A 57,545-nucleotide genomic window follows, 5' to 3' on the forward strand; every position below is an offset into this window, starting at 1 on the left:
GTCGCCCACCCCCGCCTGTGTGTGCGCCGGGAGTGCTCAGCGGTGCAGCATGCGCTTGGCCAGGGCATTGCCCAACAGCTGGGCCAGTTGGACGATCACGACGATGACGCCCACGGCCAGCAGGGTGACCGCATAGTTGAACTGCTGGTAGCCGTAGGTGATGGCCAGGTCGCCCAGGCCACCGCCGCCGATGTATCCGGCCACGGCGGACATGTCCACGACCCCGATGAAGATGAACGTATAGCCCAGCACCAGCGGCGCGATCGATTCGCGCAGGACGACGTCGAAGAGCACCCTGCTACGGCTGGAACCCATGGCCCGGGCCGCCTCGACGACTCCGGGATCGACCCCGACGAGGTTCTGTTCCACGATGCGCCCCAGGACCACGGCGGTCATCAGGGTCATGGGGAAGATCGCCGCATTGGTGCCGATGGAGGTGCCGATGACCTGTAGGGTCCACGGACCGACCAGGGAGATGAAGATGATGAACGGGATCGGCCGGACCAGGTTGATCACGAAGTTCAGCACGTTGAACACCACGGTGTTGGCCAGGATGTTCCCCGGCCGGGTGGCGTAGAGCAGGATGCCGATCAGCAGCCCCAGGATCCCGCCGAGGACCATGGTGATGATGACCATGTAGAGGGTCTGTTCGATGGATGAGACCAATAGCGGTCCGAGGGTGCCCCATTCGATCATTGCTTCGCTCCTTCGGCCTCGGGGCCGGCCGGGGTCGACGCGGGCCATTGCTGGACGGTGGTGATCTTCGACAGGCCTTCGACGACGGCATCGACATCGGCCTCGGGTCCTTCCAGGACGTACGTCAGGGACCCGAAGGGGCGTTGGGCGATTTCGGTGACGGAACCGTAGACCACCGAATCATGGACCGCCGGATAGGAGGCCAGGAGCGAGGAGATCTCCCGTTGGTTGGTTCCGGCCCCGGCCCCGGGGGCCTCGGAGATCGTGATGCTGACCAGGCGTCCCGGATGCAGCACCTGCAGGCGGGCCACGGTTTCTGGGCTGGGCCGGTCGGCGATGGTGCTGCTGATGAACTTCTGCGTGGCCGGGTTCTCCGGGAAGGCGAAGACGTCGTAGACGGGGCCGTGTTCGAGCAGGGCGCCTTGTTCCATGACGGCCACGTGGTCGCAGATCGAGCGGACGACGTGCATTTCATGGGTGATGACCACGATGGTGGTGCCGAACTCCTCGTTGACCCGTTTGAGCAGGGCCAACACCTCGGTGGTTGTTTCGGGGTCCAGCGCACTGGTGGCCTCGTCGGCCAGCAGGAGCTCCGGGTTGGTGGCCAGGGCCCGGGCAATGCCCACGCGCTGCTTCTGACCGCCGGAGAGCTGGCTGGGGAACTGCCTGGCCTTCTCGGAGATCCCGACGAATTCCAATAATTCGGCGACCCGGGCCACGCGTTGCTCCTTCGGCCAGCCGGCGACGATGAGCGGGTACTCGACGTTCTTGGCCACCGAGCGCGAGGTGAAGAGGTTGAACTGCTGGAAGATCATGCCGATGCCGCCGCGCAACCCCCGCAGATCCTTCTCGTTCATGCCGGTGAGTTCTCGTCCGTTGACGTCCAGGCTGCCTCCGGTGGGCAGCTCCAGGGCGTTGATCAGACGGACCAGGGTGCTTTTTCCCGCCCCGGAGTAGCCGATGACCCCGGTGATGGAGCCCTGCTGGATATCGAAGGTGATGTCTCGGAGCGCGTGGACGGGGGTACCCTTGGCGGCGCCGCGGCCCGGGTAGGCCTTGGAGACCTGGCGGAAACTGACGATGGATGGCATCGCAGGTCCTTTCTCGCGGAGGATGATGGCGGGGCCCTCGAAGCCATGCCGGCTGCGGCCCCGGGGTGTCCGGTGCCGCAGCCGTGCTGACTCGGTTCGAAGGGGGGCCGGGGGACTACTGGGAATCGGCCTTCATGTTCTCCTCGATGGTCGCCAGGGCGGACTGCAGGTCCTCACCGCTGTTCTCCCTGAATACGCCACCGGTGCCCAGATCCTTCTTGATCGCCTCGACGACCTCGGGGTCGTGGTAGAGCTTGGCGACCTCGAGCAGCGTGGGGTTCGTCTTGTCGGCATCGCGGGCGACGAACGCATTGATGTACGGCTTCGTCGAGTCCGCCTCCGGATCGTCCTGGGCGATGATGTCGTCATCGCTGAGGTCCGCTGCCGCAGCGTAGTTGTTGTTCACGACGGCACCGGCCAACGAGTCCAGGTTCTGTGCGGTCATCTTGGCATCGACGGTGACCACCTTGACCTTGGAGGCTGCCGTGTCCACATCGGTCGGGGTCGACGTGGAATCGGCGCCGCCCTCGACCTCCACGAGTCCCGCGGCCTCCAACACGATCAGCGAACGGGCCAGGTTCACCGGGTCGTTCGGAATGGCGATCTCCGATCCCTTCGGGATCTCCTCGGTGGAGGAGTACTGCGTGGAGTACAACGGCAGCGGGTAGACGGCAGTGCCCCCGATGGGCTGCAGATCCTTGTCGTTCTTCGTGTTGTAGGTGGCCAGGTACTGCAGATGCTGGAACTCGTTGAGATCCAGTTGTTTCTGGTCCAAGGCCGGGTTGGGCTGGTTGTAGTCGGAGAAGTTCTTGAACTCGACGTCCACGCCAGTCTCTTCCTTCACGACCTTCTTGTAGACCTGCCAGTAGGGCTCGGCGCCGTCGGCCACACCGATGGTCACCGTCGTGATGTCATCCGGCAGACTGGACGATGCTTCGGAGGTTCCGCCGCAGGCGCTCAACCCGAGGGCGGTCACCGCCGCGAGGGCTGCAAATTTCGCAAGGGGCAACTGGAATTTAGGCATACAGGGGTTCTTTCCGGCTGGAAGTGAACGGTGTCCCGAAATGGACACCAACAATCGAATGAATCCATTTGATCAACCCCTGCGTGCTTCACGAAATCGAATTCACATATCGAAATATTGGGTCCTGGCGAAGAAACTTCACGAGAATGCGGTTTTGGTCCGAGCCCATGCGATATGAACCCGACGCGCTCTAAGAACGGCCCCATCCGTCCGGCGACGCCCACTTCCGGAAAATTAAGTGATATGTCCCACTATGGGGTCGTGCGCCGGCCCCGCTGGTCCGGCCACCGACCCCCTGACTGGGGGTCAGCGGACCGGCCAGGTGCCGTCCACGACCGCCGTCGGATCCTTGCGGCGGAAGAATTCCTGCAGGCTCGCGGCCTGCTCGGCAGCCCATCCTATCTGCAACCGGTGCAGCTCGGCGGGATCCACGGACAGGACCCGTGCGTACTTCGCGACCTGGGCATCGGCCACCCCAACGGTCGCCGCCGCGTCGGCGGCCGAGGAGTGGGCGTTGTTCAACGGGATGCCATAGTGCTCGCACATCGCCGTGAGCGTGCGCTTGCCCCGACGGTACTTATCGACATGCTTGTCGATGATGAACGGATCGATCACCGGGGCCGGCTCCAGGGCGGGAACCCCCTGGCGTTCCGATTCCCGGGCCAGGACGGTGAAGTCATATCCGGCATTGAAGGCCAGCACCGGCATGGTCTGGAACAAGTCGCGCAGATGAGCGGAAATCTCGGCGATGGCAGTGGCGGGATCCTGCCCGGAGGCAACGGCCTGCTCCGTGCTCACCCCGTGCACTGCGGCGGCCTCCTCGGGGATCGGCACTCCGGGGTTCACGAGCCACTCCCGGTGGTTGATGATCTCCTGCCGGCCATTGACGATCACGACGGAGGCGGTCACGATGCGTGCCTCCTGCGGATCCTTGCCGGTGGTCTCGAGGTCGAATGCTGCGCGGGGGAGCTCATGCCAGTTATCCATGTCCCCACGGTATCGTCAGCTGCCGACGATATGGCGCCGGCCCGCCTAAACTGGAACCATGTCAGCCGAATATGCCCGGGCCGTCCATCGGCTGGCCTGTCACATCCCTGCGGGGGCCGTGCTGACCTACGGGGACATTGCCGAGCTGCTCGGCGCCGGTGGCCCCCGTCAGGTCGGCGCCGCGATGGCCCGGTCCGACGGCGCCCTGCCCTGGTGGCGGGTGCTGCGCGCCGACGGAACCCTGCCGGCCGATCTGCAGGCCAGGGCCATCCCGCACTGGATCGACGAATCGATCCCGCTTCGCCACGGACGGGTCCGCGTCCCGGTGGCCCGCTGGCAACCCGACGAGGAGGCCTTCGCGCTCCTCGACGAAGTCGCCGCGGTCCTGGCGTCGGCGACCGTCGTGGAGGAGGCCGCGCCAAAGCGACGGGGGCGCATGCTCTGATGGAGTCCATGGAAACCGTCGAGGACACCGCAGAAAGTTCCCGGCAACGCCTCCGTGAGCTGGTCCCCGGCCACGGCCCGGTGCTTGTCCTGGGAGCACCGGGGACCGGGAAGAGCACGGCGTTGCTCGACGTCGTCGTGCGCAGGCTCGCCGCCGGGCACCGGCCCGAACACCTCCTGGCCATCGCCCCGTCCCGGTCCGCGGCAGCCGATCTGCGCGATCGGCTCTCGGCAGCGACGGATACGACGTTTTCCGAACCTGCGGTACGCACCTGGGCGGCCTACGCCTTCGATCTCATCCGCAGGGCCCGGCTGCTGGGGTACCTGCCCGCCGTCGAGCGCCCCCCACGGCTGCTCTCCGGCCCCGAACAGGACACCCTGATCGCCCAGTTGCTGGCGGGGCATGCCGACGGCATCACCGCGGGCCCCGCCTGGCCGGAGTCGCTGGGCGAAGCCATCGGGACCCGCGGATTCCGCAAGGAGATCCGTGAACTCTTCGACCGGCTGGCCGAATACGGGGTGGAGGCCGGGGACCTGGAGGAACTGGGGGAACGCTGCCTGCGGCCCGAATGGACCGCCTCCGCCGCGCTCTACCAGGAATACCGTGACCTGCTCGACCTCGGCTCCAGCGAGGCCTTCGACCCGGCAGGGCTGATCACCGCCGCCGCCGACCTGCTCGAGGACCATGAGGAACTCCTCGAGGAGGAATGCCAGCGCCTGTCCTTGATCGTGGTGGACGAGCTGCAGGAGGCCAACCCCGCCCAGCACCGGCTGCTGCGGTTGCTGGCCGCCGGGCGTGACCTGCTGGCCTTCGCCGCCCCGGATAATGCCGTCCTGGGGTTCCGGGGCGCGCGTCCCGACCTGCTGGGCCGGTTCGAAGGCGATTACGGAACCGATAGGAACCCCGCCGAGCGGATCGAACTGGGGACCTCATGGAGGATGAACCCGGCGATCGCCGAGGCCTGGACGCGGGTGGCCGGACGCATCCCGGTCACCACGGGCCACTCGGGGCGCCGACTCGTGGAGCGCCCGCAGGCGCCGACCGGAGACGACGAGCGGGAAGCGGTGGAAGTCCATCTGGTCGAATCACCCGTCCACGAGCTACGGCTGGTGACCCAGCGGCTCCTGGAAGAACACCTGATGCGCGGCCGGTCCCTGGACTCGATGGCCGTCATCGTCCGCAATGGTGGTCTGGTCGCCGAGGTTTCCCGTCATCTGGCGAGCCAGGGCATTGCCGTGGACGTCCCGCAGGCGGAGGTGCCGTTGCGGGAGGAACCGGCGGTGCGCCCGTTGCTGACCCTCCTGCGCGTGGCCTTGGACACGGCGGGGGGTCCCGACGGGAGCGAAGGAACCGGGGAGCCGGTCCCGGAACCGGCGGCATACCTTCCGGATGCCGGGGTCGTCGAGGCCCTGCTCTCCTCGCGCTACGGGGCCTCCACCGCCTTGGACATCCGTCGGCTCCGACAAGTCCTGCGCCGCCGCGAACGCGTGGCCGGAGGACGACGCTCCAGCACCGAACTACTGCGCGGGATCTTCACCGATCCGCAGGCCCTCGGCGGCCTGGGCCGGGAAGGTCGCGGCGCCGAACGACTGGGACGGATGCTCACCGCGCTGGTCGCCGAACTCGCGGTACCCACCGCCAACGCCGAGACCGCCCTCTGGGCCCTGTGGTCGGCCTCCGGAATGGAAAACACCTGGCGTCAGGCCGCCCTGGATGGCGGGGCCGCGGGGGCCCGGGCCGATCATGATCTCGACGCGTTGATGGCGCTGTTCCAGGCCGCGGAACGTTTCGTGGACCAGCTTCCCGGCTCGACGGTTGGCCAGTTCGCCGATCACGTGCTCAGCCAGGAACTGCCGATGGACACCCTGGCCTCCCGCGGGGGCAACGGCGCCTCCGTCGCGGTGACCACCCCCGCCGGTGCGGTCGGCCACGAATGGGATCTGGTACTGGTGCCCGGACTTCAGGAGGGGATCTGGCCCAATACGCGCCTTCGGGGGGAACTGCTGGGCAGCAGCGCCCTGGCCGATGTCATCGAACACGGACCGGCCATCCTGCGCCAGCGTGACCCTGCCACCCGATTGAAGGCCACCCGGGCCGACGAACTGCGCACCTTCGCCAGCGCGCTATCCCGCGCCCGGGACGGATTGGTGTGCCTCGGGGTCGCTTCCGAGGACCAGCAACCCTCCCAGTTCCTGGATCTGGTCCTGCCCTGGACCTCCCAGGAAACCCCGCGACCGATCACCGCGGTGCCGCGTGAACGCACGTTGGCCTCCCTGGTCGCCTTGTTGCGCCAGCGTCTGGAAGCCGGCAGCACCGCCACGGACCCGGGACCGGCAGCCATCGACGCGGCAGCCGTCCTGGCCCGATTGGCGGATCAGCCCGAACACGTCCGCGGAGCAGCCCCCGCCCAGTGGTGGGGGCTCAAGCCGACGAGCACCGACGCCCCGGTGAACCCCGAGGGCGAGCCGGTCCGGGTCTCACCCTCGCGGGTCCAGGCTGCCTTGGAATCCCCGCTCGACTGGTTCGTCCAGGCCGCGGGAGGGGAACCGGCGACGGATCTGGCCCGCAGTCTGGGGACCCTGGTGCATGCGATCGCCGAGGACCTGCCGGCCGCCACCGGGAACGAATACCTGGAGGAACTGGATCGCCGCTGGCCGGATCTGGATCTGCCCTCGAACTGGGAAACCGCGAAGGACCACGAGCGGGCCGAAACGATGCTGCGCAAACTCGCCCAATACGCGATCCTCATGCGGAGCCATGACCGCACGCTGCTGGCCAGGGAGCAGTCCTTCGACGTCGAAATCGCCGATGCAGAGATCACCGTCCGGCTGCGCGGGGTCATCGATCGGCTGGAGGTCGACGCGGACGGCCGCGCCTACGTGATCGACCTCAAAACCGGGAAATCCGCGCCGACGAAGGCCGACGTCGAACGCAACCCCCAACTGGGCAGCTACCAGGCCGCCGTGTTGGCCGGGGGGTTGGGCGCGGAGCTGCCCCAGCAGCCCGGCGGCGCCGCCCTGGTCCAGTTGGGTACCACGACCAAGAGCCCGGGGGAGCAAGCCCAGTACCCCGTCGGCGCCGAGGACTGGGCCACCCCACTGGTACTGAGCGCCGCCCGGTTGATGGCCGGCAACGAATTCCACACCCGGCACGACCCCTCCAAGGCGGGGCGCAGCGGCAGCGGCTGCCGGCTGCCGGCCGTGTGTCCCTTATGTGATGAAGGACGGCAGGTCACCGAATGAACCACGAGCACGACCTGGCACTCCCGCAGCAGGAATCCGCTGCCGGCCGCCGCTACACCCCGGAGGAGCTGGCCGAACTGCTGGGCCAGCACCAGCCGACCGCCGAACAGGCGGCCATCATCTCCTCCGAACTGGCTCCGATGCTTGTGATCGCCGGCGCCGGATCCGGAAAAACGGCGACCATGGCCGACCGGGTGGTCTGGCTCGTGGCCAATGGGCTGGTCAGGCCGGATGAGATCCTCGGGGTCACCTTCACCCGCAAGGCCGCAGGGGAACTGGCCCAACGCATCCGGGCGCAGTTGGCCCGTCTGGCCGAGAGCGGGATCGTCCCGCCGGGAGATGACGATGCCCCGCTGGAACCGGAGGTCTCGACCTACCATTCCTACGCCAACGCCCTGGTGCAGGATCATGGCCTGCGCATCGGGGTCGAATCGGACACCGCGCTGCTGGGCAGCGCCCAGGCCTGGCAATTGTCCCTGAAGGTCGTCCAGGAGTACGACGGCGACCACGAACACCTGCGCGTGGCGAAGTCCACCCTGGTCGATGCGGTCGTGCAGTTCGCCGGGGAATGTGCCGAACATCTGGTGGATCCCCTCCAAGCCCGCGACCATGTACTCGCCGAAGTCGACCATCTGTCCGCGCTTCCCTACCGCGTCGGCAAGGAAGCCAAGCCCTCCCAGCCCGCCCTCAAGCTCCTGGACAAGCTCAGGACCCGGGCCACGGTGGCGGATCTTGCCGTGCGGTATGCCCGGGCGAAGGCCGAACGCAATGTCCTGGACTATGGGGACCTGGTGGCCCTGGCCGCCCGTATAGCCAGAACCGTACCCACCGCGGGGGAGGTTGAACGAGACCGGTTCAAGGTCGTGCTCCTGGACGAGTTCCAGGACACGTCCCACGCCCAGATGGTGCTGTTCTCACAACTGTTCACCGGAGGCCATGCGGTCACGGCCGTCGGGGACCCCAACCAGTCGATCTATGGTTTCCGGGGGGCCTCGGCCGGCCAACTCTTCCGCTTCCCCCAGGAGTTCCCGGCCACCGGTCCCGACGGCAGGCCCACCCCCTCGGCGGTGGCGTTCCTGACCACCGCCTGGCGCAACTCGGTGAACGTCCTCGAAGCCGCCAACGCCGTATCGGCCCCGCTGAACCGTGAAGACCCGAACCGGGCCTCGGGTTCCATCGCCGTCCCCGCGCTGGTCCACAGCCCCTTCGCCGGAACCGGCCGGGTCGAACTCGCCCGCTTTGCCACGAGTGCCGAGGAGGCAACTGCTCTCGCAGGCCGCCTCCTGAGCGAACGCGGGGCGTTCACCTCGGCGTTCGGGCGCCATCCGACCATGGCCGTCCTGTGCCGGACCCGGGCCGCCCTGGCGGGCATCGCCGAGGCCCTGACCCAGCGCGACATCCCCTACGAGATCGTCGGGTTGGGCGGGCTGCTGGCCATGCCGGAAATCGTCGATCTCGTCTCGACGCTGCGGGTCCTGGTGGACCCGCTGCGCTCCGATGCCCTGTTGCGGTTGCTCGCCGGTGCCCGCTGGAGGCTGGGCCCCGCCGACCTGATGGCCTTTGCCGATTGGTCCTGGTTCCTGGCCCGACGCCGTGAAGCAGCCATCCGCGAGGCCCGCGACATCGATACCACCACCGCGGACAGTGCCGCGGTGGACAGCCAAACCGAAGCCCGCAGCGAGCTGGCCGAGGAAGCCAGTCTCGTCGAAGCGCTCGATCGGCTCCCCCCACCGGAGTGGACGTCCTCGGCCGGACGGAGCCTGACCTCCACCGCCCTGGACCGGCTGCACACACTCCAAGCCGAGATCCGCTATCTGCGCAGCTTCGCCGACGACGATCTGCCGTCCCTGCTGCATGAGGTCGAACGCACCTTGTTGCTCGACATCGAGGTCGCCGCCAAACCCGGCGTCGGTATCCATACGGCACGACGCCACCTCGACGCGTTCGCCGAGGTCGCCGCCGGATATTCCGATACTGACCTGGGAGCCGATCTGAGCGGATTCCTGGTCTGGCTGGATGCTGCCGCAGCCAAGGAAGGCGGTCTGGAGATCGTCCAGCAGGAAGCCAGTAGCGAAGCCGTGCAACTATTGACCATCCACGCTTCCAAGGGATTGGAATGGGATGTCGTGGCGATCCCGGGAATGAACGAGGGCATCTTCCCCTCCTCGACCGACTCCCGATGGACCAAGGAAGACGGCTCCCTGCCCTGGCCGCTGCGCGGTGACCGGCACGACCTGCCCCAATGGGATACCGATCAGCCCAGCCTCTTCGAAGCCGTCGTCGCCGAAGCGATATTCCGTGATGACGTCCTGGCCCACGGGGAAAACGAGGAACGACGGCTGGCCTACGTCGCACTGACCCGGGCCAAGGACCTGCTGCTGTGTTCGAGTACGGTCTGGACCGGATCGCGGTCCAAACCGACCGGGCCCTCCGTGTTCCTGAACGAGCTGCTCCCGTTGGCCCAGGCCCCCACGCCGCGGGCCACCGTCCCCGTCTGGTGCGAGGACGACCAAGCACCCGGGCAGAACCCCTTCCGGGAGGATCCGCTCGAATCCAGCTGGCCCTACGACCCGCTCGAAGGCCCCGTCGTCTTCCGGGCCGGGGTGGCCCAGCCCAAGCCGCCGGGACGGCGCGGCCCACTCGAGGCCGCCGCGGCCCTGGTGCACGAGCAGCTCGAACTACGGGCCGTCCCCGGAGCCGACGACGAGACCCCGGTGACCACCGAAGACGGGGCAGCGTGGAACCACGAGGCCTCGTTGTTGTTGGCGGCCCGCCGGGAACGGGAGGCCTCGCGGGAAACCGCGGCGGTGCCCGAGCATGTGCGCGCCTCGCTTTTCGTCGATCTGGCCACCGATGCCGGACAGGTCCTGGGCCAGATGCGTCGACCGGTCCCGCGACGCCCCGGTGTTGCCGCCCGGAAGGGCACCGCGTTCCACGCCTGGATCGAGGACCACTACGGCTCCACCGGGATGCTTGACCTGGGGGAGTTCCCCGGGGCGGCCGATGCCTATGTGGAGGACATGTACGGGCTGGAGGAGATGAAAACCGAATTCCTGGCCTCGGAATGGGCGACCCGGCAGCCGGCCTACGTCGAGGTCCCGTTGGAGACCCGCGTCGGACCGGTCAGCGTACGCGGTCGGATCGACGCGGTGTTCAAGGAGCTCGACGCCGACGGCAGAACGGTATGGACACTCGTGGATTGGAAGACCGGGCGGGTACCCACCGGGCGGGATCTGGAGATCAAATCCCTGCAGTTGGCGGTCTACCGCCTGGGCTGGTCGCGCCTGCACGACGTCCCGTTGGAGGACGTCGAGGCAGCGTTCTACTACGTCGGCCAGGGGCGGACGATCCGGCCCGCCCGGTTGGCGGATGCGGAGGAGCTCGAAGAACTGATCACGACCTCGATGGCCGACCTCGACCCGAGCTGAGGATTACTTCGAATCCGTGGAAGGGCCGGACTTCTCCGAGGACTCGATGACGATCATCGGCATCGCATCGGTCTCCAGCCCGGAGGCAACGGTGTCGGACGGCGGAGTTTGCTGGGCATCGCTGCCGGCATCCGTTGGTGCGGGGGAGTCCTCGTCGTCGATATCGGCATCGCGCAGGAAGGCCGGCTCCTCCTCATCCTGGACGGGCGCAGCGTCATCCTCTGCGGCGCCGGAGGGATCCGCAACGGGATCACCGGAGTCCGTGTTGGAGACCCCGGCGGGATCGCTGGTGGAGGGGGCGTCGGAGTCTTCGTCCGTGGGCAGGCCCTCGGGGGAGGCGGGGGCGACCCGTGGTTTCGGCGGCACATTCGGAGGCGCAGGGACTCCCGGGGGCCCTTCGTCGGCGGGAGTTGACGGGAGATCGGTGGCCTCCTGGTCCTGAAGGGCAGCGTCGAGGTCCGGGGCATCAGTCCCGTTCGATTCGTCGTCGTCCTCGGGAATCGGCTGCCCGTTGATATCCATGCGGGGCGGGTCCACGATGCTGATCGGCTGGCCGCCGTACTCGGAGATGTCTTCGTCGAGATCGCGCAGCATCTGTTCGCCTTCGGCAATGCGTTCGGCATCGTTGGTCGCCAGTCCGCGGGAAAGCCATTGGGCCAACGCGAATTCGGCCGCCAGAGCGGCACGGCGCATGATGTGCGGGTCGGCCAGTTCGCCGCGTGCGGCGGTGTAGGCCTCGACGACGGTGTCGGTGAAGGACTGTTCGTGGGCGGCTGCGAGCCAGGCGAAGTCATCGGCCGGGTCCCCGATGCGCACATCGGTCCAGCCGATCACGGCGGCCACCTTGCCGTGTTCGATCAGCAGGTTGTCCTCGTGGACATCCCCGTGGACCACGCGCGGGTTGAAGCGCCACAACGCCACATCCTCCAAGGCGTGCTCCCAACGGCGGAGCAGCCGCGGGGGGATTCGCCCCGTCATGGCGGCCTGATCGAGCTCGTTGAGTTTGCGTTGACGGAATTCCTCGGCGGTATAGACCGGTAGGTCGGCCCGATCGACCAGTTCCTCGGGCAACGCGTGGATGGCGGCGATGATGCGGCCGATATCCGCTGCGGTGGAGCCACCGGCGGCCACCAGTTCGTCGAGGTCCATCACTTGGCCGGGCAGGTGGTTGTAGACGAAGGTGCGCAGGCTTCCCTGACGCACGGTCCCGGCCACGGAGGGCAGCCTGAAGGGCAACGAGGCGCGGATGCCGGGGGTGAAGGAACGCAGTGCGGTGAGCTCGGTCTCCAACCGCATGCTGGATTCCTGGTGACGGGGTGAACGCACCCTCCAGCGGTTCTTCTGCGCGTCGATGACCAGCGCCGAATCGAAGTCATCGGGATCATCCGCGATGCCGGCGACGCGGGCAGGAGTCAACCCCGGCACCGCTGCGGTCGCGATGGCGGCCAGTTCCATGGGAGAACGTTTCACGTACACAACCGTATGCCGCGAAGTGCCCCGCGGCCACGCCTCGTCGACGGCGAGTCGCCTGAATGACGGCCACTACACAGTTATTACACAACCAATGGGTGCGCTCGTGATCCAGCACACCCCGTGGTCCGCTTCCGGCAGGGCAGCGGCGTCCACAGCGGTGACCTGCGGATATGCGGGCCGGGGGCCAACCTCAGTACGGTAGAACCATGACTTCTTCCCACGATCCCGTTGCCGAGGCCGCTCCCGATCTCCCGCTCCTGGGGCGACTTCCATTGGCCCGGACCGAAGTGGACCGGGGGTGTGAACGCCGGCAGGAAGAAGGCTGGCTCGATTCCTTGCTGGAGGACGGAGGGACCAAGGCCCTCCTCCTGGTCAACGGCCGGACCCCGGTCCGCGACGGTGAATTGGCCCTCGTGGGAACCGAGGGCCTGCCGGAGGACTGCCGTTGGGTGTACCTGGGGCGTTCGGACGGGCGGGAGATCGTGCTGGCCGACCTCGACAAGGCCCCAGCGCAGGCTCCCGTCGATGCCGACTGGTTGGGGCTGCGCGATGTCGCCGCCGGACTGGGTGCCCGCGATGCCGGGCTGTTCGTCGAGGCGGTGGCCATCGCCAACTGGCATGCCAGCCACACCCATTGCCCGCGCTGCGGAACACCGACCGACGTCGTGCACAGCGGCTGGGTCAGGATCTGCTCGCAGGATGGTTCACAACATTTTCCCCGGACCGATCCGGCGGTCATCGTCGCCATCACCGACGCCGAGGACCGGCTCCTGCTGGGGGCGAACGCCCAATGGGGCGGCCGGCGGTATTCGACCCTGGCTGGATTCGTGGAACCGGGGGAGTCCCTGGAGGAAGCCGTGGAACGCGAGATCGGGGAGGAGGCCGACGTCCGGGTCCACTCGATCCGGTACGCCGGTTCACAACCCTGGCCGTTCCCGTGCTCACTCATGCTCGGATTCACGGCGAGGGCCGAGACTGCGACGGTCGCCCCCGACGGCGAAGAGATCATCGACCTGCGCTGGTTCACCCGGGAGGAACTGGCCAGGGAGGTCACCGACGGCACCATCGGCGTCCCTTCGGGCGTCTCGATCTCCAGTGCCCTCATCGAACATTGGTACGGTGGGCCGCTGCCCGAACCGCGCCGGATGGAGAACTAAACGCATGACCACATTGGAAGAGCGCATCCTTGGCGGCCTTGACGAGGAGCAGCGCAGCGTGGCGACCACGCTCAACGGGCCGCTCTGCGTCCTGGCCGGGGCCGGAACCGGCAAGACCCGTGCCATCACCCACCGCATCGCCTACGGCGTGCACACCTCGGTGTACAAGCCCAACCAGGTCCTGGCCGTGACCTTCACCTCCAGGGCCGCCAGCGAGATGCGCACCCGGCTGCGTGACCTCGAAGCCGGCGGCGTCCAGGCCCGGACCTTCCACGCCGCGGCCTTGCGCCAACTGCAATACTTCTGGCCGCAGGCCATCGGCGGGCAGCTGCCGTCGATCGTGGGGCATAAGGCCCAGCTCGTGGCTGAAGCAGCCCGCCGGCTACGCATCTCCACCGACCGGGCCTCCATCCGCGACATGGCCGCCGAAATCGAATGGGCCAAGGTCTCGATGCACACCCCCGAGGGGTACGTCGCGGCGGCCTCGGGACGGGCCGAGGCCGCCGGCTTGGACCCGCGTACCGTGGCCCGGCTCTTCCAGTCCTATGAGGACGTGAAATCCGATCGCCATGTGATCGACTTCGAGGACGTGCTGCTGTTGACCGTGGGGATCCTGGACGAGGACCCCCGGGTGGCTGCCTCGGTGCGGGAGCAATACCGGCATTTCGTCGTCGACGAGTACCAGGACGTCTCCCCGCTGCAACAGCGGTTGCTCAAGCTCTGGCTCGGTGGGCGGGACGAACTGTGCGTGGTCGGCGATGCCAGCCAGACCATCTACTCCTTCACCGGGGCCACCCCCTCCCATCTGCTCGACTTCACCCTCGAGTATCCGCAGGCCCCGGTGGTCCGCCTGGTCCGCGACTACCGCTCCACCCCCCAGGTCGTGAACCTGGCCAACAGTCTGCTGGCCTCCCGCCGCCTCGAACATGGGGTCGCCGGCCGCGACGTGCAGTGGGCGACGCCGCTGGAACTGCTCGCCCAACGAGAGCCGGGCCCCGAACCGGCGTTCACCGAATGCAGCGACGACGAGGCGGAGGCCGCCCATGTGGCCCGCACCATCGGCACATTGATCCAGGACGGCGTGGAACCGGCGCAGATCGCCGTGCTGTTCCGGACGAATGGACAGTCCGAGGCCTACGAACAAGCCCTCTCGGGGGCGGGGATCGGCTACCAGCTGCGGGGCGGGGAGCGTTTCTTCCAACGTCGGGAGGTCCGTGACGCGGTACTGGCCCTGCGTGCCGCCTCGCGTCAGCCGGCGGACGACGCCGTACCCCAGCTCTGCCGTGATGTGCTGGCTTCGCTGGGTTATTCCCCGCAGGCTCCCACCAGTGGCGGGGCAGTGCGTGAACGCTGGGAATCGCTCTCCGCGCTGGTCGCGCTCGCCGACGAGCTCTCCGCAGCCCGGGCCGACCGCGAAACACCATTCACCTTGTTGGAGTTCGTGGCCGAACTTGATGAACGGGCGACCACCCAACACGCGCCGACTGTCCAGGGGGTCACCCTGGCGTCGTTGCACTCGGCCAAGGGGCTGGAGTGGGATGCCGTGTTCCTGGTCGGGCTCAGCGAGGGGCTGATGCCGATCTCCTTCGCCGAGGACCAGGGCGACTATGACGAGGAGCGCCGGTTGCTCTATGTGGGCATCACCCGGGCCAGGAAGCATTTGTCGCTGACCTGGTCCACGGCGCGGACCCCGGGAGGGCGGGCCAGTCGACGGCCCTCGCGTTTTTTGGACGGGCTGCGTCCGGCCTCCTCCTCCCGGGCCGCGGCCCGGCCCGCGGGCGGCGGTTCTAAACGACGCAAGGCGGCCACCCCGCCGACCTGCCGGGTCTGTGGAACCTTGTTGGGCAGCCCTGCCGAGCGCAAACTCGGTCGGTGCCTCGACTGCCCCTCGAGCTACGACGAGGCGGTGTACGAGGCCCTGCGCGAATGGAGGTTGAAGACCTCCAAGGAGGCCGAGGTGCCCGCCTTCGTCGTGTTCACCGACGCAACGCTGATGGCCATTGCCGAAGCCATGCCCTCCGATCCCTCGGCACTGTCCAAGGTATCCGGGGTCGGGTCGGCCAAGCTGGAACGCTACGGCCAGGACGTCCTGGACATCCTGGGCACGGGGTCCGCCCCGGCCTGAGACCACCGGTCAGGCGGCGGGAACCATGCAGGTGCAGTCGGAACGCGGCTGGACCGGGACCCGCTGCACGCCACCGGTCGCCAGATCGATGGTCAGCATGGCGTCGGCGGTGGAGGGGACATTGACCCCGTCCAGCAACATCAGGATCTGTACGGCAGCCAGCCCGGCGGCGGTGCAGGAGAGCGCCAACTCGGCGGTCGAACTCCCCGGTCGGGGCGTCCCTGCGGCCCGGGGGCCCGCCATCGGGGCCCCGACAGGTGGTTGGGCGCAATCCAGACAGGTCGTCAGCCCGGGGATGACCAGCGGTCCGACGCGTGCCCAGGCCGGACCGAACACCACCGGCAGGTGGGGCATGCGGGTCCCCGCCAGATGGGCGGCCCATGATTCGGGCAGGGCGTCGCAAGCGGTCACCACCGTGATCCGGGCTCCCACCCCGGAGGAATCGGGGCCCGGAGCCCATCCGGAGAGCCGGGTACGGGGCCATTGCTGGCCCAGCCGGTGGGCCAGGGCGACGGTGCGCGATTTACCCAGATCGGCCATCCGCAACGGACCGATGCCGATGTCACCGGCGAGGACCGGATGCTCGTCGTTCAGGTAGAGCCCACCGATCCCGCTGGCTGCCAGCAACGAGGCGATGGTCTGACCGCAGCGGCCCAGGCCGTGGATCCGGGCGGCGGAGCGGGACCGTTGCCGGACCAGTTCCCCGGCCGGTGCCGTATAGGCCACCGAATATGCATTGACGTCAGGGACCAGACTGGCCCCCAGGGCGCCGGGCAGCCGGTAGGAATCCTCCAGGACCGGAGCCAGCAAGTCGAGGAGTTCGCGGCGCCGGCGCGGGCCCGGATCGGGGCTGAGCGAGCCGTGCGGCGGTGGCTCGACGGTACTTCCGTCCTCGGTGGCCAGCCAGTGGATGTACTGCTGGTCGACGGGGGCCAGCCCGGTCATCCACAGTCCGTCGCCTGGGGCTCCAATCCGAAGTGAGGTCTCGGTTACGCTGACGATCTGAAGTCCGGGGATGATGCGCATGTTCGCCTCCAGCGATTCTGCCGGAAGGGTTCCGGTGGGGATATCCTGACAGGTCCGGTGCGCTGGAATCCGGGTTTCCACAGCTTCTGGTGGGCGAGTGGCCACCGCGGCATACGACGACGAGAAACGAGGAACCACCATGGTCCAGCGACCGACCGAACGCGAACTGGTCACCGCCGACGGGGTGAATGTGCGCGTGCTGCGTTCGGCCCGGCGGCGCCGCACGGTCTCCGGTGTCTGGAAGGACGGGGCCGCGGTGATTTCCATCCCGGCCACCCTGAGCCTGCGGCAGGAAAACGACTGGGTCGACCGGATGGTCCCTGACATCCTGGCCCGGCGGGCGAAGGCCCTGGGGAAGTTCGGCGAAAACGCGGATACGGAACTGATGCAGCGGGCCCAGCGCCTGAACCGGAAGTACCTGCAGTCACGGGCCGAACCGTTGTCGGTGAAATGGGTGACCAACCAGAACACCAGATGGGGGTCGACCTCCACCGGCTCGGGGGCGATACGGCTGAACCATCGGTTGCAGCAGATGCCGTCCTGGGTGCAGGATTACATCCTCGTCCATGAACTCGCCCATCTCATCGCCGAGGACGGTCACGGCCCCCAGTTCAAGGCCCTCGAAGCCCGCTTCGAACGGCTTGACGAGGCCAAGGCCTACCTCTGGGGCGTCAGTTTCGGCATGGCGCAGGAGCAGGAAACGGAGGGGACCCATCGGGGGCCTCCCCGGGCCGGTAGCGGCCCCGGAGATCGTGAAGGAGCCGACGGGGCCGGAGGGTGGGATGAGGAGCCGGCCGATGATTGGACCGACTGAAACGGCCGGTGGCGTCCGCAGGGACGACACCGGCCGTTTCAGTCCTCACACCCGGCTGGGCGTGAGGCGGGGGGATAGCACGGGCTGAAGGTCAGCGGGGCGTCTCGGGGCCCTGCCCGGGGTCCGACCCATCCTCGGGGGAGTCGGGGTCCCCGTCGTCGGAGGAATGATCTTCATCGGAGGCCCCGGGCGTCTGCTCGGGTTCGTCGTAGCCGCCGTCGAGCAACCGGTTCAGGGCCTCATCCATCTCGCCAGCCGAGGCTTCAGCCAGGGCCCGCCGCGAGGAGAATCCCTCGGGATCGTCGAGATCCTCGGCGGCCGGCATCAGATCCGGATGCTGCCAGACGGCGTCCCGACCTTCCATTCCACGCTCATCCTTGAGGATCGACCACAGCGTGGCCGCATCGCGCAGCCGACGTGGACGCAATTCGAGGCCAACCAGGGAGGCGAAGGCCTGCTCGGCGGGCCCGCCGGTGGCCCGGCGCCGCCGGACCGTCTCACGCAGGGCGGGTGCGGAGGGCAGATTGGCTGCCGCCTCGGCCACGACCTCATCGACCCAGCCTTCGATCAAGGCCAATGCCGTTTCGAGCTTGGCCAGTGCCGCCTCCTGGGCCCCGGTGCGCTGGGGCATGAAGAGCCCCTCCGTCACGGCCCCTTGGATGGATTCGGGATTGGACGGGTCGATGTCGCGGATGGCTTCCTCGACCCTGGACATGTCGATGTGGATTCCGCGGGCGTAATCCTCGATGGCTCCTAGCACATGGGCCTGCAACCAGGGGACCCGCTGGAAGAGTCGGGCGTGGGCTGATTCGCGCAACGCGGCAAAGAGCATGACCTCTTGTTCGGGGATGTCCAGACCCTCGCCGAAGGCCGCCACGTTGGTGGGCACCAGGGCCGGCGCATCCGTGGTGAGCGGAATCCCGATATCAGTGGATCCGAGCACGTCCTTGGCCAGGCCGCCGACGGCCGTACCCAGCTGCATGCCGAACATGGCGCCGCCGAGGTTCTGGAACATGCCCTGGGCGGAGCCGAGCATGGACTTCATTTCCTCGGGGACCTGATCGCGCATGGCGGTACTGATCGCCTGCGAAACGCTGATCGCCACGGGTTCGGTGAGTTTCTTCCACCGTGGCAGGGTCTTCTCGACCCACTGGGCCCGCGAATAGGAGGAGAAACCCGAGGCCGAGGCCTCGAAGGTGGTGGCCTGATCGAGCCACAGATCGGCCAGTCGACCCGCTTCGGTGATGGCTGCGGCCCGCGCCGTGGTCACGCTGGGGTCGTCCCCGGAGGCTGCCTGGCGGGCGGTGTCCTGGGCCAGCTTCCAATTCACGGGGCTTCCGTCGCCGGAGGACATGGCACCCATCATGGCCTGCATCTGGGCCATCATCGCCTGCATGGCGGCCGGATCCGAGGGCATGCCCATGGCACCGAACTGCTTCTGCAGATCGGCGGGGTCCATGCCCGGAGGAAGCTGGCCACCGAAAAGGTTGGAGAGCATCTCCGAAAAGGGGTCGTTGCTGCCGGAATCATCCGGGTCGTCAGAGCCGTCTGGGCGGTTGTTCGGGGGGTTCTCAGCCATGCTCCCACGGTACCCCCGGACCGTGGACGGCCACGAGGGATGAAACGGCAGGTTCGCTGTCGGCACAGCGAAAACAAGGACTTACCTTGTAGCCTTGGGGGGATCTAATGCGCACCGGCCTGCGGGTCGGCGAAAAGCCGGAAGGAAAGACAACCACGGTGACCCAGCCGCAGGACCCCCAGGAGCGCGCCACCCACGAGCCGGCGCCGGAAAACGAACCGCCCCCCGTCCGCCCGCGCCGGAGCCAGCGGCGGCTGATCACGGCGACCTGCCTGGCCGTCGTGCTCGCGTTCGTGGCGCTGGCCCTGCCCACTCCCTATGTCGTGGAGGCCCCGGGTCCGGCCGTCAACACGTTGGGCAAGGAACACGGCAAACAACTCATCGAGGTCTCCGGACACAAGACCTACCCCACTAGTGGTTCCCTGGACCTGACGACCGTCTACGTCCTGGGCGGGGCGCAGGGGAAGACCTCCTTCTTCAGGGTGCTCCAGGCCTGGGCGGATCCGAGCGAGGACGTCTATCCGGAGGAAGCGCTGTACCCGCGCACCGCCACCAGCGAGCAGATCAGTGACAACAACGCCGCTGAGATGGACGATTCCCAGCAGAGCTCGGTAGCCGCGGCCCTGGGGGACCTGGGGATCGACTACGAACAGGAACTCACGGTGGCCGGGCTGGCCAACACCACGAATAAGGGCCTGCTGCAGACCGACGACGTCCTGCGGCGGATCGACGGCCGCCCCATCACCGATCTGGACATGCTCCGGTCCGCGCTGCAGGATTCCTCCGAGGGGAAACCCCGGTTGGAGATCGAACGGGCCGGCCAGGAAAAAAAGCTCACCGCGAAGACCACGGTCTCCGACGACGGGAAACACCAACTCGGCGTCTATCTGGGCACCCGGTACACCTTCCCCTTCGATGTGAAGTTCACCCTGTCCGATATCGGCGGGCCCAGCGCCGGGATGATGTTCGCCCTGGGAATCATCGATACGCTCACCCCCGAGGATCTCACCGGAGGCAACAACATCGCCGGAACGGGGACCATCGACGCAGACGGGAAGGTGGGCCGCATCGGAGGCATCGCCCAGAAGCTGGTAGGTGCCAGGGGCGGAGGCGCGGATTACTTCCTGGCCCCCGCCGGCAACTGTGGCGATATCGACGGACGCGTGCCGGACGGGCTGACCGTCGTCAAGGTCTCCACCCTCGAACAGGCGCGCCAGTCGGTGGAATCCATCGCCTCTGGAGCCGACCCGGAGACCCTGTCGACCTGTGGTTCGTGAATGTTTCTGCTGTGAAACCCACGCAACACCCCCCGGGGGGTTAGCGAGTTGACCTGACTCAAGGCAGAATGGGCGAGTGTGCTCCTGCCTACTGTGGGTGCGCGGTAGCTCGTACCAACGATGAGGTTCAATAAGTGAGTTTTGGTCCTGACAACCCGTTCGGCCGACGACCCCAGGGTTCCGGCGATGACGAAGGCGGCGGCCAGCAACGCCCCGCGCCCACCAATAAGAAGCCATCGCCGCTGGTGCCCACCATCGTGGCCATCGGCATCCTGGTGGCCGCGTTCATCTTCTTCGCGAATATCTACGCCGACGTCCTCTGGTACAACCAGGTCGGCTACGGGCAGGTGTTCTGGACCGAACTGCTCACCAAGGTGGCCATTTTCGTGGTGGCCTTCCTGATCATGGCCGCAGCCATCCGGGCCAGTCTGCAGATCGCTTTCAAAACCCGTCCGGTGTACGCCCCTGACATGCAGATGCAGGACAACATCTCCCGCTACCAGGCCCAACTGGAGCCGATCCGCCGCCTGCTGATGTGGGGGATCCCGCTGGTGATCGGCGCCTTCGCCGCCACCGCCCTGGCCTCCCAGTGGCAGACCGTGTTGTTGTACATCAACCGGGTTCCCTACGGGGAAGTGGACCCCCAGTTCAACCTGGACCTCTCCTTCTACATGAACTCGCTGCCCTTCTACGGGCTGCTCGTCGGCTTCCTGATCAGCGTCGTGTTGATCGCCGGCATTGCCGGGCTGCTGACCCACTACCTCTATGGGGGCATCCGCATCCAGGAACGCGGTGGAGTCACCATCTCCCGCTCGGCCCGGCTGCATGTCTCCATCGCCGCCGCCTTGTTCCTGCTGCTCCAGGGCGCCAACTTCTGGCTTGACCGCTACTCCACGCTGGAGGACCAGGGCGGACGCGTCGCCGGCGCGCTGTACACCGATGTGCATGCCGTCATCCCCACCAAGACGATCCTGGTCGTCGCCGCGGTCCTGGTGGCCGTGTTGTTCGTGGTCGGCGCCATCATGGGCCGGTGGAAGCTGCCGCTGATCGGCACGGCCATGCTCGTGGTGACCGCCCTGGTCGCCGGCGGGGTCTACCCGATGCTGGTGCAGCAATTCCAGGTCGTCCCCTCCGAGAAGACGCTCGAACAGCCCTACATCAAGAAGAACATCGAGATGACCCGTCAGGCCTACGGCCTCTCCGACGTGGAGTCGAGCAACTACGATGCCACCATCGACACGGCCAAGAACGCCCTGTCCAAGGACAAGGCCACCACGACGAACATCCGCCTGCTGGACCCCGATCTGGTCTCCGATGCCTTTGCCCAGCTCCAGCAGTTCCGTACGTACTACAAATTCGCCCCGACCCTGAACGTCGACCGCTATGAGGTGGACGGCAAGACGGAGGATACGGTCATCGCCGTCCGCGAGGTCAACGTCGATCCGACCGACAGCTGGGTCAACCAGCACGTGACCTACACCCACGGCTACGGTGCCGTGGCCGCCTACGGCGCCAAGGTCGCGGCCGGTGGGCGCCCCGACTTCATGCTCTCCGGGATCCCGACCACCGGCGTGCTGGCCGACGATTCCACCTACGAGCCCCGGATCTACTTCGGTGAATTCTCTCCGGAATACTCGGTGGTCGGTGGCCCCGACGACTGGACCGCCCGCGAACTGGACCACCCCTCGGACCAGTCCGGAGAGGGCGACGCCAAGACCACGTTCGAAGGAGACGGCGGGCCCATCGTGGGCAATTTGTTCAACCGACTGGTCTACTCGCTGAAGTTCAGCTCCACGGACCTGCTGCTTTCGGACGCCATCAACAACGAATCGCAGATCCTCTACGACCGGTCCCCGAAGGACCGGGTGCAGAAGGTCGCCCCGTATCTGACGACCGACTCGAATACCTACCCGGCCATCGTCGACGGCCGCGTGAAGTGGATCGTGGACGCCTATACGACCAACAGTTCCTTCCCGTACTCCACCGAGCAGCAGCTCGACACCGCCGTGCGCGATTCGCTGACCGGTGAGAACCGGACCGCGACGCTCTCGGGCAAGGTGAACTACATCCGCAACTCCGTCAAGGCCACCGTCGATGCCTATGACGGTTCGGTCGACCTGTATGCCTGGGAGCCCGACGAGCCGCTGCTGAAGGCCTGGCAGAAGGTCTTCCCCACCACGGTGAAGCCGATTTCGGAGATCTCCGGGGACCTGATGAGCCACGTGAGGTACCCGGAGGACCTGTTCAAGGTCCAGCGGACCCTGCTCGGCGACTACCACGTGACCGATCCCGACGACTTCTACGAGTCCAACGACGCCTGGTCGGTCCCCAACGACCCGACCACACCGGACAACCCGGTACCGCAGCCGCCGTACTACCTCTCGCTGCGCATGCCGGACCAGAAGAAGGAGACGTTCTCCCTCACCAGCACGTTCATCCCCAAGACCAGCGCCGGAAGCCAGCAGCGCAACGTGCTCTATGGCTTCCTCTCGGCCGAGGCCGACGCCGGGGACAAGAAGGGGAAGAAGTCCGATGGCTACGGCACGCTGCGGTTGCTCGAACTGCCGCGTTCCACCGTGGTCCCCGGGCCGGGCCAGGCACAGCAGAACTTCGACTCCAACACCACGGTGTCGACCCAGTTGAACCTGCTGCGTTCCGGTGCCTCGAAGGTCATCAACGGCAACCTGCTCTCGCTGCCGGTCGGCGGTGGCGTGCTGTACGTGCAGCCGGTATACGTCCAGTCCACCGGCGAGACGTCCTACCCGACGTTGCGCAAGGTGCTGACCTCCTTCGGCGACAAGGTCGGCTTCGCCGATACCTTGTCCGAATCCCTGGACCAGCTTTTCGAAGGTTCCTCGGGTGCCGAGACGAGTGAGGGCGACGGGAGCAAGAAGCACGACGACGACGAGGGCGGAGCAGGTGCTGAAGAGGCTCCGGCGAACGAGCAGCAGCAGCTCAAGGAAGCGCTGGCGGACGCCAACTCGGCCATCAAGGCTGGCCAGAAGGCCCTGTCCGATGGTGACTTCGCCACGTACGGCAACGAGCAGAAGAAGCTCGGCGACGCACTGGACAAGGCACTGGAGCTCGAAGGGAAGATCTCCGGTGAGCCGGTCGAAACCGATAAGGAGAAGTCCTCGGACAACCCGATCCCGGGTCAGGACGGGTCGGCTCCGGCCAAGGATTCGAAGGGCTAGCCGCACAGGGCGGGCCGCGGTGGGCCGGTAGTCCGGCCATCGATGACCCGTCCCCGTCGAAGGCGGTGGTGCCACGTAGTGATCTGCGTGACACCACCGCCTTTCGATTTGAGGTTGGGGCCCGAAGATGGGATGCTTTAAGCACGCCGCGGGGTGGAGCAGTTCGGTAGCTCGCCGGGCTCATAACCCGGAGGTCGCAAGTTCAAATCTTGCCCCCGCAACGGAGAAAAGGTCCCGGTCGATGGAAACATCGGCCGGGACCTTTTGTGTGCCCGGAAACTCGAAAAAAGCTTTGACCTCCTACTAAATGGTTGCAAGACCTAGTATCATCGAGTCCAGCAAACCGCGCCGAGAGGAACAATTGGTGAATCAGCAAACCCGCACACCATCTGCTGTGACCGGAAGCCGTTGGGGACGCTTCGGCATCTATGCAGGAGGTGCCGTCGTCATCCTGGCGCTGGTCGTCCTGGGTGCCAGGTGGTTGACCGGCACCGCACCGGTCTCGGAATTCATGACCACCTACCCCGGGCAGGTTCCGCTGCCCGCCGTGGCCCCGGTAGGGCTGCCGGCATGGTTGGGGTGGCAGCACTTCCTCAACGCCTTCTTCATCGTCCTGCTGGTGCTCACCGGGTGGAGGGTGCGGACCACGCAACGGCCCGCAGCCCACTGGGTGCGCAACAACAAGGGGCTGATCAAGACCAAGAAGGCGCCCAAGCGCATCAGCCTTGACCTCTGGATGCACCTGAGCCTCGACGTGTTGTGGGTCCTGAACGGGACCATCTTCATCGTCCTGCTCTTCTCCACCGGCCAATGGCGGCGCATCGTCCCGACCAGTTGGGACATCATCCCCAATGCCGTTTCGGCCGGCCTGCAATACGTGTCGCTGAACTGGCCGCTGGATGACGGCTGGGTGAACTACAACAGCCTGCAACTGCTGACCTACTTCCTGACCGTCTTCGTGGCGGCCCCGTTGGCCATCATCACCGGTCTGCGGATGTCCTCGATATGGCCGACGAAGGCGAAGAGGCTCAACCGCCTCTACCCGATCGAAGCGGCCCGCGCGTTGCACTTCCCAGTCATGCTCTACTTCGTGCTCTTCGTGGTCGTGCACGTGACCCTGGTGCTCAGCACCGGGGCCTTGCGCAACCTGAACCACATGTTCGCCGCGCGGGACGACGGAGGCTGGCTCGGATTCATCTTCTTCGCCATCTCATTGGTCGTCATCGTCGGTGCGGCATTGCTGGCACGACCCATCTTCGTCGGCCCGATTGCCTCACTGATGGGCAAAGTGAGCCGCTGACCACCCGTCCGGTCGAAAGTGCCGGACGTCCCCATCTGGCCCCCGGGCCGAAAGGACACACATGTTCGAGCTCAACGACGAGCAACAGGCCATGGTCGACATGGTGCGCGATTTCGCGACGGAGCAGATCGCCCCGTTCGCCGACACCTGGGACCAGGAACACCATTTCCCGGTCGACGTGCTGCGTCAGGCCGGAGACCTGGGCATGGGGGCCATCTATGCCGACGAAGAGTACGGCGGCTCGGGACTGACCCGCAGTGATGCGGTACTGATCTTCGAGGAACTGGCCCGGGCCTGCCCGACGATCTCCGCCTACATCTCCATCCACAACATGGTGGCGTGGATGATCGACCGGTTCGGCACCGCCGAGCAACGGGCCGCGTGGATCCCCGGGATGGCGACCATGGAGGAGCTGGGCAGCTACTGCCTCACCGAGCCCGGAGCGGGCTCCGACGCCGCGGCCCTGACCACCCGGGCCGTGCGTGAGGGGGACGAGTACGTCCTGAACGGAGTCAAGCAGTTCATTTCCGGTGCCGGGGCCTCGACCTACTACCTGGTGATGGCCCGCACTGCGGATACCGGTAGCCGGGGGATCTCGGCGATCGTGGTCCCCGCAGGGACCGAAGGGCTGGGGTTCGGCGGCCTGGAGAAGAAGATGGGCTGGAATGCCCAACCCACCCGCCAGGTCATCTTCAACAACGTCCGGGTCCCGGTGGCCAATCGCCTCGGCGAGGAGGGCGACGGATTCGGCATTGCGATGAAGGGCCTGAACGGGGGCCGGCTGAACATCGGCGCCTGCTCCTTGGGCGGGGGACAGGCCGCGTTGGAGAAGTCCGTCGCCTACCTCAAGGAACGGCAGGCCTTCGGCGGACCGCTGATCAAACAGCAGGCGCTGCTATTCGAACTGGCCGACATGGAAACGAAGATCTTCACGGCCAGGACCCTGTTGTGGCGGGCCGCGGCGGCCCTGGATGAAGGTGCCGACGACGCGCTGAAACTCTGTGCTATGGCCAAGCGCGTGGCCACCGATGCCGGTTTCGAAACCGCTAACGCCGCCATCCAGCTCCATGGCGGATACGGATACCTGAGTGAATATGGTTTGGAGAAAATCGCCCGTGACTTGCGGGTTCACCAGATCCTCGAGGGGAGTAACGAGATCATGCGCCTGATCATCGGCCGGATGATCGCCCAGGAATAGGGGATCGGACACCTCGATTTTGGGCGGTATCCACTTTCGTGTAGAGTCATATCTCGCAGCGCGGGGTGGAGCAGTTCGGTAGCTCGCCGGGCTCATAACCCGGAGGTCGCAAGTTCAAATCTTGCCCCCGCAACGAGATGAAGAACCCCGATTCGGCATGACGCCGGATCGGGGTTCTTTTCGTGTCCCCGGTCGTCCGTGACCGACCGGTCACGGACCACCGGGTGGAGCGGGAGGTGCCGGGCTTCGTGGTCCCTAGCCCAGCTCGGGCGTCGGGCTGCCTCCGGCCTTCAGGGCCGCCAGGCGGGCCTCCACCTCGGTCTGCTCGCCGAGGTCCTCGAGGGACTCGAACTGGGCGTCGAGGCTGGAGGCCGAAAGCTCTGCGGCGCCCTGGACGCGGGCTTCCTCGCGCCTGACCTTCTCCTCGAAACGCGAGACCTCGCTGTTGGGGTCCATGATGTCGATGCTCTTCAGGGCATCCTGGACCTGGGACTGCGCCTGCGTGGACTTGGCCCGTGCGACGAGCGAATCCCGTTTGGCCACCAATTCCTGACGTTTGGTGTTCATGGCGTTCAAGCCGCTTTTGAGCTTCTCGACGATCTCCTCCTGCGAGGCGATAGTCGGCTCGACGGATTTGGCTTCGTCCTCGGACTGCATCTGACGCTGGATGGCGACCTTGGCCAGATTGTCGAACTTCTTGGCGTTCTCGTCCTTGCCGGCGGCCCGGAACTCATCGGCCTTCCGCGATGCGGCGAGGGCCTTGTTGCCCCAGTCGCGGGCATTCTCCTGGTCTTCCTGATGGTCCTGTTGGAGCATGCGCAGGTTGCCGATGGTCTGCGCGACCGCCGTTTCCGCCTCGGCGATGTTGTTGGTGTAGTCGCGCACCATCTGGTCCAACATCTTCTGCGGGTCCTCGGCCGAATCGATCATGGAGTTGATGTTGGCCTTGGCCAGTTGGGCGATGCGCCCAAAGATTGACTGCTTGATCACGATGTCACCTTCCACTGGGGTTTAACTGGTCTGGTCCTGCAACCGGCGGCCGAACCGCCGGAATCCTCTGGGAGCCCGGGCGGCGGCTCAGAAATTGCCGCCCCCGCCTCCACCGCCGAAGCCGCCTCCGCCGAAGCCGCCTCCACCTCCGCCGCCGCCGAAGCCACCGAATCCGCCGCCTCCGAACATGCCGTCGCCGCCTCTGCCGCGCCCGCCGCCCCCGCGGAGGATCGAATCGATGAGGATGCCGCCGAGGATGGCTCCGCCCATGCCGTTCCCGCGGCCGTAGCCGCCCCGGCCGCCGCCGAAACCGCCGCCGAAGCCATCGACGTCGGACTCGGCCTGCCGAGCCGCCTGATCCGCGAGCGAGGCGGCCTGCTGGGCGCTTTGCAGCGCCTTGACGGGGTCTTGTTCGGTGAGTTGGAGTGCTTCGTTGAAATACCGTTGGGCTTCGGCCAGCCGGGTCCTGGCCGTGGCGCCGACGCCACCGCGACGGGCCCGGATGAAGTCGTCGGTGCCGTCGATCTTTCCCCGGGCGGTCTGCAGGGCGGACTGCAATGAAGCCGCAGCCCGTCGGGTTTGTTCCCGGCGGTCCCGGATCGCACCCAGCGGGCCGTCGAGGCCTTCCCGGGCGCGGGCCAGTCGGGACAGCAGGTCGCCGGGATCCACGCATCCCTGGTGACGGGCTTCCTCGATCCGGCCGATGGTTTCCTTCAGGACGGCAGCAGGCGCCGCCAGCTCCTGGTGCTGGCCCGCATCGACCAGCGATTGGGCCTGCGTGAGGTCCTGGTGCGCCTCGGCCAGTTGGGATTCCACGTCCTCGCTCGCCTGGCCCAGGCTGGTCCCGGTCTTGCCGATGGCTGCGATGAGCACCCGGGTCTGGTCCACGGCTTCCTCCCCGGCGCGGATCGCGACGGCTGCCTCGGCCTCGGAGGAGTCTGAGGAGGACTCGGCAGCGGTCTTCAGGGAGTCCTCGATGAAATCAATGAGTTCGTCGGCCTGTTCGACGTTGTCCCTGACCTGGAGCAGCGCCGAATCCGCATACCGCTGGGCCAACCCCGTCAACGAGGACTTCGCCGTCTGCAGATCCGTGCGCAGCACCTCCAGGTGGCTCCTCAGGGACGCGGTGGCCTGGGGTAGCTTGCGTTCGAGCTCACGCAGGGAGGCAAAGTCCTCACGGTGCTCCTCGAGCGAGTCGTTGACCGCTTCGCACCGGTGGATGATGGTGCCCAGCCACTGACGCTGATCGGCTTCGGAATCGGGGATGGAATCGTCGAGCTGCTGCTGGAGTTTGAAGGATTCGCCCAGATGTTCCTTGGCTTTGGCCAGATCCGCCGCGAATGGCTTGATGGCTTCCTCGCCGAACTCGGCCAGGGCGAAATTCAATTCCTGCTCGCTGGAACGGATGGCGTCGTCCGCGGCGATCAGGAGTGGGCCGGCCTGGTGCCGGAGCTCCTCGATGCTCAACGACGCCAGCGGGTCCTGTGGTGCCGTGTCTGCCGAGCGGGGGCGACGGGATTCCCGAAGGGATTTCTTCCGGCGTCCCAGGACCCAGAGGGTTCCGCCGCCGACCACGATGACCCCGCCGATGATCCACGGCGCGGCCGAGCCGCCGGAGGACGCGGAGGCGCCGTTCCCGGACGCACCCTGGAGTTCGCCGGAGGCGGCGGCTTCGATGCCGGTGACGGCATTCTCGGCCGCGGAGGCCCAGTCGTCGGCCGTGAGCGTGTTCGAGCGCAGGTCCGGGGTGATGTACTCGGTCACGATGTCCGCATCATGGGCGGCGATTTCTCCGTTGTCGCTGGACTTCAAGCGAAGCTGCCGCGCGTCGGTGGCAACGGCCAGCACGCTGTCCGTGGTGCCCAGGCCCTTCTTCCGGGCCACGTCCTGGACCCAGGCATCCATATCCGAAGGGTCGGAGAACTCGTCGACGTAAATGACGTAGAGGTTCAGCCCCTCGCTGTCCTGCAACTGGGTGACCGCCTGGTCGACCCGGGATGCTTCCGAACCCAGGACCCCGGCGTCGTCCACCACGTATTGGCCCGGGGGGATCGTCACCGGCGGTTCGGCGGACGCTGGTCCCGCCAAGAGCAGCATGGACAGCAACGCGAATCCGGCGGCCGCCGGAACGCGTCTGGAAATGGATCGCATGGATCACCCTTCGACGTCGGTGACGGCTGGCCAGCACCGCTGGGGGCACACGCCGGAAGGCTGCTCCCGGCGCACGATGGCCTTCGACCGTCGTCTTTGAGTCTATTGGTATGATTTGGGGCCGTCCACAGCGACGCGGCGGCGATGGCCGGCTCACGGGAACCCGTCCGTGTTCTCACAGGTTTCGCTCAGGTAAAGCTTCTCCAGGACACAGCGCACGTTGTCATAGTTGGAGTCAAGGAACTCCCAGAAAGGACACCACGTCATGAGCGAGGAACGGAACACCTTCTCCCAAGGATCGACAGGCGAACCGGAGGATGGATCCGGGACGTCCACTGGCGGCCCCATGGTCCCGCCTCGCCCGCAGACCCCGCCCCAGGCCCCGGCGGAACCGACCACGGAACAGTACCGCTCCGTCACCGGTGAACCCCGGACCGGGACCTTCCCGGCCGGCGGCAGCCCCGGGGCGACGCCCCCTCCGACCGGTGGCGGCCACTTCCCTCCGGGAGCGGCCTTCTCCCCGGCCCCGCGCCGCCAACCCAAGCGTTTCGGGACCGCCACGCTGATTTCCGGCATGGTCATCGCCGCCCTCATCGGCGGGGGCAGTGCGGTGGGCGCCAACTATCTGATGGACGGCTCCGAGCAGCCCACGGCCAGTTCCTCGCAGAAGAGCGATGCCGTGGTCATCAACAACCCGGAGAACGTCACGGCAGTCAGCGCCGCGGCCGCCAAGGCCTCGCCCAGCGTCGTGACCATCGAAGTCGATGGTCAGAAGCAGGGAGGCTCCGGTTCGGGCATCATCCTCGATACCGACGGCCACATCCTGACCAATACGCATGTGGTCACCCTCGGGGGGACCGTCTCGGATCCGAAGATCACCGTGCGCACCAGTGACGGACAGGTCCACCAGGCCACCGTCGTCGGTACCGATCCCATGTCGGATCTCGCGGTGATCAAGATCGAGGCCGATGGCCTGCAGCCGGCCAAGCTCGGGGACTCCTCGAAGCTGAACGTCGGTGATTCGGCGATCGCCATCGGTGCCCCTCTGGGCTTGAGCGGTACCGTCACCGACGGGATCATCTCCACACTGAACCGCACGATCAGCGTCGCCTCCTCGGCGGTGCCCGATAGTTCGGCACAGAAGGACTCCTCCGATGAAGGCAACCAGTTCAACTTTGAATTCCCCGGGGAGAAGCAACAGCAGCAAAGCGCGGGCAGCGGGTCGATCTACGTCAATGTCATCCAGACCGATGCCGCCATCAACCACGGCAATTCAGGCGGGGCCCTGGTGAACACCAAAGGTGAAATCGTCGGCGTGAACGTCGCGATCGCCTCAGCCGGCGGTTCCGGGAGCACCGGGGGCGATGACAGCGGTTCGATCGGTGTCGGATTCGCCATCCCGATGGACTACGCCCACCGGATCGCCAACGACATCATCGAGGACGGCAGCGCCACCCATGGTCTGCTCGGGGTCACGGTCAAGGCCAAGCAGGCCGACTCGGGAACCCAGTTCAGTGTCGGGGCCGAAGTCCAGGAGGTCACCTCGGGCTCGCCCGCCGACAAGGCAGGGATGAAATCCGGGGACGTCATCACCAAGGTCGGAGAACGCCAGATTTCCGATAGCCAGTCGTTGACGGCAGCCATCCGTGAATACGCCAAGGGCAGCCAGGCGAAGATCACCTTCACCCGTGGCGACGGCGAGAAGACGGTCGAGGCCACCGTGGGCGCCCTGCCCGCCGACTAGCCGGAAACCACGCCGAACCAACTGCCGCTTGGGGCCCCGACAAGGGCCGCAGGCGGCAGTTGTCGATGGGGGCCGGTTACGCTGGTCTCCGGACCGCGGTGTCACCTGCTGGCGGCACGGTCCCTGTGACGTTAGTCTTTGTTAATACCCATTAACTGGAATTCGCGGGTTGTTCCCGTGAAATCGACGGTACCGGTCGCCTACGGCCGGACGAGTCAAGTGAAAGGCAATCATGAGCGTGACAAGCGGGGCACCCCTGAAGGTGCTCGTCCTGGTCAAGCACGTCCCGGACGCGCAGTTCGACCGCCACCTGACCGGTTCCGACCATGTCATCGACCGGTCCGAGAGCATCCTGTCCGAATTGGACGAATATGCGGTCGAAGCGGCATTGCAGTTGGTGGAGGCGCGCGGAGGAGCCAAGGCCGGCCATACCGTCACCGCGCTGACGATGGGGCCGGAGCGTGCCTCGGCCGCGGTGAAGAAGTCCCTGCAGATGGGTGCCACGGACGGGGTGCACATCAACGATCCGGCCCTGGCCGGCTCTGATGCCGCAGCCACCTCGCTGGTCCTGGCCTCGGCCGTGAACCATCTGGGCGGATTCGATGTCATCATCACCGGCATGGCCTCCACCGACGGCGAGACCTCCCTGGTCCCGGCGCAGCTGGCCGAACGCCTTTCGCTGCCGCAGCTGACGATGGTCTCCTCGCTGGAACTGGGGGAGGACGGCGTGCTCACGGCCCGGCGCGATTCGGACACGACCTCCAAGACCCTGCAGGCCGCGACCCCGGCCCTGGTGTCGGTCACCGACCAGGGGGAGGAAGCGCGTTACCCGAACTTCAAGGGCATCATGGGCGCCAAGAAGAAGAAGACCGTCGCACTGTCCCTGTCGGATCTCGGGCTGGAGGCCTCGCAGGTCGGCGCCGTCGGATCGTGGACCAGGATCGAGGACGCGAGCCCGCGTCCGCCGCGGGAAGCCGGAACGGTTGTCACCGACTCCGGCAACGCCGGTGTGGAACTGGTCGACTTCCTGGCAGACAAGAAACTTCTTTAGGAGCTGAGGCGAACAGATGGCTAATATTCTGGTTTTCATCGACACCCCCACGGCACAGCCGGGCAAGGCCCAGCGCGAACTGCTCACCCTGGGCCACCGGCTCGGCGAGCCCGTGGTCGCCCTCGGCTCACCGGCTGCAGACGAAACCGTCGCCGCCTACGCAAACCTGGGGGCCACGGCCCTCTACGCCCCGGCGGGGGCGCTGGACGGCACCCTGATCGCCGGGGAAGCAGCTTTCGTGGCCGAGGCGGCCCGCGCCTGCTCGGCCGGAGCCGTGCTCCTGCCCAACTCGGCGGATGGCAAGGAAATCGCCGCCCGGGTGGGCCTCAAGCTCTCCGCCGGTGTCATCACCGATGCGGTGGATGTCACCGCCGACCTGACGGTGACCAAATCGGTGCTGGCCGGCGGGTACACCGTCAACGCCCGGGCCGTCCAGGGCACCCCGGTCATCACGGTCAAACCCAATAGCGTCGAGCCGACCGACGCAGCAGCGACGAGCCCGGAGGTCACGACCCTGGAGGTCGCCGATGCCGGCCCCGCCGCACGGGTCACCGAAACCGTTGAGAAGGCGGTCTCGGCCCGGCCGGAACTCCAGGATGCCCGCATCGTGGTTTCCGGTGGACGAGGCCTGGACGGGGACTTCACCCCGGTCGAACAGTTGGCCGATGCCCTCGGCGCCGCAGTCGGTGCCTCCCGCGCGGCCACGGATGCCGGATGGATCGAGCACTCCTACCAGGTCGGTCAGACCGGTAAGACGATCTCCCCGCAGCTCTACATCTGTGCCGGGATCTCCGGTGCCATCCAGCACAAGGCAGGGATGCAGACCTCGCAGGTCATCGTGGCGATCAACAGCGACGAGGACGCCCCGATCTTCGAGATCGCGGACTTCGGCATCGTGGGCGATGCCCGTAGCGTCCTGCCGCAGGCCGCCGCCGAGATCCAGCGTCGGAAGGGCTGAAGGAACCGTGTTCGACCCGCGACGTGAGACCGTCCGCCGGGTCCTATGCTTCGGCGCGCATCCGGACGACCTCGATTTCGGGGCGTCCGGATCCGTCGCGGCCTGGACCACCTCCGGCGTCGAGGTCCACTACTGCATCATGACCGACGGCGACGCCGGAGGCTTCGATCCTGCCCACCGCGCGGAAATCGTCTCCATGCGCCATGCCGAGCAACGCGCAGCGGCGCGCAGCGTCGGCGTCCATGACGTGCACTTCCTGGGCGAATCCGATGGGTTCCTCGAACCCTCGTTCGCAGTACAGCGCAAGATCGTGGAGATCACGCGGAAGGTACGCCCCGATATCGTGCTGGCCCAACATCCCGAACGGGATTTCACGCGCCTGCAGCGTTCCCACCCCGACCACCTGGCCTGCGGGGAAGCGGTGACCCGTGCCGTGTACCCGGCGGTGGAGAACCCCTATGCCTTCCCGGAACTGCAGGACGCCGGGCTTCAGGCTTTCAAACTGCGATGGCTGTGGCTCTACGGGGGACCCGAAGCCCGGGAAAACCATGTAGTGGACATCACCGACACCTTCGAAACGAAGCTCCAGGCCTTGCGGGCCCATTTGAGCCAGCATCCCGACGTGTCGAAGATGGAGCGGTTCGTACGGGCCAACGGGGAGTCGTTGGCCGAACGCCACGGGCTCGAGCAAGGACGGATCGCCGAGGGGTTCCACGTCGTGGAGGTCAACGCGGCCGATACCATCGCCGGATTCTGAGCCCCGCGGCCTCCTGAAGAGGCCGCGGGCCCGCCGGATCAGTGCGGCAGGTCGATCTCGAGGACCTTGGTATCGCTGGGCTCGTTGGAACCATCGACCGGTTCCGTGGTGACCAGGACGGATTCGATGTCATCGAGGGATTTGAAACCCACCGTGTCCTTGGTGTCCTTGGGGTCCAGGACCTCCACGGAACTGACCGTTCCGCCGCCGACGGACTCGACCCACACCTGGTAGGTCTGCTGGTCGGGGGCTCCGGGCAGGTCGCTCAGTTCCAACGAACCGGCATCAAGGGACTCCGAAAGGCGCAGCACGGCCTGACCTCCACCGGTGACCCCGGCCGACGTCTCGGTGACATCCGGGGCATCGGCGACCTCGCCGGCGACGTTGCGTGGCATCAGGGCAAGCACCAGGGCGGTGATGCCGATGACGACCACCAGCGCGGCGCCGACCACGAGCATCCATTTCTTCACCGGGGCCGACCGGCGTCGTACCGTTTCCTGCGAGGCATCGTCGACCAGGCCCAGACCCAGATCATCCGTGGCGTCTTCGGGCGTCCCGTAACGGAAATCCTCGGGCTCTTCGTGGTGCATGATCCTCATCCCTGGATGGTCTGGCGTTTTCTCCCCTCCCAGCTTAGGGCAGGTGGGGTCGGGGACCGATAGGGCGAGGCCGGCAGGGCGCGTCAGGCCCCGGCGAAGCCTTGTTGGCGCCACGCCTCGTAGACGACGATCGATGCCGAGTTGGCCAGGTTCAGCGAACGCCTCGAAGCCAGCATGGGCAGGCGGACCCGGGCCTCGAGGCGGGGATCGGTCTTGATCTCCGGGGAGAGCCCCACCGATTCGCGGCCGAACATCAACACGTCGGAGGGCCGGTACCCGATATCGGTGTACGTCGTTTCCCCTTCGGCCGTGAAGGCGAAGATCCGGCCGGGAGCCAACGCCTGCCAGGCGGAGTCGAGATCGGGGTGGATATGGACGTCGGCGAGATCGTGGTAGTCCAGGCCCGCCCGACGGAGCTTGGCATCGGAGAGATCGAAGCCCAAGGGCTCGACCAGATGCAGCTCGGCGCCGGTGACGGCGGCCAATCGGATGGCATTGCCGGTATTGCCGGGGATCTCTGGGGTCACGAAGAGTATGCGGAACACCGTTAGATCCTATGCCTGGTCGGGGGTCCCTGCGTGCAGGTCAGTACATTCCGCCGATCAACCGGGACAGGAGCGGGACATCGACGACATTCGGGCTGGGGCCGGTGCCCAGGAACATCTTCAATTCACGCACCAGGTTCGCGGCGTTGACCACATGGGTCAGCGAGGCGGAGGCCGGGTCGGCGCCGCGGGCATAGTCGATGACCGGTTCGTGGAGGTTGTCATCGGGGGAATGGACCACCGTCCAGCCGGTGACGTTCAACTCCGGGAAGGCCTCCTGCATCCCGCGGACCAGGGAGGCCATCCGCGGGGGATCGATGGCCTTGCCCCCCTGGTGCAACGTCGTTCCGTCCCAGCGGTAGACCCCGCGGGGCAACACCATGGAATTGACCAGCGCCAACCGGTATCCGCACAGCACGACATGGTCGATGAATCCACGGCCCGCCGGTGAATGCAGGCCGTTGACCAGCCGGGCCGCAGGAACGTGGGGCAGGATCCGGCCCGAGAGCAACCTGACGGTCCCGGCCTCGCGGGCCAACCGTGATTGCGGGGTGAACAGACCGCGCTTCCGGGGAGCCCCGTGGATCTGCCGGGAGGCGACGGTCTCGGTGAGCACCGGGGTCGGGGTGCTGGAGAACGCCGGGACATAGCGCACGGAGTCGGTGGCGGTCGGTCGACGCCCACCGGCCGGCTCGGTCCTGGGGGTGCTCCGTGCGGCCGCCCGGGCGTCGGAGGCCGGGACCTGGTAGGCGGAGGAGGTGCCGTAGCTGCGGTCATAGGCGGCCCGCGAGACCGGGTCCCGCAAGGTCTGGTAGGCCAGCGAGACGACCCGGAACGCCGCCGCGTCTCCGCCCTGGTCGGGGTGGGTGGTGCGGGCCGCCCGACGGTAGGCGGTCTTCACTTCGGCCAATGAGGCATCACGGGTGATGCCCAGGACCTCGTAATGGGTTCTTGCCGGGGACACGCCTGACCTTTCCGTGGGCGCCGAAGGGCTGCCTGATGGGTGTATCTGTTGTGCCGAACGAACGGCACCGGGAGCTGGTTCCGGATGAACCAGCGTGTTACTCGGAGTCGTGGGCCGGGGCCCTGCGGTATTCGGTGAACAACGCGCCGGCTTCCTCGAGCAGCAGGGCCAGCCTGACCGGCTGGTTCCCGGAGGTGGGCCCGGTGGCGATGCGCTGGCCTTCCCCGCCGGCCAGCACCGGGGAGACGGTCAGGCAGAGGCTATCCACCGCGTCGGCCCGCTGGAACGAGGCGAACAGGGTCGGCCCGCCCTCGGCATGGACCATCCGGTGCCCGCGCCCGCCCAACCCGGCCAGGACCTGCCGCGGGTCGACGTCGTCCGCTCCCGCGGTGATGACCTCCGCCACCCGGGAGATCGCCTCCCGGCGGGCCGGATCCGCGGGACCGGTCGTGAAGACGAGCACGGGGACCGGGGCGGAGGTGAAGAAATCGGATTCCGGATCCAGGGCCAGGGATCCGGAGACGACGGCGATGGCCGGATGGGAGGGCAGGCCGCGGTCGCGACGCCAGGCCTGGGCCTCGGCGTCGAGGAGCTCACCGGCGTAGCCCTCGGCACGAATCGTTCCGGCACCGACCAGGATCACGTCGGCATGGCGGCGCTGCAGGGCGAAGAGGCGCTGGTCGGCGTCGGTTCCCAGCCCGCCGGAGGTGCCGCCGGTGGTGGCCGCCCCGTCGGCGGAAGCCACGAAGTTGAAGCGCACCAGGGCGCGGTCCTGCGGAGCATAGAGCTCCAGGAGCTGCTCATCGGTCAGATGGGGGGAGCCGTCATCGCGGCGCGGTGGAATCAGTTGCTGGACCATGGGACCAATCTATCGTCCCGGCAGCCGGGCCGGCTCGTTGACGTCGGACATGTTGTGCCGCAAATAGGCGGGTTCACGCCATCCGGCCGTGGACTCGAAGAGCCGTGCGGCCGAGACGGCTTCGGGGATGTTGTGCATGCGCAGGATCCGGGCCCCGTTCATCAGGCAGATCACCGCGGCGGACAACGACCCGCTGAGCCGTTCGGATTTGGGTTGGTCCAACGTCTCGCCGATGAAGTCCTTATTGGACACCGCGGCCAGCACCGGAAGACCCAGTGCGGCGATCTCATCCAGCCTCCGGGTCACCTCCAGGGTGTGCCGGGTGTTCTTATTAAGGTCGTGTCCGGGATCGATGATGAGCTTGCCCTCGTCGATCCCCAGGCTCCGGGCCAGTTCGACCTTGCGTTGCAGGAAGCCGGCGACGTCCTGGACCACATCCGCATAATCGGGGCGCGGGTAGACGGTGCGGGGTTTGGCCAGCGAATGCGTGATCACCAGATGCACCCCGGCATCGGCCACCACCCGGGCCAGATCCGGGTTGGAGATCCCGGTGGTGTCGTTGATGACGTCGGCGCCGGCGGCAATGGCCGCCTCGGCGACCTGCGGCTGGAAGGTGTCGGCGGAGATGATGGCATCGGTCTGCTCGCGGATGGAGCGGATCACCGGGACCACCCGGTCGGCTTCCTCCTGCCACCGGAGTTCAGGACCCGGTGCGAACGGCACCCCGCCGATGTCCAGCCACGCGGCGCCGGCCTGGACGGCAGCCAGCGAGGCATCGAGCGCGGCGTCCAGGGCAAAGGTCGCCCCGCCGTCGTAGAAGCTGTCGGGGGTGCGGTTGATGATCGCCATCACCGCGACCTGCTGCGAAAAATCGATGCGGCGATGCGCGAAGTCGTGGATCGGATGAACGAGTGGGGGGAGATACATGCTCACGGGGGGTCTGGCTCCTCGGGACGGGTCCCTTCAGTTCTACCAGCCCGGCGGCTTGTAGGGTGGAGGCATGGCCATGACGTTCGCCGGGGCAGGGCCCGGACAGTGGATCGCCCAAACACTCGAAAGGGTCCTGGAGACCCGACCGCCGGCCACCACGGCGGCCGCGCAGATCCCCGCGGGGTTCGACGCCTATGCCCGCATCTTCCATCCGGCCTCCGACGAGGACGGAAACCCCGTGCGCTGGGCGGATATCGCCCTCGAACGCGGGACCGTGCTGCATGCCGGGGCCCAGTTCTCCGCCGTCTCGGGCATCGACGACACCGGGATGGCATGGACCGAGGACGCCTGGGATGGTGAAGCGCCCGCCGGTGACGGCCTGCCGGCCACCGATCTGGCCGCCGTGGCGGAGATCATCTCCCGGCATGCGGGGCCCGAGGTGTATCTGGGGTTGTGGGACGGGTATGCCTTCATCCGGGGAGGCGATGCCGTCGAGGTCCTGGCAGCCGACGAAGCAGCCGCCGACCCCGCCACGGCCCAACGCGAGGCCCTGCTGCGGGAAGAACTCAAACGACCCGCCTTCTCCGCCCGGGTACTCGAGGGCCCGAAGCTCGAGATCGGCCCCGAAGGCTACCGTTCCTACTACCTCTTCTCCGGCAGCCTGGAGGATCTGGCCTCGCCGCTCTGGAAAGAGGGGACCGGTTTTTCCGAACGCCAGGCACCGGACCTGGCCTGGGGCGCCGACCGTTCCTGGATGTTCTCCACCGAACTGTTCGAGGACTCGACCATCATCGGGGGAGGGGCCGAGCTGATCGATGAGCTCTGCCGGGACCGGCGTTTCGAAGCCCGCGCCATCACCCTGGACACCGATCTGGGGGCCGATGGTGACCGGATCAACCCCGTTCCGGAGCTCGACGGGTACTGACATCGGCGGCTCCGGCGGTAGAATCGTGACGTGTCCGCCACCCAGCCCGTGTATTTCGATCACGCGGCGACCACGCCCATGTCGGCGTCCGCGCTCGCCGTGCTGACCCAGGAATTGAGCCGTACAGGGAACCCGTCGTCCCTGCACGGTGCAGGTCGTCGTGCCCATACCGTCGTGGAGGAAGCCCGCGAGAAGTTGGCCGCGGCCGCCGGGGCGCACTCCTCCGAGGTCATCTTCACCTCCGGCGGGACCGAATCGGACAACCTGGCGATCAAGGGCCTCTACTGGGCGCGCAATGGCGCCGACCCGGCCCGCCGCCGGATCCTGTGCAGCACCGTGGAACACCATGCCGTGCTGGATGCCGTCGAATGGCTGGCCGCCCATGAAGGGGCCGAAATCAGCTGGATCGACGTGGACTCCACCGGACGCATCCTCCTGGACCAGCTCGCCGCCGAAATCGCCAGGGATCCCGTATCGATCGCGTTGGTGACCCTGATGTGGGCCAATAACGAGGTCGGTACCGTCCAACCGGTCGCCGAGGCGGCCACGCTGGCGGCGGCCCACTCCATCCCCCTGCATTCCGACGCGGTCCAGGCGTTCACCGCCCTCGAGGTCGACTTCCGTGCGTCGGGCCTGGCCACGATGGCCATCAGCGCCCATAAGATCGGCGGGCCCGTCGGCATCGGGGCCCTGCTGGTGCGCCGGGACATCGTCCTGACCGCCGTCCAGCACGGTGGTGGCCACGAACGGGCCCTCCGCTCGGGAACCCTGAACACCGCAGCCGCTGCCTCCTTCGCCGCGGCCGCCGGTGAGGCAGTGGCCGGCCTGGCCGCCGAATCCGAGCGCCTGGCCGGGCTGCGCGATCGGCTGATCGCCGGCGTCCGCCATGCGGTTCCCGATGCCGAACTCTGCGGGCCGGCCGCCGATGGAGCCTCGGGGGAACGGCTGCCGGGCAACGCCCACTTCACCTTTCCAGGCTGCGAGGGGGACTCCTTGCTCTTCGTGCTGGACATGCTCGGGGTGCAATCCTCCACCGGGTCCGCCTGCACGGCAGGGGTGCCACGACCCAGCCACGTGTTGTTGGCCATGGGACGCACCGAGGAGGCGGCCCGCGGGGCCCAGCGGTTCACGATCGGGTACACCACCACCGAAGCCGACGTCCAGGCCCTGGTGGAGGCCTTGCCCGAAGCCCACCAACGGGCGAAACAGGCAGGTATGGCCGCCAGGAAAAGCAGCATCCAAACAGCAGGAACAGGATTAAGAGTATGAAGGTATTGGCAGCAATGAGCGGCGGGGTCGACTCCGCGGTGGCGGCGGCGCGCGCCGTGGATGCCGGGCACGACGTCGTCGGGGTGCATTTGGCGCTTTCGCGGATGCCGGGGACCCTGCGCACCGGGAGCCGGGGCTGCTGCACGGTGGAGGATTCCAACGACGCCTGGCGGGCCTGTGACAAACTGGGCATCCCGTACTACGTCTGGGACTTTTCCGAGCGTTTCAAGGAAGACGTCGTCGATGACTTCATCGCCGAATACGCCGCAGGACGCACCCCGAACCCCTGCATGCGCTGCAATGAGCGCATCAAGTTCGCGGCCCTGCTTGAAAAGGCGCTCGCCCTCGGCTTCGACGCCGTATGCACCGGCCACTACGCCAAGGTCATCACCGATGCCGAGGGGAACCCGGAACTGCATCGCGCCGCCGATTGGGCGAAGGACCAGTCCTATGTGCTCGGGGTGCTGACCCACGAGCAGCTGGGCCATTCGCTGTTCCCCTTGGCCGAAACCCCGTCCAAGGCCGAGGTGCGGGCCGAAGCCGAACGCCGTGGTTTGTCGGTCGCGAAGAAGCCGGACAGCCACGACATCTGCTTCATTCCCGATGGGGACACCCGAGGCTGGCTCGAGGAGCGCATCGAACTGAGCGAAGGGGAGATCCTGGACCACGAAGGCAACTCCGTGGGTAGCCACCCCGGCGCCAACGCCTTCACCGTCGGGCAGCGCAAGGGGCTGAAGATCGGCCGTCCCGCCTCCGACGGCAAACCACGCTTCGTGTTGGAGATCCGGCCCAAGGACAACCAGGTCGTGGTCGGACCCAAGGAACTGCTCTCGGTCGATCGGTTGCGGGGCATCAAGGTCAGCTGGGCCGGCTTGCCGCTGAAGGAAGCGATGGCCGGCGAACGGTTCGACTGCATGGTCCAGGTCCGCGCCCACGCCGATCCGGTGGAGGCGGTGGGCTGGCTGGAAGAGGTCGCCGCGGAAGACGGTGGGACCAACCGCGAACTCGTGGTCGACGTCGACGATCCGCTCCAGGGGGTCTCCCCGGGACAGACGATGGTGATCTACCAGGGCACCCGGGTGCTGGGGCAGGCCACCATCGACACCGCCCGGAGCCTGTCCTGGGATCCGGCCAGCGTTTCCTCCTAGGAGACCGGCAGGTGGAGGCCGGATTCTAGTGGGCGGCCTCGTCGACGACACCGGTCAGCGGTCCGGCGACCTGCTCGTACTCACAGCGCACCCGTCCGGCCGGAACCGCGGGTAGTTCGCGGGGGGAATGGGTAGCGCAGAAGACGAAATCGAAGTCCGGCCACCACTTCTTCGGCCGGGCGGCTTCGGAGCGGCCGCAGACCGTGCAGGTCAGATGGACCCAGACCGGTCGTTTGCCCTGCCGGTTCTGCATCGACTGGATCAGCCATGGTGGGGGATCGGCCTGCAGCTCGGCGAGTTCGGATTCCTCCAGCCGGCTGGGGATCCCGTGTCGGGTGGCCATCTCGAGGGGGATGTCCAGGGCAATCGCGGCGTCTCGTCTACTCATCATGGCCCCTCCACTGTAGGCCATCCGCCCCGGCCGTCCCGTCGCGGGACTACGCTGGAATGGACCTTTCCTCCCCGACCCCCGAGGTGCTCGCGCATGCGATCCGTCCGCCTGAAACCGATCGTCCTCTATATCGTGATCGCCTACGTGCTGGCCTGGCTGGTGGCACTGCCGCTGTGGCTCGGCGGCCAGGGCCTGGGCGATCCGTTGTTCACGGTCTATGCGCTGGTCATGATGCTCACCCCGACGGCGGCGGCCCTGCTGGTCACCCGCTTCGCCGAACCGAAGGCGCAGCGTCCCGGAGGGCCGGGGATCGCCCGCAGCCTGGGCCTCTGGCCGCTGAAGCCCGTGGGCCCCTTCCTCGCCTTCCTGGCCGCCGGCTGGCTGCTACCGATGCTCCTGGTGGTCGGTGGGCTGCTCCTGGGAGCCCTCCTGGGACTCTATCCGGCCGATGTCACCCACCTCCGGTACTCCGTGGCCTCATGGCCCAGCAGGCCCCTCAGGCCGCCCGGGAGATCATGTCCATGCCCACCGCAGTACTGCTGGGCACGCAACTAGTGAGCATCCTGGTCGGGTCGATCATCAACATGGTTCCGGCGCTGGCCGAGGAGATCGGCTGGCGGGGGTGGCTGGTGCCCCGGCTGGAACCCTGGGGAAAAACTGCCACCGTCCTCATCTCGGGGATCATCTGGGGACTATGGCACGCCCCGCTGATCCTGTTGGGGTACAACTACCCGGGGGTCCCCGGAGGATTGAGCCTGCTGGCGATGACCGGGATGACGATCAGCTTCGGCGCCGTATTCGCCTGGTTGCGGATGGCCTCCGGGAGCGTCTGGCCGGCCGCCCTGGCCCACGGGTCCTTCAACGCCGCGGCGGGGTTGTATGTGGTGTTCGCGGCCACCTCGGATCTGGACCTGCTCGTCGTGGCGCCGCTGGGTTGGACCGGGTGGATCCTTCCACTGGTCCTGGCGGTCCTGCTGCTGTGGAAACTGCCGGTCAAGCGGGCACGCACCACGTAACACCGTCGGGCCCCGGGCCACTCCCAACTAGGATGGGACCCATGAGCAACGAGCCGCACGCCCAGCCCGCCCCGGGCGAGGACTACGACCCCACCGCCTCCTCCCTGTCCGGGAGCGTGGACCCCGAAATCATGCAGGAACTGTTGTCGGTGCGCGGCAGCATCGACAATATCGACGCCACCCTGATCTATCTGCTGGCCGAGCGGTTCAAGGCCACGCAGAAGGTCGGCCATCTCAAGGCCGAACACCAGCTGCCCCCGGCGGATCCGAACCGCGAAGTCGCCCAGATCGCCCGACTGCGCCGGCTGGCCGGCGAGGCACATCTGGACCCGGCCTTCGCCGAGAAGTTCCTGAACTTCGTGATCGACGAGGTCATCCGCCATCATCAGGCCATTTCGGCCTCCCGCGCCCCCGAGGGAGGCGAGGACCGCTGAGCAGCGTCCGCGTCACCGGTCAGGGGCCGTTGCCCGGCACCGACCCGCTCGAATCGACCCGCATCATCCGCGGTGAGCTGGGCGAGCCCCATCTGCCGCATTTGGTCCAGCTGCCCGATCGGGGCGTCGGCTCCGATGCCGTGGGCCGTACGGCCGCCCTGCTCACCGAACTCTATGTCGAGGTCCGACCCCACGGTTGGCGTCTGACCGACCGCCCCGGGCTGGATCACCGCCGCGCAGTTTCCGCCTTGGGCACCGACCTGGGGGTGATGGCCGACGTCGTCGGGGCCGCCGGAACTGACCCCGGGGCCCTGAAGCTCCAGCTGAGGGGGCCGCTGTCCCTGGCGGCAGGGATCTCGTTGCACCAGGGGGAGAAGATCCTCTCTGATGCCGGGGCCCGCCGGGATCTGGCCGATTCCCTGGCCGAGGGGGCCGCGAGGCATCTGCAGGACGTCCGTCGGGTCACCGGGGCGTCCGCGCTGACCGTGGTCGTGGAGGAACCCGGCGCCGCCGCGGTCCTGGGCGGTGCGGTCCCCACCGCCAGCGGATACCGCAGCCTGCGGGCCGTGGACCGGCAGGAAGCAGGCAGGCACTGCAAGGTCCTGGTCGAGGCACTCCACCAGGCCGGGGCGGAAACCGTGATCCTGGCCCCGGGGACCGGATTCCCCGGGGGAGGCCCCTCCTGGCCCGAACTGATCACCGAGGCCCTGGCCGTGGGGTTCGACACCATCTGCCTTCACGGGCGGGCCGATATCGCCGCCTGGGAACGCTGCGCGGAACTCCTGGACCAGGGCGGACGGCTCTGGCTCGAAACCCTGGACCCGGGTCAGGAACTCCCCGGGGTCTCCGCCGCCGTGGAGACGGTCCACCGGCACTTCCGCAGGATGGGACTACCCGATGCCCTGCTCGGGGCCCTGACCCTCATGCCGGCCCCCGGACTGGAAGCAACGACCCCAGAGACCACCCGCCGCGTGCTGCGCCGGCTTACCAGGACGGCGGACGCCCTGGACCAGGTCCGGCTGGGCGGCTGAGACACCCCCCCCGTGGAGGAAGGCCTGGAGACCCGATGCTGAAAAACCTGCCCCTGCCCGCCACCCTGACGGTGCGCGGCGGCCCGTTGACCCTGCGCCGGGCGCAGGAGGGGGATCTGCCGGGGCTGATGCGGTTGCTGGCCGATGATTCGATCAGCGCCTCCCGCGGTGATGGCCCCGGAAGCGATCCGGAACCCTATCGGCTCGCGCTGCAGGACCTGGTGGACGATCAGGGGAACGACCTGCTGCTCGTCGAGGACCCCGACGGCACCGCCATCGCGATGCTGCAGCTGACCCGGACCCCGGGGTTGAGCCGCCGGGGCAGCACCCGGCTGCTCGTGGAAGCGGTGCGCGTCGGAACCGGGCACCGGTCCGCCGGTCTCGGATCTGCGATGCTGCGCTGGGTCACCGGGATCGCCGCCCCGGCCCTGGGAGCCTCCCTGGTCCAGTTGACCTCGGATGCCTCCCGGGTCGAGGCCCACCGGTTCTACACGCGGCTGGGGTTCGTGGGCTCGCATATCGGGTTCAAGTACCAGTTGCCCTAGACCGCCCGGCGGGCTCCGAAGCGCAGGGCCAGCAGATCCAGCAGTTGGAGGGCACAGAGCTGCTGGTGGCTGCGCAGGGCGGGGCTGGTGGACAGTGGTTCCCGGCTGCCGGCTTCCGCATAGTAGATGAACAGGGCGGAGAACCAGGTGTCCAGATCCGCGTCAGCGGCCCCGGCCGTCAATTCCCAGGAGGAGACCTCCTCGAGGGAGAGGCCGCCGTCGAGCAGGGAAGGCCAGAGCACCGCCCAATCGGCCCAGCCGGGACCGGTGGCCAGGTAGTTCCAATCGCAGATCCAGGCGGTACCGGCCGGGAATCCACCGGACGCGGCCCGGGAGATGACCACGTTGTCGGCCCGCAAGTCGTTGTTCAGCGGCACGGGCCCGGACAGGGCGGTGTCGATGCGGGAGGCCGCCCGCAGGATGTCCCCGGCCAATTCGTCCCCCGCCGAACCGATGAACCACGGGGGCAGATGGTCGGGGCGCCGGCCGGACTCCAGGACCATCCGTCCGCCGTCGGGGTCCGCGAGGTGGGTGTCCCATTGGAGTTCGAGGCGTCCGGTAGCGGGCAGGCTTGCGGAGGCGTCGCCCAGGACCTGGTTGGTGAGCAGGCAACTGTCGTGGATGGCCCGGGCATCGGCCAGGGTCCATGGGGTGCCGGGCATCCACCCGTCCAGTGCCGTGGTGGCGAAGACCAGCCACCCGGCGAGGATGTCGTGCTCCAGCAGTGACGGGACCGGGGCGCCGGAGGGCAGGACCCCCAGCACTTCGACCTCCCGGGCATACGCGGGGGCGATCCATGGATCATCCGCCGGGATGGCCTTGACGAAGAGCGGACGGGGCCCGCGAAGGACAGCGGCGAACCCGTGGGTGAAGCCACCCCCGGCGGGGTCCACGGCGTCGAGGCGTCCGCCGACCCAACGCGCCAACAGCTCCCTGACCTCCTCGGGGAGGTCCTGCCACCGGGGGCGCCGGGCCGTGGAAGTGTAGTCAAGGTCCGGGCGCCGGTCCGCCAGGGGGCCGGAGGCCTTGTCATTGGTCATCCAGTCCACCATTCTGGGATCGGGTCCACGGGCCCGCCGACAGAGCACGCACCACTGGAGAGGCACCACCATGGCCGACGTCGTCCTATTCCACCACGCACTGGGCCTGACCCCCGGGATCGAGGGGTTCGCCGAGCTCCTGAGGGCCGGAGGACATACGGTGCACACTCCCGACCTGTTCGATGCGCACTGCTTCGAGACCCTGGACGAGGGGGTGGCCCACGCCTCGAAGATCGGTTTCGGGGAGCTGGTGGGCCGCGGCACCCGGGCCGTGGAGGATCTGGGCCCGGAACTGGTCTACGCAGGATTCTCCCTGGGCGTGATGCCGGCCCAGAAGCTGGCGCAGACCCGTCCCGGGGCCGCCGGCGCCCTGTTCTTCTCCTCCTGCGTCCCGGTCACCGAATTCTCGCCCTCCTGGCCGGCCGGGGTCCCCGTGCAGATCCACGCCGCGGAAGAGGATCCCTATTTCATGGACGAAGGAGATGCCGACGCCGCCCGCGCCCTGGTCGCCGAGGCGCCGGCCGCCGAGTTGTTCCTCTACCCGGGGTCGGGCCACCTGTTCGCGGACTCCTCCACCGCCGAATACGACGCCGGGGCGACGGACACGATGCTGGCCAGGGTCCTGGCCTTCCTCGGCTCCCACTGACCCGGGGGACGGGGACGGGGACTCCAGGGTGTCCTAGAGCCGCCCGGTGGCCTTCAACCGGATGTAGGTGTCGGCCAGCAGCGGAGGCAGCTCCAACGGGGCGGCGTCGACGATCTCGGCGCCGACGGCCCGCAGTTGGGTCTTCAACGCCTCCCGCTGCTGCAACGTTCTGGCCGCGGCAGCCGCCCGGTACACGGCCGCGGCATCGGAGACATCGGCGGCCCGTTCGTCCAGCTCCGGGTCCCGCACCGCGGCGATGACCACCACATGCTGGGAGGTGAGCGCCGGCAGGATGGGCAGCAGCCCCTCTTCCACGGCGCCGGAGTCCAGGGCGGTGAGCAGCACCAGCAGGGAACGGTGCGTGGAGATGGCCCGCACCTGTGCCGGGAGGCCGGAGAAGTCCGCCTCGATGAGTTCGGGCTCCAACGGGGCCATCGCTTCGACCAGCTGGGTGAGCATGACGGCCTTGGACGCCGATTCGACCCGGGCCCGTGGCCTGCGGTCGTAGGCCAGGAAATCGACCCGGTCCCCGCCGCGTTCGGCCAGCACCGCCAACAGCAGGGAGGCTTCGATCCCGGTATCGAGCCGGGGTTCGTCGGCCACCCGGGCCGCCGAGGTGCGGGAGGTATCCAGGACGATGACCACCCGACGGTCGCGTTCGGGCCGCCAGGTCCGCACGACGACGTTCTGTCGGCGGGCGGTGGCCCGCCAGTCGATGGAGCGCACGTCGTCACCGCGGACGTAGTCTCGAAGTGAATCGAATTCGGTGCCCGCGCCCCTGACCTGGATCGCGGCCCGGCCGTCCAATTCGCGCAGACGCTGGAGTTTGGAGGGCAGATGGCGTTTGGCGTGGAAGGGGGGAAGCACCCGCAGGGTGCCTGCGCTGGCATGGGTGAGTTGACGGGCGGCCAGACCCATTGGACCCGAGGACCTCACGGTGGTGTGGTGCACCGATAGGTCCCCGCGCCGGACCGGTTGCAGGTTGATCGCGAAGACCCGGCGCTCGCCGGCGGGCAGGTCAATGGGAAAACGGGTGTTCCGGGCTCCCGTCGAGGGCTGCCAGCCGTCCCGGACGGAACCCCGCAACCTGCGGGTTCCTGGATTATGCAGATACAGCTGGGCCGTGGCCGGTTCCCCCAGGCGCACACTGCGCGGGATGGCCCGTTCGATGACCACCACCCGGGGGGAGGCGGCCAGGGCGACATCGAGTCCCGCCAGGGCGGACAGCACGCCCAGGGCGATGAGGATCGTGGGCACGCCGGGCCAGAGGACGACCGGCACGAGCCCGAGCAGGGCCAGCCAGACGAAACGGCGGTACAGGGCCATGCCGGGCCCTAGCGGGGGACCGGCACGGTGGCCAGGATGGACTGCAGGACGTCGTCGGCCCCGACCCCATCCATCTGTGCCTCGGGCCGCAGGGATACCCGGTGGCGCAGGCACGGCAGGGTGAGGACCTTGACGTCGTCGGGGGCCACGAAGTCGCGGCCGGAGAGCCACGCCCAGGCCCGGGAGGTGTTCAGCAAGGCGGTCGCCCCGCGGGGGGAGACGCCCAGCTGGAAGCTGGGGGCATTGCGGGTCGCCCGCGCGATGTCGACGATGTAGCCGATGACCTCCGGTGACACCGTCACCGCGGCCACCGCCCGGCGGGCTGCCGCCAGGTCATCGGCGCTGGCCACCGCCCGGACCCCCGCCGCTGCCAGGTCGCGGGGATCGAACCCTGCGCCGTGGCGGCGGATGATCTCGATCTCGTCCTCGCGTTCGGGAAGCTCCATGGTCAGTTTGAGCAGGAACCGGTCCAGCTGGGCTTCGGGCAGCGGGTAGGTGCCTTCGTATTCCACGGGGTTCTGCGTCGCGGCCACGATGAAGGGTTCGGGCAGCAGCCGGCTGATCCCGTCCACGCTGACCTGACGTTCCTCCATGGCCTCCAGGAGCGAGGCCTGCGTCTTGGGCGGGGTCCGGTTGATTTCGTCCGCCAGCATGATGTTGGTGAACACCGGGCCCTCACGGAAACTGAAATCGGCGGTGTTCGCGTCGTAGACCAACGAACCGGTCACGTCGCCGGGCATCAGGTCGGGGGTGAACTGGACCCGCTTGGTATCCAGGTCCAAAGCCGCCGACAGGGTGCGCACCATCAGCGTCTTCGCGACCCCGGGCACGCCCTCGAGCAGCACGTGTCCCTGGGCCAGCAGGGCGATGAGGAGCCCGGTGACCGTGGCATCCTGCCCGACGACGGCCTTGGACACCTCATGGCGCACGTCCAATAGCGCCTGGCGGACCGTATCGGCCTCTTTGACTTGTTCGCTCACGGGATCCCGATCTCCTTTTCGACGGTATGCAATTCCTGGGCCCATTCGACCAGTCCGGCCTCGCCGGTGATCTTTTCGGGGAAATAGAGGCGGCGCAGGCGGGAACCGGGCAGGCCCGACTCCTTGGCCGCAGTGGCTACGATGTCATCGGCCCGGCTGCCGTGCCCGAGCCGGAGGCGGACGGCGAGGCGGTCCAATGACGCCGACCGCAGGGCGGCGACGGCCGCGTCGATGGCCTGGGCGTCACGGTACAGGCGGGCCCGGCCCTCGGCGGTCTCCGAGGCGGGGACGACGACGGGAAGCGGTTCGCTCACCAACGGGCCGTCCCGGCGGGCCCGCCAGAGGATCGCGATGACCCCCAGGAGCAGCAGCCAGCCGGTGGCCGGGGAAACCCAATCCGGGAGCAGTTCGAAGGGGTTCGCCGCGGGGCCGGTGAACTCGTGGTCCGCCACGGTGGGCTGGTACCAGACGAGCGTTGGTTCGGCCCCCAGGGTGCGCAAGGCCAACGGGGCATGGTCGAAGTCTAGGACATGGCCGTTGTCGAGGTAGGCCGGGTTGCCCAGCACCGTCGTCGTCCCCTCCACGACGTAGCCGTAGGCCTCGTGGTCCCGGGCCCCGTAGTTGAAGCATCCCCTCGCGGCGCGGTACTTCTTCCCGCCGGCGGCGGCCTCACGCGTTTCGGCGACGGCGGGAACCGGGCAGTCGGCAGCCACCGGGGAGTCGGCCTCCTCGGGGACGACGCCGGCCGGGCGGGTGGAGGGGGCGAAGACCCGGAGCTCATCGAAGCCCGGCTCCACCAGTACGGTCCGGCCGGCGGCCTCGTCCAGTTCGGTGAGTTGGTCCTGGTTCAGGTAGCCGCCCTGGTCGTGGAGCAGCAGCGTGGTCCCGCCGTCGGCCCGCAGGGCAGCCAGGGCGGCGTCGAGTCCGTCGGGTTGTTCCACGGAGATGTCGTGGTCCGCCAGGACCCGTGCCACCGCCTTCCCACCCTCGGGGCCGGGGTTCTGCGGGCTCAGGACCCGGGTGTCGTGGGGGCCGTTGGCCAGGGCGTAGTAGACGGCGGCGAGCACGGCCACCACGGCGATGATGATCCACAACCGCCAGGCCCGCCAGCGGCCGGCCCAGACCGAACGGGCCGAGGCCGGACGCGGGGCCGCCAGCAGGCGATCGCCATCCTTGATCCGACTCATCTGGGCACCACCACTCCCGGGTCCGCCCGGGCGGCTGAGGGGGTGGCCGTGGAGAGGCGGTCCTCCAGCGTGGTCAGGTTGCGGGCGTCCTCGGCGCTGGGCTCGTGATGACCGTAATGCACCGCGTTGAAGAGCCTGGCCGCCTCCCGCAGTGCCGGGGATTCGCCGGCGAAGGCCTGCCCGAGCGCGGTGGAGACTTCGGTGGCGGTCCGTCCGGGCCGGGGCTCCAGCAGGGTGCGTTCCTCGGCCCGGGCCAGCAAGGCCCTGAACCGCTCCAGGACGGCGGTGGCATAGTCGGCCGCCAGGAAGGCGCGGTCGGCCCGTCGACGGTAGTCCTCGGCGCCGAGGGTGGCATCCAGGTCCACCTCGGCCCCGGCCTCCTGCGCCGTGCGGGCCCGGCGCTGCAACCGGGGGCGCGCGAAGAGGACGACCAGGGTGATGAGGATGGCCAGGGCCAGCAGGACCACGAGCCAGCCCAGGTTCGGGGCCAGCGCATTCAAGGAATCCACCCACTGGACGAAATCGGCCCAGACCTGTTTCAGGAAGACCACGATGGGGTTGGGCATCGCCTGGGCATACTCCTGCCGGGCCAGTTCCCGCGTCAGCTCACCGGTGGCTTCGTCCCGGTCGGGAAGATAGTGCGGGGACTGCAGGAGGAGGGGCAGCGCGGAGGGCATCGGGTCAGCGGCCCGCCGGGTAGCCGGGGGAGTTGCCCGCCGGGGGGACGGTCGGCAGGCCCGGGATCGGGGCATCGATGCCGCTGTCGAATTCACGCAGCAGGGTCATGTCGAAACCGTCGCGACGGAACCGCAGATCGGTGTAGAGCAGCGTGGTGACCGAGCATTCGTAGGCGAAGCCCAGTCCCGCGGCGATACCGCCGAGGATCGTGCTGACGAAGCCGATCTTGACCAGGAGGCCGGCCAGGGCCGCCGGATCCTCGGGGGCCAGCATCCCGCCCAGCAACCCGGAGATCATGCTCAGCGGGGAAGTGATCAGGCTGGTGATGATCGCGACGATGATGCCGGTCAGCAGCAGGATCCCGAAGCACCGCCACCAGGAGGACTTCACCAGGGCGAAGGATCGGGCCATGGCCGCCAGCGGTGGCAGGTTCTCCGCCACGACGGCGTGGACGGTGAACGTCAGTTTGATCGAGATCCAGAGCGTGGTGGGGATGGCCAGCACCACGACGATGGCCGCCGTGGTGAAGGTGGCGGCCGTATCGGCGTTGAAGGCCACGAGGGTCACGATGCCTGCGCAGATGGCCAGCGCCGCGATCCCGGCGATCAGGTACAGCAACGCGACCAGCAGGAGCCTGCCGATCGAGGGGCGCAGGATCCGCAGGGCCTGCCCGAAGCGGGTCTTGCGGTTCAGCGTCGCCCGCAGCACGGGGATGGTGATGGCCCCCTGGACGATGATCATCAGGAACACCGAGGCCAGCCCGGCCGCCAGGCTGCCCGCGACCATGGTGATCAAGGATCCGGCCAGGGCGCTGAAATCCGGTTCGGCACCGTCGGCGAAGCCGGGGTCGGCGATGACGGTGAGCAACGGGATGGCCAGCAGGGCGCTGATGGTTCCGATGAAGAGCTGGACGATCACCGACAGGCCCAGCGTGGAACCGGCATTGCGGCGGACCGCCTGGAAGGCGCCGTCGAGCATGTCCCCGAGACCGAGTGGACGCAACGGGACGACCCCGGGCTTCGGCGGCGGGGCATATCCGTAGGGGCCCGCCGGGGGGAAGCCCTGGCCGGGAGGCGGCATCCCTCCGCCGGGGCCCGGTGGTCCTCCCCAGGAGCCGGGGGCCGGGTGGCCCCAGCCCTGGCCCGGTGCGGCCCCCCACCCCTGCTGCGGTGGGTTCTGCCAGCCGGGCGCCGCCGGTGGTTCGAAGCCCCCGGGAGCCGGCGGGATTCCGGCGCCCTCCGGCACTCCGGCATCCTGACCGGGCTCGGAACCGGGCAGGTCGTCGGGGTTGGGTGGGTATTCAGTCATGCCGTTGGTGCCCCTCGCATCGCGTCAGTGTCCGAACCAGCCTAACGGGGCCCGGTGCGCCGCTGCAGGGGGCGCACCGCTGACCCCTATAGTGGAGGGCAGGTTCAAAGAGACACCAGTGAGACGTTCAGACGGAAGAGGGGTGCCATGAAGGCCCGAGTTTTGGTGGTCGACGATGACGAGGCGCTGGCCGAGATGATCGGCATCGTGCTGCGTAACGACGACTTCGACCCGGTCTTCTGCTACGACGGGGCCCAGGCCCTGGACACCTTCCGCGAGGTCAAACCGGATCTGGTCCTGCTGGATCTGATGCTGCCGGGCATGGACGGCATCGAGGTCTGCCGGCTGATCCGGGCCGAAGCGGATGTCCCGATCGTCATGCTCACGGCCAAATCCGATACCGCAGATGTGGTCCGTGGACTGGAGTCGGGGGCCGACGACTACGTCCCGAAGCCGTTCAAGCCGGCCGAACTCATCGCCCGGGTCAGGGCCCGGATGCGTCCGGGGGAGAAGCATGCCCCGGAGACGCTGAAGATCGCGGACCTGGTGATCGACGTGGCCGGGCACTCGGTGACCCGGGGTGGGGAACCGATCTCGTTGACCCCGCTGGAATTCGATCTGCTGGTGGCATTGGCCAGGAAACCGTGGCAGGTCTTCACCCGTGAACTGCTGCTCGAACAGGTTTGGGGCTACCGGCATGCCGCCGATACCCGGTTGGTGAACGTCCATGTGCAGCGGCTGCGGTCCAAGGTCGAAACCGACCCGGAGAACCCCGAAGTCGTCCTGACCGTGCGCGGAGTCGGATACAAGGCCGGACAGGGCTGAGCATGGAGACCTCCGCCGCGGACCACCCGGCGGCGGAACCCGACGACGGGGAGCCGCCGGTCTCCCGGGCCTTCCTGCTGCGCCCGCAGGCGGACCGGGAGGGCTCCCGGTGGAAACGCATGGTCACCGCGTGGCGGCGCTCGCTGCAATTGCGGGCCGTGGCCACCACCGTGCTGCTCTCCGCGTTGGCGATGCTCGGGGCCGGGATCTTCCTGTCGAACCAGATCGCCGACGGCCTGTTCCAGGAACGCTTCAACCAGGTCCAGGAGGAATCGGTCCGTGGCCTGAACCAGGTCAAATCCAACTTCGAGTCCGCGGCCACCACCGACCGCTCCAGCACCGTGGCCTTCGTCAATGACACGTTGAAGCTGGTCGAGGGTGATGGTGCCAGCGTCCAACGCGACTTCATCCTGACCCCGCTGCCCAGCTCCGAGAACATCTATGTCCCCAACACCGCCAGTGGCGGACTGACCAATGCCGTCATCCCCGACACCCTGTCCACCACCGTGAAGGACAGCCCCGGGGTCTATTGGGAATCGATCAGCTTCCCGCATGCCAGCTACGACACCCCTGGTCTGGCCTTCGGCACCACGGTCCAGTTGCCGCCCGGGCGCGACTATGCCCTGTATCTGGTCTACGACCTGGATTCGGTACAGCAGACCCTGGACTTCATCCACCGGGTGCTGGCCATCGGTGGGGTGCTGTTGCTCCTGGTCACCGGCGGCATCGCCTGGTACACCACGCGTCTGGTGGTCCGCCCGGTCTCCACCGCCGCCTCGGCCTCGGAGAAGTTGGCCGCCGGACAGTTGCAGGAACGCCTGGAGGTCCACGGCGAGGACGAGATCGCCCGGCTGGGGATCTCGTTCAACCGGATGGCCACCAACCTCCAGGACCAGATCACCCAGCTGGCCACCCTGTCGCAGATGCAGCAGCGCTTCGTCTCGGACGTCTCTCACGAACTGCGCACCCCGCTCACGACGGTCCGCATGGCCGCCGAGGTCCTCCACGACGCCCGCGAGGACTTCGACCCGATCAACCGGCGCTCCGCCGAACTGCTCTACAACCAGGTCGAACGCTTCCAGACCCTGCTCAACGACCTGTTGGAGATCTCCCGTTTCGACGCAGGGGCCGCGCTGCTGGATGCCGAGGTCCTCGATCTGGTTCCGGTGGTTCGGCGGGTCGTGGAGACCGCGAGCCTGCATGCGGAGAACCTCGGATCCGAATTGCGCGTCCACCTCCCCGAGGAGGGGTGCGCCGTGGAGATGGACCCGCGCCGCATCGAACGGATCATCCGCAACCTGGTGATGAACGCCGTCGAACACGGGGACGGGAATCCGATCGACATCACCGTCGGCCAGGATGAATACGCGGTCGCGGTCAGCGTGCGCGACCATGGGATCGGAATGGACCCCGAAGAGGCCTCGCGCGTCTTCGACAGGTTCTGGCGCGGGGATCCCGCCCGGGCCCGGACCACCGGAGGCAGTGGGTTGGGACTATCCATCGCCACCGAAGACACCCGCCTGCATGGTGGGTGGCTGCAGGCCTGGGGTGAGAAGGGCGAAGGAGCCTGCTTCCGGCTGACGTTGCCACGGCATCTGGGCGAATTGCTCGGTTCCTCGCCGTTGCCCCTGATGCCGCATACCCAGCTGGCGCTGGGCCAGTCGCTGGGCATGGGGGAGCCCGCCCCGTACACGGCCTCGCTGCCCACCCTGCCCACCCTGCCCACCGGGAACCTCGCCTTGCCCGGCTCGATCCTGCGGGCGGTTCCACCGGCCGAGCGGGCCACCGCGGTGTCCCCCTCCCCGGACCCCGACGACCAGCAGCCCGCCGCCCCGGACCGGATGGACCCCCACGGTGATGACCGGGCTGCCGCGGGAGGGCCGGAGGAACAGGACCCGGGAAGCATTGCCGACGACGAGCCCGGCACCGGGAAACAGGGAGGACAGGATGCTTAAGCACAGGGCATGGCACGGCGGCGGGGCCCGGGTCACCAGGGTACTCGGGGCCCTCGTCGCGGTCCTGTTGGCCATCACCGGTTGTGCCTCGATCCCGACGTCGGGGCCCGTGGGCACCAGTGCCCCCGAAGCCGCCGGCCAATCCGATTTCTCCTATGCCTTCGATCCTCCCGGGCCCACCAAGGATGCTTCCCCGCAGCAGATCATCGAGGGGTTCCTGCGCGCGGGCATCGACCCGCAGGACGATTACAGCGTGGCCCGCGAATACCTGGCCCGGGATGTCTCCCGGGAATGGCGGGCCGCGGACCGGACCACCGTCTATACCTCCGAACCCAACATCGTGGAGAATGTCGAAAAAGGCAGCTACACGGTGGAGGTCTCGGAGACCTCCAGCATCGACGAATACGGGCTCCTGACACGCAAGAAGGAACGGACCACGAAGTCGGTGGACTTCGAACTGGTCCAGGTCGACGGCCAATGGCGGCTCTCGAAGGTCCCGGATGGCACGATGATGGACGAGGGAAGCTTCGCGATCGTGTTCAAGTCCTACCCGTTGTACTTCTACGATTCCACCGACACCTACGCCGTGGCCGACTACCGGTGGTTCGCCACGCGGCAGGGCCTGTCCGCGACCGTCACGGCCGCACTGTTGGCCGGCCCCGCCCCTTATCTGCGCAATGCCGTCAGCAGTGCCTTCCCCGAAGGCAGCGAACTGGCGCGGGCCTCCGTGCCGGTGGAGTCCAAGCGGGCCACGGTGGACCTGAACGAGGCGACGTTCACCGATGCCAACGAGCTGCAACGACAACTGATGCAACAGCAGCTCGAATTGACGCTGAGCCAGATCCAGAACGTCAGCACGGTCACGATGACGGTCGCCCAACGGGCCGTGAGCCTGGGCAGCGTGGCCGAGGGGTTCACCGATGCCATCGTCGAGGCCTCGGTGCCGAACACCCAGATCGCGATCGCCAACAATTCCCTGGTGTTCTACCAGGGCAACGGCGTCGTCCCCGTGGGAGGGGTCCAGGACATCTCCTCGCATAAGCCCCGCGACCCGGCCATGTCTCCCGCGGACAATCGTTTTGCCTTCCTGAACGGCAAGCGCACCCAACTGTTCACCGTGGACGAATCCGGGGTGGTCCATGAGGCGACCACCGGGCAGAAGTTGTTGCGTCCGAGCATCGACGTCCACGGCTGGACGTGGACGGTCGGCAACGACGGACGCACCCGGGTCAGGGCGACCCCCTCGGACACGAAGAAGGACGGCCCCTCACGCCAGGTCAATGCCGGATGGATGTCCAAGGCGGATGTCACCTCCCTGCGGGTTTCCCCCGATGGGGCCCGGGCCCTGGTGATCGCCAAGGTCAAGGGCACGACCGGAGTCTACATCACCGGCATCATCCGTGACAGCGAAGGCGTCCCGCGCGGGTTCACCGATCCGTTGAAGCTGGACTCCTCGGTTCCGGTGGAGCGGGGGGTGTGGAACTCCTCGGATTCCGTGGTGGTGATGAAACCCAGCGACACCAAGGCCGTCCAGGCCGAAGAACTCTCCCTGGATGGAAGCACCAAGGAACTGGAACCGTTGTTGGGGATGACCAATATCTCCGCCGGCCCGGGAGACCAGCGTACGGTCTACGCCGAAACCCCCGACGGGGTCTACTCGCAGGTCTTCTCCACCTGGAAGAAGCGTGAGGGCAAGGCCACCCAGCTCGCCTACCCGGGGTAGCGGCCCGCTGTCCACAGCCGCTGGTCCGGACCTTCCAGACATGGCCCGCCCCGGGGACCATGAAGGCATGGAGTACCCGGCATTACCCGATCGGTGGGGTCGTCGCCTGGACTCGGTGGCCTTCTCCTCCTCGGTCCGGGGGCCGCTGTCGGCCCTGGCCGAACTCGGTTCGGTGGCGGCGCCCAGCGACTGTGTGTTCTGCCGCCGGCCCGATGTGGTGATGTGCCGGTCCTGCCGGGGCTCCTTCCGGGCCGCGACCGTCCGTCCCTTCCAGGCCCAGGACGGGGCCGAGTCCCTCCCGTTGGATCCGAAGGGGGAACCGTTGGCCGTGGTGGCCGGGGGAGTCTATGCCCGGGAGGTCTCGGCCGCCGTCCTGGCGTTCAAGAACCGCCAACGGGTCTCCTTGGCCGGGGTGTTGGGCCCGGCCCTGGCAGGGGCCCTGCGGGTCGCCGGGGAGGGCTTTGACGACGGGGTGGTGCTGGTGCCGATCCCCTCGACCCGCATCGCCCGGGCCCGCCGCGGCTATGCCCCGGTGGACGTGCTGTTGACCTGGATCCAGCGCCGGGCCCTGTTGCCGCCGTCGACCAGCCTCGCCCGCATGCTGCGGGTCCGCCCCGGACCGCCATGGGCGGGGGCCGCGCAGAAGACCAAGGGCCGGCGTGCCCGCTCGGGTAGTGCCGCACAACTGGTCCTGCGTCGCACGCGGGGGATCCCCGACCGTCCGGTGCTGCTGGTGGATGATGTGCTGACCACCGGGGCCACCCTGGCCCGGGCGCATCACCAACTCCAGGCCGCCGGGGTCCGGGTCGAGGGTGCCGTGGTGCTGGCCGCGACCGCTGCACCGCGGCACGGGGACGGGTCAGCGGTGGGCGCCCCGGATCCCGACGGGAGCGACACGCCCACCGGATCCCGGCCGGGACGCTGAGGAATTCGATGCCAGACCACATGTCGAGTGACGTGGATCACGAAATGAACGGTGGGAAGGCTTGATTAACCTGCGCGCTGGATTACGGTTGAGTATGGGCACCTCACCAAGAGGAGAAGAACCCATCTTCAGCGGTTGAAAGGAGAGACTTTCAGCCGCTGTCGTGTCACCCGAGGTCAGTAGGAGGACACCATGGAGATGCACATCACCGGGCGCAATGTGACGGTATCCGATCGATTCCGCGAATACGCGGATGAGAAGACGGGCAAGATCGAGCAGTTGGCCAGCAAGGTCCAGCGCCTCGACGTGAAGGTCACCAAGGAACCCAACGCCCGGCAGGCCGAAGCCCAGCTGACAGTGGAGATCAGCGTGGTGGGCAGCGGCCCGGCCATCCGTGCCGAGGCCAAGGCGGCCGATAAGTTCGCGGCCTTCGATACGGCCTTCGCCAAATTGCTCGAGCGGCTGCGGCGGGCCCGCGATCGGCGAAAGGTCCACCACGGCCGGCAGACACCCAAGGCGGTGTTCCAGGCGACGTCGACCCTAGAACCGGTCAGCAGTACCATGCCCCTGCATGAACAAACCCGTCAGG

General features: G+C 67.7%; 49 protein-coding genes and 2 tRNA genes (1 of these 51 running past the window's edge). 30 read left to right on the plus strand and 21 right to left on the minus strand.

What is annotated here, in order from left to right; genetic code table 11:
- Positions 1–36: 36 nt before the first annotated feature.
- From ACT3S6_RS07005 to ACT3S6_RS07020, 4 genes are all read right to left on the minus strand, one after another.
- A complete protein-coding gene (locus ACT3S6_RS07005) occupies positions 37–696 on the minus strand; it encodes a methionine ABC transporter permease (protein ID WP_444554335.1) in 660 nt (219 codons plus the stop codon).
- Positions 693–1,787: a methionine ABC transporter ATP-binding protein gene (locus ACT3S6_RS07010; RefSeq protein ID WP_444554336.1), complete on the minus strand. Its 1,095-nt coding sequence runs from the start codon at positions 1,785–1,787 to the stop codon at positions 693–695. The genes ACT3S6_RS07005 and ACT3S6_RS07010 overlap by 4 nt, the downstream gene beginning before the upstream one ends.
- Before the next feature lie 115 nt (positions 1,788–1,902).
- Positions 1,903–2,811 (minus strand): MetQ/NlpA family ABC transporter substrate-binding protein, encoded by a 909-nt coding sequence (locus tag ACT3S6_RS07015; RefSeq protein WP_444554337.1) that lies wholly within the window; start codon positions 2,809–2,811, stop codon positions 1,903–1,905.
- Positions 2,812–3,117: 306 nt separating this feature from the next.
- On the minus strand, positions 3,118–3,798 hold the full coding sequence (locus ACT3S6_RS07020; protein WP_444554338.1) for a 3'-5' exonuclease: 681 nt from the start codon (positions 3,796–3,798) through the stop codon (positions 3,118–3,120).
- A gap of 58 nt (positions 3,799–3,856) precedes the next feature.
- On the opposite strand from ACT3S6_RS07020, the gene ACT3S6_RS07025 reads away from it, so the two are divergent.
- From ACT3S6_RS07025 to ACT3S6_RS07035, 3 genes are read left to right on the plus strand one after another with little or no spacing between them, the layout of a single operon-like run.
- On the plus strand, positions 3,857–4,243 hold the full coding sequence (locus ACT3S6_RS07025) for an MGMT family protein (RefSeq protein ID WP_444554339.1): 387 nt from the start codon (positions 3,857–3,859) through the stop codon (positions 4,241–4,243).
- Positions 4,244–4,251: 8 nt separating this feature from the next.
- Positions 4,252–7,485, plus strand: a complete 3,234-nt coding sequence (locus ACT3S6_RS07030; protein ID WP_444554340.1) for an ATP-dependent helicase — start codon at positions 4,252–4,254, stop codon at positions 7,483–7,485.
- Positions 7,482–10,913 (plus strand): UvrD-helicase domain-containing protein, encoded by a 3,432-nt coding sequence (locus ACT3S6_RS07035; protein ID WP_444554341.1) that lies wholly within the window; start codon positions 7,482–7,484, stop codon positions 10,911–10,913. The genes ACT3S6_RS07030 and ACT3S6_RS07035 overlap by 4 nt, the downstream gene beginning before the upstream one ends.
- Positions 10,914–10,916: 3 nt before the next feature.
- Here ACT3S6_RS07035 and ACT3S6_RS07040 read toward each other — a convergent pair whose 3' ends face one another.
- A complete protein-coding gene (locus ACT3S6_RS07040) occupies positions 10,917–12,383 on the minus strand; it encodes a phosphotransferase (RefSeq protein WP_444554342.1) in 1,467 nt (488 codons plus the stop codon).
- Between the two features lie 209 nt (positions 12,384–12,592).
- On the opposite strand from ACT3S6_RS07040, the gene nudC reads away from it, so the two are divergent.
- Both nudC and ACT3S6_RS07050 read left to right on the plus strand, forming a co-directional pair.
- Entirely contained in the window at positions 12,593–13,543 is a 951-nt protein-coding gene (nudC, locus tag ACT3S6_RS07045; RefSeq protein WP_444554343.1) for an NAD(+) diphosphatase, read from the plus strand.
- Between the two features lie 4 nt (positions 13,544–13,547).
- Entirely contained in the window at positions 13,548–15,668 is a 2,121-nt protein-coding gene (locus ACT3S6_RS07050) for an ATP-dependent DNA helicase UvrD2 (protein WP_444554344.1), read from the plus strand.
- A gap of 9 nt (positions 15,669–15,677) precedes the next feature.
- Here ACT3S6_RS07050 and ACT3S6_RS07055 read toward each other — a convergent pair whose 3' ends face one another.
- Positions 15,678–16,694 (minus strand): hypothetical protein, encoded by a 1,017-nt coding sequence (locus tag ACT3S6_RS07055; protein WP_444554345.1) that lies wholly within the window; start codon positions 16,692–16,694, stop codon positions 15,678–15,680.
- A 97-nt stretch (positions 16,695–16,791) separates the two neighbouring features.
- On the opposite strand from ACT3S6_RS07055, the gene ACT3S6_RS07060 reads away from it, so the two are divergent.
- A complete protein-coding gene (locus tag ACT3S6_RS07060) occupies positions 16,792–17,508 on the plus strand; it encodes a M48 metallopeptidase family protein (RefSeq protein WP_444554346.1) in 717 nt (238 codons plus the stop codon).
- A 91-nt stretch (positions 17,509–17,599) separates the two neighbouring features.
- Here the strand turns inward: ACT3S6_RS07060 and ACT3S6_RS07065 are convergent, their stop codons facing one another.
- On the minus strand, positions 17,600–19,087 hold the full coding sequence (locus ACT3S6_RS07065; RefSeq protein ID WP_444554347.1) for a zinc-dependent metalloprotease: 1,488 nt from the start codon (positions 19,085–19,087) through the stop codon (positions 17,600–17,602).
- A gap of 158 nt (positions 19,088–19,245) precedes the next feature.
- Here ACT3S6_RS07065 and ACT3S6_RS07070 point away from each other — a divergent pair, with 158 nt between their 5' ends.
- From ACT3S6_RS07070 to ACT3S6_RS07095, 6 genes are all read left to right on the plus strand, one after another.
- A complete protein-coding gene (locus ACT3S6_RS07070) occupies positions 19,246–20,364 on the plus strand; it encodes a YlbL family protein (RefSeq protein WP_444554348.1) in 1,119 nt (372 codons plus the stop codon).
- A gap of 134 nt (positions 20,365–20,498) precedes the next feature.
- Positions 20,499–23,558, plus strand: coding sequence for a UPF0182 family membrane protein (locus ACT3S6_RS07075; RefSeq protein WP_444554349.1), 3,060 nt, complete (start codon positions 20,499–20,501; stop codon positions 23,556–23,558).
- A gap of 147 nt (positions 23,559–23,705) precedes the next feature.
- Positions 23,706–23,779, plus strand: a tRNA-Met gene (locus ACT3S6_RS07080).
- Positions 23,780–23,922: 143 nt separating this feature from the next.
- Entirely contained in the window at positions 23,923–24,858 is a 936-nt protein-coding gene (locus ACT3S6_RS07085; protein ID WP_444554350.1) for a cytochrome b/b6 domain-containing protein, read from the plus strand.
- Between the two features lie 61 nt (positions 24,859–24,919).
- Positions 24,920–26,056 (plus strand): acyl-CoA dehydrogenase family protein, encoded by a 1,137-nt coding sequence (locus tag ACT3S6_RS07090; protein ID WP_444554351.1) that lies wholly within the window; start codon positions 24,920–24,922, stop codon positions 26,054–26,056.
- 59 nt (positions 26,057–26,115) lie between these two features.
- A tRNA-Met gene (locus tag ACT3S6_RS07095) sits at positions 26,116–26,189 on the plus strand.
- Positions 26,190–26,311: 122 nt separating this feature from the next.
- On the opposite strand, the gene ACT3S6_RS07100 is transcribed toward ACT3S6_RS07095, so the two are convergent.
- The gene (locus tag ACT3S6_RS07100; RefSeq protein WP_444554352.1) at positions 26,312–27,046 is read right to left on the minus strand and encodes a PspA/IM30 family protein; all 735 of its coding nucleotides are present in this window, start codon (positions 27,044–27,046) and stop codon (positions 26,312–26,314) included.
- An 87-nt stretch (positions 27,047–27,133) separates the two neighbouring features.
- Positions 27,134–29,197, minus strand: a complete 2,064-nt coding sequence (locus ACT3S6_RS07105) for a TPM domain-containing protein (protein WP_444554353.1) — start codon at positions 29,195–29,197, stop codon at positions 27,134–27,136.
- Between the two features lie 265 nt (positions 29,198–29,462).
- Here ACT3S6_RS07105 and ACT3S6_RS07110 point away from each other — a divergent pair, with 265 nt between their 5' ends.
- From ACT3S6_RS07110 to ACT3S6_RS07125, 4 genes are all read left to right on the plus strand, one after another.
- Positions 29,463–30,941, plus strand: a complete 1,479-nt coding sequence (locus tag ACT3S6_RS07110; RefSeq protein WP_444554354.1) for a trypsin-like peptidase domain-containing protein — start codon at positions 29,463–29,465, stop codon at positions 30,939–30,941.
- Between the two features lie 232 nt (positions 30,942–31,173).
- On the plus strand, positions 31,174–31,992 hold the full coding sequence (locus ACT3S6_RS07115; RefSeq protein ID WP_444554355.1) for an electron transfer flavoprotein subunit beta/FixA family protein: 819 nt from the start codon (positions 31,174–31,176) through the stop codon (positions 31,990–31,992).
- Positions 31,993–32,008: 16 nt separating this feature from the next.
- Complete coding sequence (locus tag ACT3S6_RS07120; protein ID WP_444554356.1) at positions 32,009–32,950, plus strand: electron transfer flavoprotein subunit alpha/FixB family protein; 942 nt, start codon at positions 32,009–32,011, stop codon at positions 32,948–32,950.
- 7 nt (positions 32,951–32,957) lie between these two features.
- Complete coding sequence (locus ACT3S6_RS07125) at positions 32,958–33,707, plus strand: PIG-L deacetylase family protein (protein ID WP_444554357.1); 750 nt, start codon at positions 32,958–32,960, stop codon at positions 33,705–33,707.
- A 38-nt stretch (positions 33,708–33,745) separates the two neighbouring features.
- Here the strand turns inward: ACT3S6_RS07125 and ACT3S6_RS07130 are convergent, their stop codons facing one another.
- From ACT3S6_RS07130 to folP, 5 genes are all read right to left on the minus strand, one after another.
- The gene (locus ACT3S6_RS07130; RefSeq protein ID WP_444554358.1) at positions 33,746–34,297 is read right to left on the minus strand and encodes an anti-sigma factor; all 552 of its coding nucleotides are present in this window, start codon (positions 34,295–34,297) and stop codon (positions 33,746–33,748) included.
- A 92-nt stretch (positions 34,298–34,389) separates the two neighbouring features.
- Entirely contained in the window at positions 34,390–34,851 is a 462-nt protein-coding gene (locus tag ACT3S6_RS07135; RefSeq protein ID WP_444554359.1) for a tRNA (cytidine(34)-2'-O)-methyltransferase, read from the minus strand.
- A gap of 40 nt (positions 34,852–34,891) precedes the next feature.
- Positions 34,892–35,815 carry a J domain-containing protein gene (locus ACT3S6_RS07140; protein WP_444554360.1) on the minus strand — a complete coding sequence of 308 codons (924 nt, stop codon included), beginning with the start codon at positions 35,813–35,815 and terminating at the stop codon, positions 34,892–34,894.
- A 97-nt stretch (positions 35,816–35,912) separates the two neighbouring features.
- Complete coding sequence (locus ACT3S6_RS07145) at positions 35,913–36,674, minus strand: dihydrofolate reductase family protein (protein WP_444554361.1); 762 nt, start codon at positions 36,672–36,674, stop codon at positions 35,913–35,915.
- Between the two features lie 9 nt (positions 36,675–36,683).
- Entirely contained in the window at positions 36,684–37,601 is a 918-nt protein-coding gene (gene folP, locus ACT3S6_RS07150; protein ID WP_444554426.1) for a dihydropteroate synthase, read from the minus strand.
- 73 nt (positions 37,602–37,674) lie between these two features.
- Between folP and ACT3S6_RS07155 the strand changes: the two genes are divergently transcribed.
- From ACT3S6_RS07155 to mnmA, 3 genes are read left to right on the plus strand one after another with little or no spacing between them, the layout of a single operon-like run.
- A complete protein-coding gene (locus tag ACT3S6_RS07155) occupies positions 37,675–38,529 on the plus strand; it encodes a hypothetical protein (RefSeq protein WP_444554362.1) in 855 nt (284 codons plus the stop codon).
- A 30-nt stretch (positions 38,530–38,559) separates the two neighbouring features.
- A complete protein-coding gene (locus ACT3S6_RS07160; RefSeq protein ID WP_444554363.1) occupies positions 38,560–39,798 on the plus strand; it encodes a cysteine desulfurase family protein in 1,239 nt (412 codons plus the stop codon).
- Complete coding sequence (gene mnmA, locus ACT3S6_RS07165; protein WP_444554364.1) at positions 39,795–40,946, plus strand: tRNA 2-thiouridine(34) synthase MnmA; 1,152 nt, start codon at positions 39,795–39,797, stop codon at positions 40,944–40,946. The genes ACT3S6_RS07160 and mnmA overlap by 4 nt, the downstream gene beginning before the upstream one ends.
- Before the next feature lie 25 nt (positions 40,947–40,971).
- Here the strand turns inward: mnmA and ACT3S6_RS07170 are convergent, their stop codons facing one another.
- Complete coding sequence (locus ACT3S6_RS07170) at positions 40,972–41,337, minus strand: hypothetical protein (RefSeq protein ID WP_444554365.1); 366 nt, start codon at positions 41,335–41,337, stop codon at positions 40,972–40,974.
- A gap of 93 nt (positions 41,338–41,430) precedes the next feature.
- On the opposite strand from ACT3S6_RS07170, the gene ACT3S6_RS07175 reads away from it, so the two are divergent.
- The 5 genes from ACT3S6_RS07175 to ACT3S6_RS07195 are packed head-to-tail and all read left to right on the plus strand — an operon-like array spanning position 41,431 to position 44,363.
- Positions 41,431–41,892, plus strand: coding sequence for a hypothetical protein (locus tag ACT3S6_RS07175; protein WP_444554366.1), 462 nt, complete (start codon positions 41,431–41,433; stop codon positions 41,890–41,892).
- Positions 41,859–42,353 carry a lysostaphin resistance A-like protein gene (locus tag ACT3S6_RS07180; RefSeq protein ID WP_444554367.1) on the plus strand — a complete coding sequence of 165 codons (495 nt, stop codon included), beginning with the start codon at positions 41,859–41,861 and terminating at the stop codon, positions 42,351–42,353. Before ACT3S6_RS07175 ends, ACT3S6_RS07180 begins: the two co-directional genes overlap by 34 nt.
- Before the next feature lie 41 nt (positions 42,354–42,394).
- Positions 42,395–42,787: a chorismate mutase gene (locus tag ACT3S6_RS07185; protein WP_444554368.1), complete on the plus strand. Its 393-nt coding sequence runs from the start codon at positions 42,395–42,397 to the stop codon at positions 42,785–42,787.
- 29 nt (positions 42,788–42,816) lie between these two features.
- Complete coding sequence (locus ACT3S6_RS07190) at positions 42,817–43,818, plus strand: hypothetical protein (RefSeq protein WP_444554369.1); 1,002 nt, start codon at positions 42,817–42,819, stop codon at positions 43,816–43,818.
- A 35-nt stretch (positions 43,819–43,853) separates the two neighbouring features.
- Positions 43,854–44,363 carry a GNAT family N-acetyltransferase gene (locus ACT3S6_RS07195; protein ID WP_444554370.1) on the plus strand — a complete coding sequence of 170 codons (510 nt, stop codon included), beginning with the start codon at positions 43,854–43,856 and terminating at the stop codon, positions 44,361–44,363.
- On the opposite strand, the gene ACT3S6_RS07200 is transcribed toward ACT3S6_RS07195, so the two are convergent.
- Positions 44,360–45,403, minus strand: coding sequence for a hypothetical protein (locus ACT3S6_RS07200; protein ID WP_444554371.1), 1,044 nt, complete (start codon positions 45,401–45,403; stop codon positions 44,360–44,362). The two genes, ACT3S6_RS07195 and ACT3S6_RS07200, sit on opposite strands and share 4 nt — an antisense overlap.
- Positions 45,404–45,473: 70 nt before the next feature.
- Here ACT3S6_RS07200 and ACT3S6_RS07205 point away from each other — a divergent pair, with 70 nt between their 5' ends.
- Complete coding sequence (locus tag ACT3S6_RS07205) at positions 45,474–46,049, plus strand: dienelactone hydrolase family protein (RefSeq protein ID WP_444554372.1); 576 nt, start codon at positions 45,474–45,476, stop codon at positions 46,047–46,049.
- Between the two features lie 33 nt (positions 46,050–46,082).
- On the opposite strand, the gene ACT3S6_RS07210 is transcribed toward ACT3S6_RS07205, so the two are convergent.
- Genes ACT3S6_RS07210 through ACT3S6_RS07230 form a run of 5 tightly spaced genes read right to left on the minus strand, consistent with a single transcriptional unit; the run spans position 46,083 to position 51,528 of the window.
- On the minus strand, positions 46,083–47,375 hold the full coding sequence (locus ACT3S6_RS07210) for a DUF58 domain-containing protein (protein WP_444554373.1): 1,293 nt from the start codon (positions 47,373–47,375) through the stop codon (positions 46,083–46,085).
- An 8-nt stretch (positions 47,376–47,383) separates the two neighbouring features.
- On the minus strand, positions 47,384–48,400 hold the full coding sequence (locus ACT3S6_RS07215) for an AAA family ATPase (protein WP_444554374.1): 1,017 nt from the start codon (positions 48,398–48,400) through the stop codon (positions 47,384–47,386).
- Positions 48,352–49,542 (minus strand): DUF4350 domain-containing protein, encoded by a 1,191-nt coding sequence (locus ACT3S6_RS07220; RefSeq protein ID WP_444554375.1) that lies wholly within the window; start codon positions 49,540–49,542, stop codon positions 48,352–48,354. Before ACT3S6_RS07220 ends, ACT3S6_RS07215 begins: the two co-directional genes overlap by 49 nt.
- On the minus strand, positions 49,539–50,219 hold the full coding sequence (locus tag ACT3S6_RS07225) for a DUF4129 domain-containing protein (protein ID WP_444554376.1): 681 nt from the start codon (positions 50,217–50,219) through the stop codon (positions 49,539–49,541). The genes ACT3S6_RS07220 and ACT3S6_RS07225 overlap by 4 nt, the downstream gene beginning before the upstream one ends.
- 4 nt (positions 50,220–50,223) lie before the next feature.
- Positions 50,224–51,528, minus strand: a complete 1,305-nt coding sequence (locus ACT3S6_RS07230) for a hypothetical protein (protein ID WP_444554377.1) — start codon at positions 51,526–51,528, stop codon at positions 50,224–50,226.
- A gap of 147 nt (positions 51,529–51,675) precedes the next feature.
- Between ACT3S6_RS07230 and mtrA the strand changes: the two genes are divergently transcribed.
- The 5 genes from mtrA to hpf all read left to right on the plus strand — a co-directional run.
- Positions 51,676–52,353 carry an MtrAB system response regulator MtrA gene (gene mtrA, locus ACT3S6_RS07235; protein ID WP_444554378.1) on the plus strand — a complete coding sequence of 226 codons (678 nt, stop codon included), beginning with the start codon at positions 51,676–51,678 and terminating at the stop codon, positions 52,351–52,353.
- A gap of 2 nt (positions 52,354–52,355) precedes the next feature.
- Positions 52,356–54,308: an MtrAB system histidine kinase MtrB gene (mtrB, locus tag ACT3S6_RS07240; protein WP_444554379.1), complete on the plus strand. Its 1,953-nt coding sequence runs from the start codon at positions 52,356–52,358 to the stop codon at positions 54,306–54,308.
- The gene (locus tag ACT3S6_RS07245) at positions 54,301–56,031 is read left to right on the plus strand and encodes an LpqB family beta-propeller domain-containing protein (RefSeq protein WP_444554380.1); all 1,731 of its coding nucleotides are present in this window, start codon (positions 54,301–54,303) and stop codon (positions 56,029–56,031) included. Before mtrB ends, ACT3S6_RS07245 begins: the two co-directional genes overlap by 8 nt.
- A gap of 40 nt (positions 56,032–56,071) precedes the next feature.
- On the plus strand, positions 56,072–56,956 hold the full coding sequence (locus tag ACT3S6_RS07250) for a ComF family protein (protein ID WP_444554381.1): 885 nt from the start codon (positions 56,072–56,074) through the stop codon (positions 56,954–56,956).
- A gap of 192 nt (positions 56,957–57,148) precedes the next feature.
- A protein-coding gene (hpf, locus tag ACT3S6_RS07255) for a ribosome hibernation-promoting factor, HPF/YfiA family (protein ID WP_444554382.1) crosses the window boundary here: on the plus strand, positions 57,149–57,545 show its 5' portion. 287 nt of this gene lie beyond the right edge of the window; the window shows 397 of its 684 coding nt (coding positions 1–397); it begins with the start codon at positions 57,149–57,151; its stop codon lies off the right edge, out of view.

Source organism: Arthrobacter sp. AOP36-C1-22 (assembly GCF_052377515.1).
In the GTDB taxonomy this organism is placed as follows: Bacteria; Actinomycetota; Actinomycetes; order Actinomycetales; family Micrococcaceae; genus Arthrobacter_H.

Bases quoted from the DNA above. Each gene is read 5' to 3' on its own strand.
- ACT3S6_RS07055 (WP_444554345.1), bottom strand. From the start codon at position 16,694: ATGCGCATCATCCCCGGACTTCAGATCGTCAGCGTAACCGAGACCTCA.
- ACT3S6_RS07170 (WP_444554365.1), bottom strand. From the start codon at position 41,337: ATGATGAGTAGACGAGACGCCGCGATTGCCCTGGACATCCCCCTCGAG.
- ACT3S6_RS07195 (WP_444554370.1), top strand. From the start codon at position 43,854: ATGCTGAAAAACCTGCCCCTGCCCGCCACCCTGACGGTGCGCGGCGGC.
- ACT3S6_RS07115 (WP_444554355.1), top strand. From the start codon at position 31,174: ATGAGCGTGACAAGCGGGGCACCCCTGAAGGTGCTCGTCCTGGTCAAG.
- ACT3S6_RS07145 (WP_444554361.1), bottom strand. From the start codon at position 36,674: ATGGTCCAGCAACTGATTCCACCGCGCCGCGATGACGGCTCCCCCCAT.
- ACT3S6_RS07215 (WP_444554374.1), bottom strand. From the start codon at position 48,400: ATGGGCCCAGGAATTGCATACCGTCGAAAAGGAGATCGGGATCCCGTG.
- ACT3S6_RS07065 (WP_444554347.1), bottom strand. From the start codon at position 19,087: ATGGCTGAGAACCCCCCGAACAACCGCCCAGACGGCTCTGACGACCCG.
- ACT3S6_RS07015 (WP_444554337.1), bottom strand. From the start codon at position 2,811: ATGCCTAAATTCCAGTTGCCCCTTGCGAAATTTGCAGCCCTCGCGGCG.
- ACT3S6_RS07205 (WP_444554372.1), top strand. From the start codon at position 45,474: ATGGCCGACGTCGTCCTATTCCACCACGCACTGGGCCTGACCCCCGGG.
- folP (WP_444554426.1), bottom strand. From the start codon at position 37,601: ATGTATCTCCCCCCACTCGTTCATCCGATCCACGACTTCGCGCATCGC.
- ACT3S6_RS07225 (WP_444554376.1), bottom strand. From the start codon at position 50,219: ATGCCCTCCGCGCTGCCCCTCCTCCTGCAGTCCCCGCACTATCTTCCC.
- ACT3S6_RS07220 (WP_444554375.1), bottom strand. From the start codon at position 49,542: ATGAGTCGGATCAAGGATGGCGATCGCCTGCTGGCGGCCCCGCGTCCG.
- ACT3S6_RS07210 (WP_444554373.1), bottom strand. From the start codon at position 47,375: ATGGCCCTGTACCGCCGTTTCGTCTGGCTGGCCCTGCTCGGGCTCGTG.
- ACT3S6_RS07155 (WP_444554362.1), top strand. From the start codon at position 37,675: ATGGCCATGACGTTCGCCGGGGCAGGGCCCGGACAGTGGATCGCCCAA.
- ACT3S6_RS07005 (WP_444554335.1), bottom strand. From the start codon at position 696: ATGATCGAATGGGGCACCCTCGGACCGCTATTGGTCTCATCCATCGAA.
- ACT3S6_RS07105 (WP_444554353.1), bottom strand. From the start codon at position 29,197: ATGCGATCCATTTCCAGACGCGTTCCGGCGGCCGCCGGATTCGCGTTG.
- ACT3S6_RS07250 (WP_444554381.1), top strand. From the start codon at position 56,072: ATGGCCCGCCCCGGGGACCATGAAGGCATGGAGTACCCGGCATTACCC.
- ACT3S6_RS07010 (WP_444554336.1), bottom strand. From the start codon at position 1,787: ATGCCATCCATCGTCAGTTTCCGCCAGGTCTCCAAGGCCTACCCGGGC.
- ACT3S6_RS07020 (WP_444554338.1), bottom strand. From the start codon at position 3,798: ATGGATAACTGGCATGAGCTCCCCCGCGCAGCATTCGACCTCGAGACC.
- nudC (WP_444554343.1), top strand. From the start codon at position 12,593: ATGACTTCTTCCCACGATCCCGTTGCCGAGGCCGCTCCCGATCTCCCG.
- ACT3S6_RS07200 (WP_444554371.1), bottom strand. From the start codon at position 45,403: ATGACCAATGACAAGGCCTCCGGCCCCCTGGCGGACCGGCGCCCGGAC.
- ACT3S6_RS07120 (WP_444554356.1), top strand. From the start codon at position 32,009: ATGGCTAATATTCTGGTTTTCATCGACACCCCCACGGCACAGCCGGGC.
- mtrA (WP_444554378.1), top strand. From the start codon at position 51,676: ATGAAGGCCCGAGTTTTGGTGGTCGACGATGACGAGGCGCTGGCCGAG.
- ACT3S6_RS07035 (WP_444554341.1), top strand. From the start codon at position 7,482: ATGAACCACGAGCACGACCTGGCACTCCCGCAGCAGGAATCCGCTGCC.
- ACT3S6_RS07025 (WP_444554339.1), top strand. From the start codon at position 3,857: ATGTCAGCCGAATATGCCCGGGCCGTCCATCGGCTGGCCTGTCACATC.
- ACT3S6_RS07185 (WP_444554368.1), top strand. From the start codon at position 42,395: ATGAGCAACGAGCCGCACGCCCAGCCCGCCCCGGGCGAGGACTACGAC.
- ACT3S6_RS07050 (WP_444554344.1), top strand. From the start codon at position 13,548: ATGACCACATTGGAAGAGCGCATCCTTGGCGGCCTTGACGAGGAGCAG.
- mtrB (WP_444554379.1), top strand. From the start codon at position 52,356: ATGGAGACCTCCGCCGCGGACCACCCGGCGGCGGAACCCGACGACGGG.
- ACT3S6_RS07230 (WP_444554377.1), bottom strand. From the start codon at position 51,528: ATGACTGAATACCCACCCAACCCCGACGACCTGCCCGGTTCCGAGCCC.
- ACT3S6_RS07245 (WP_444554380.1), top strand. From the start codon at position 54,301: ATGCTTAAGCACAGGGCATGGCACGGCGGCGGGGCCCGGGTCACCAGG.
- ACT3S6_RS07180 (WP_444554367.1), top strand. From the start codon at position 41,859: ATGCCCACCGCAGTACTGCTGGGCACGCAACTAGTGAGCATCCTGGTC.
- ACT3S6_RS07090 (WP_444554351.1), top strand. From the start codon at position 24,920: ATGTTCGAGCTCAACGACGAGCAACAGGCCATGGTCGACATGGTGCGC.
- ACT3S6_RS07030 (WP_444554340.1), top strand. From the start codon at position 4,252: ATGGAAACCGTCGAGGACACCGCAGAAAGTTCCCGGCAACGCCTCCGT.
- ACT3S6_RS07175 (WP_444554366.1), top strand. From the start codon at position 41,431: ATGCGATCCGTCCGCCTGAAACCGATCGTCCTCTATATCGTGATCGCC.
- mnmA (WP_444554364.1), top strand. From the start codon at position 39,795: ATGAAGGTATTGGCAGCAATGAGCGGCGGGGTCGACTCCGCGGTGGCG.
- ACT3S6_RS07110 (WP_444554354.1), top strand. From the start codon at position 29,463: ATGAGCGAGGAACGGAACACCTTCTCCCAAGGATCGACAGGCGAACCG.
- ACT3S6_RS07130 (WP_444554358.1), bottom strand. From the start codon at position 34,297: ATGCACCACGAAGAGCCCGAGGATTTCCGTTACGGGACGCCCGAAGAC.